29 protein-coding genes and 1 pseudogene are annotated in these 47,726 nt (G+C 66.2%); 23 read left to right on the forward strand and 7 right to left on the reverse strand.

The annotated features are described in order from the left end of the window. Positions 1 to 326: 326 nt before the first annotated feature. The 9 genes and pseudogenes from ACTHJR_RS08550 to ACTHJR_RS08590 all read left to right on the forward strand — a co-directional run bounded on the left by ACTHJR_RS08550 (position 327) and on the right by ACTHJR_RS08590 (position 13,659). Positions 327 to 908 carry an ANTAR domain-containing response regulator gene (locus ACTHJR_RS08550; RefSeq protein ID WP_440522707.1) on the forward strand — a complete coding sequence of 194 codons (582 nt, stop codon included), beginning with the start codon at positions 327 to 329 and terminating at the stop codon, positions 906 to 908. Beyond that, positions 905 to 2,116, forward strand: coding sequence for an ABC transporter substrate-binding protein (locus ACTHJR_RS08555; RefSeq protein WP_440522708.1), 1,212 nt, complete (start codon positions 905 to 907; stop codon positions 2,114 to 2,116). The genes ACTHJR_RS08550 and ACTHJR_RS08555 overlap by 4 nt, the downstream gene beginning before the upstream one ends. Before the next feature lie 229 nt (positions 2,117 to 2,345). Beyond that, a complete protein-coding gene (locus ACTHJR_RS08560; protein ID WP_440522709.1) occupies positions 2,346 to 3,584 on the forward strand; it encodes a nitrate/nitrite transporter in 1,239 nt (412 codons plus the stop codon). An 8-nt stretch (positions 3,585 to 3,592) separates the two neighbouring features. Further along, positions 3,593 to 4,804, forward strand: a complete 1,212-nt coding sequence (locus ACTHJR_RS08565) for an alginate export family protein (protein ID WP_440522710.1) — start codon at positions 3,593 to 3,595, stop codon at positions 4,802 to 4,804. Then, positions 4,804 to 7,320 carry a nitrite reductase large subunit NirB gene (gene nirB, locus ACTHJR_RS08570; protein ID WP_440522711.1) on the forward strand — a complete coding sequence of 839 codons (2,517 nt, stop codon included), beginning with the start codon at positions 4,804 to 4,806 and terminating at the stop codon, positions 7,318 to 7,320. The genes ACTHJR_RS08565 and nirB overlap by 1 nt, the downstream gene beginning before the upstream one ends. Further along, positions 7,317 to 7,652, forward strand: a pseudogene (gene nirD / locus ACTHJR_RS08575) (nitrite reductase small subunit NirD); the annotation flags it as partial. The gene nirB and the pseudogene nirD, both read left to right, overlap by 4 nt. 121 nt (positions 7,653 to 7,773) lie before the next feature. Beyond that, positions 7,774 to 10,371, forward strand: a complete 2,598-nt coding sequence (locus ACTHJR_RS08580; protein WP_440522712.1) for a molybdopterin-dependent oxidoreductase — start codon at positions 7,774 to 7,776, stop codon at positions 10,369 to 10,371. Further along, a complete protein-coding gene (gene cobA, locus ACTHJR_RS08585) occupies positions 10,364 to 11,149 on the forward strand; it encodes a uroporphyrinogen-III C-methyltransferase (RefSeq protein ID WP_440522713.1) in 786 nt (261 codons plus the stop codon). The genes ACTHJR_RS08580 and cobA overlap by 8 nt, the downstream gene beginning before the upstream one ends. Before the next feature lie 281 nt (positions 11,150 to 11,430). Further along, positions 11,431 to 13,659, forward strand: a complete 2,229-nt coding sequence (locus tag ACTHJR_RS08590) for a putative bifunctional diguanylate cyclase/phosphodiesterase (RefSeq protein ID WP_440522714.1) — start codon at positions 11,431 to 11,433, stop codon at positions 13,657 to 13,659. A 319-nt stretch (positions 13,660 to 13,978) separates the two neighbouring features. Here the strand turns inward: ACTHJR_RS08590 and ACTHJR_RS08595 are convergent, their stop codons facing one another. Continuing rightward, positions 13,979 to 16,108 (reverse strand): AsmA family protein, encoded by a 2,130-nt coding sequence (locus tag ACTHJR_RS08595; protein WP_440522736.1) that lies wholly within the window; start codon positions 16,106 to 16,108, stop codon positions 13,979 to 13,981. Positions 16,109 to 16,251: 143 nt separating this feature from the next. Here ACTHJR_RS08595 and ACTHJR_RS08600 point away from each other — a divergent pair, with 143 nt between their 5' ends. Both ACTHJR_RS08600 and ACTHJR_RS08605 read left to right on the forward strand, forming a co-directional pair. After that, positions 16,252 to 18,585 carry an FdhF/YdeP family oxidoreductase gene (locus ACTHJR_RS08600; protein ID WP_440522715.1) on the forward strand — a complete coding sequence of 778 codons (2,334 nt, stop codon included), beginning with the start codon at positions 16,252 to 16,254 and terminating at the stop codon, positions 18,583 to 18,585. 269 nt (positions 18,586 to 18,854) lie between these two features. Beyond that, the gene (locus ACTHJR_RS08605; protein WP_440522716.1) at positions 18,855 to 19,640 is read left to right on the forward strand and encodes an IclR family transcriptional regulator; all 786 of its coding nucleotides are present in this window, start codon (positions 18,855 to 18,857) and stop codon (positions 19,638 to 19,640) included. A gap of 73 nt (positions 19,641 to 19,713) precedes the next feature. Here the strand turns inward: ACTHJR_RS08605 and ACTHJR_RS08610 are convergent, their stop codons facing one another. Together ACTHJR_RS08610 and ACTHJR_RS08615 are read right to left on the reverse strand one after the other, a co-directional pair. Continuing rightward, the gene (locus tag ACTHJR_RS08610; protein WP_440522717.1) at positions 19,714 to 21,552 is read right to left on the reverse strand and encodes a hypothetical protein; all 1,839 of its coding nucleotides are present in this window, start codon (positions 21,550 to 21,552) and stop codon (positions 19,714 to 19,716) included. A gap of 126 nt (positions 21,553 to 21,678) precedes the next feature. Further along, the gene (locus tag ACTHJR_RS08615) at positions 21,679 to 24,393 is read right to left on the reverse strand and encodes an exo-rhamnogalacturonan lyase family protein (RefSeq protein WP_440522718.1); all 2,715 of its coding nucleotides are present in this window, start codon (positions 24,391 to 24,393) and stop codon (positions 21,679 to 21,681) included. A gap of 92 nt (positions 24,394 to 24,485) precedes the next feature. Here ACTHJR_RS08615 and ACTHJR_RS08620 point away from each other — a divergent pair, with 92 nt between their 5' ends. From ACTHJR_RS08620 to ACTHJR_RS08635, 4 genes are all read left to right on the forward strand, one after another. After that, positions 24,486 to 24,614: a hypothetical protein gene (locus tag ACTHJR_RS08620; RefSeq protein ID WP_440522719.1), complete on the forward strand. Its 129-nt coding sequence runs from the start codon at positions 24,486 to 24,488 to the stop codon at positions 24,612 to 24,614. 123 nt (positions 24,615 to 24,737) lie between these two features. Then, complete coding sequence (locus ACTHJR_RS08625; protein ID WP_440522720.1) at positions 24,738 to 25,538, forward strand: rhamnogalacturonan acetylesterase; 801 nt, start codon at positions 24,738 to 24,740, stop codon at positions 25,536 to 25,538. Next, positions 25,529 to 26,761, forward strand: coding sequence for a rhamnogalacturonan acetylesterase (locus ACTHJR_RS08630; RefSeq protein ID WP_440522721.1), 1,233 nt, complete (start codon positions 25,529 to 25,531; stop codon positions 26,759 to 26,761). The genes ACTHJR_RS08625 and ACTHJR_RS08630 overlap by 10 nt, the downstream gene beginning before the upstream one ends. After that, entirely contained in the window at positions 26,761 to 27,738 is a 978-nt protein-coding gene (locus ACTHJR_RS08635; protein WP_440522722.1) for an alpha/beta hydrolase, read from the forward strand. Before ACTHJR_RS08630 ends, ACTHJR_RS08635 begins: the two co-directional genes overlap by 1 nt. Positions 27,739 to 27,796: 58 nt before the next feature. On the opposite strand, the gene ACTHJR_RS08640 is transcribed toward ACTHJR_RS08635, so the two are convergent. Continuing rightward, positions 27,797 to 29,728 (reverse strand): rhamnogalacturonan lyase, encoded by a 1,932-nt coding sequence (locus ACTHJR_RS08640; protein ID WP_440522723.1) that lies wholly within the window; start codon positions 29,726 to 29,728, stop codon positions 27,797 to 27,799. 398 nt (positions 29,729 to 30,126) lie between these two features. Here ACTHJR_RS08640 and ACTHJR_RS08645 point away from each other — a divergent pair, with 398 nt between their 5' ends. The 8 genes from ACTHJR_RS08645 (at position 30,127) to ACTHJR_RS08680 (ending at position 43,702) form a co-directional block, all read left to right on the forward strand. Beyond that, complete coding sequence (locus ACTHJR_RS08645) at positions 30,127 to 33,198, forward strand: TonB-dependent receptor (RefSeq protein WP_440522724.1); 3,072 nt, start codon at positions 30,127 to 30,129, stop codon at positions 33,196 to 33,198. 118 nt (positions 33,199 to 33,316) lie between these two features. Further along, positions 33,317 to 34,870 (forward strand): rhamnogalacturonidase, encoded by a 1,554-nt coding sequence (locus ACTHJR_RS08650; RefSeq protein WP_440522725.1) that lies wholly within the window; start codon positions 33,317 to 33,319, stop codon positions 34,868 to 34,870. A 68-nt stretch (positions 34,871 to 34,938) separates the two neighbouring features. Beyond that, complete coding sequence (locus tag ACTHJR_RS08655; RefSeq protein ID WP_440522726.1) at positions 34,939 to 35,253, forward strand: L-rhamnose mutarotase; 315 nt, start codon at positions 34,939 to 34,941, stop codon at positions 35,251 to 35,253. Continuing rightward, the gene (locus tag ACTHJR_RS08660; protein ID WP_440522728.1) at positions 35,246 to 38,299 is read left to right on the forward strand and encodes a beta-galactosidase; all 3,054 of its coding nucleotides are present in this window, start codon (positions 35,246 to 35,248) and stop codon (positions 38,297 to 38,299) included. Before ACTHJR_RS08655 ends, ACTHJR_RS08660 begins: the two co-directional genes overlap by 8 nt. 101 nt (positions 38,300 to 38,400) lie before the next feature. Further along, entirely contained in the window at positions 38,401 to 39,516 is a 1,116-nt protein-coding gene (gene bglB, locus ACTHJR_RS08665) for a beta-galactosidase BglB (RefSeq protein WP_440522737.1), read from the forward strand. Between the two features lie 79 nt (positions 39,517 to 39,595). After that, positions 39,596 to 41,143, forward strand: a complete 1,548-nt coding sequence (locus ACTHJR_RS08670) for an MFS transporter (RefSeq protein WP_440522729.1) — start codon at positions 39,596 to 39,598, stop codon at positions 41,141 to 41,143. Positions 41,144 to 41,247: 104 nt separating this feature from the next. Continuing rightward, entirely contained in the window at positions 41,248 to 42,015 is a 768-nt protein-coding gene (locus ACTHJR_RS08675) for a FadR/GntR family transcriptional regulator (RefSeq protein ID WP_440522730.1), read from the forward strand. A gap of 136 nt (positions 42,016 to 42,151) precedes the next feature. After that, complete coding sequence (locus ACTHJR_RS08680; RefSeq protein ID WP_440522731.1) at positions 42,152 to 43,702, forward strand: alpha-N-arabinofuranosidase; 1,551 nt, start codon at positions 42,152 to 42,154, stop codon at positions 43,700 to 43,702. A gap of 104 nt (positions 43,703 to 43,806) precedes the next feature. Here the strand turns inward: ACTHJR_RS08680 and ACTHJR_RS08685 are convergent, their stop codons facing one another. From ACTHJR_RS08685 to ACTHJR_RS08695, 3 genes are all read right to left on the reverse strand, one after another. After that, entirely contained in the window at positions 43,807 to 44,649 is an 843-nt protein-coding gene (locus ACTHJR_RS08685; protein WP_440522732.1) for a LysR family transcriptional regulator, read from the reverse strand. 32 nt (positions 44,650 to 44,681) lie between these two features. After that, positions 44,682 to 47,084: a sodium:solute symporter family transporter gene (locus ACTHJR_RS08690; protein ID WP_440522733.1), complete on the reverse strand. Its 2,403-nt coding sequence runs from the start codon at positions 47,082 to 47,084 to the stop codon at positions 44,682 to 44,684. Between the two features lie 196 nt (positions 47,085 to 47,280). Beyond that, a partial coding sequence (locus tag ACTHJR_RS08695) for an aldolase/citrate lyase family protein (protein WP_440522734.1) occupies positions 47,281 to 47,726 on the reverse strand: 446 nt, incomplete at its 5' end.

Raw genomic sequence — 47,726 nt, forward strand, 5'->3', positions numbered from 1 at the left:
CCGACGCCGCTCGCTCCCGGAGATCATTCGAATAGGGTCTCGCCATGATCGCTGGCCTCCATCCCCAGCCACCAGGTTGAATCAGATCTCAACCCGCTTGGGAATCCCCATTCGATTCAATCAATCAGAAAACGAGTCTAGGCGCCCGCCCTCAAAGAGCGGACTCCATCGTGGAGAGACGAGTTCGCGTTAGTCTGACAGCACCGCCACACCCCTTTACGTTCTGGCCGACACCGGCAAGCTTCGGTGCCGGACCGGCGCCTCTGCCTCGTCACCAATAGCGAGTTTCTCTGGCGCCTTGCTGCGGCGCAGCATATGGTCGGGCGATGCGGATCGCGATCATCGACACCAGCACGACGCGCGCCGCGATCATCTCGGACGGATTGCGCGAAGCCGGGCTCGACGATCTCGTCCTGATCGACAATGCGCATGCACTGGTTGCACAGATCGAGGCGGCCAACCCCGAAGTCGTGCTGATCAACCTCGAAAATCCCAGCCGCGACGTGCTGGAGGAATATTTCGCGGTGTCGCGCGCACTCGCCCGCCCGATCGCGATGTTCGTCGATCAGAGCGATCCGGAGGCCACGGCCGCGGCGATCGATGCCGGTGTGTCGGCCTATATCATCGACGGCCTGTCGAAGCAGCGGATCATGCCGATCGTCGACTTAGCGGTCCGGCGATTCAACGCCTTCTCGCGGCTCCAGGCCGAATTGCACGAAGCGCGCAATGCGCTCGCCGACCGCAAGGCCGTCGATCAGGCCAAGGCGATCCTGATGCGCCGGCGCGGGATCGACGAGCCGGCCGCCTACGCCTTGCTGCGCAGCCACGCGATGCAGTCGAACCGCCGTATCGCCGAGGTGGCGGAAGCAATCATCACCAGCGCAGCCTTGATGGGGGACGACCAGTGACGCTCGACCGTATCCGGATCGGCTTCCTGCCGCTGGTCGACGCCGCGCTGCCGATCCTGGCACGCGAGCGCGGTTTTGCGGCAGCCCACGGAATCGAAATCGAGCTGGTGCGCGATCTCAGCTGGGCGACGGTGCGCGACCGCCTGCTATACGGCCATACAGATGCCGCGCACATGATCGCGCCGCTGGCGATCGCCACCGCGCTCGGCCGCGGGCGCCCGGCCGCCGAGATCGCCGTGCCGTTCGTGCTCGGGCTCAACGGCAACGCGATCACTTTCTCGATCCCGCTCGCGCAAGAGACGCTCGAAGGGGAACGACTCGGCGACCCACGCGCAGTCGGCGAACGGCTCCGCCAAGTCGCGATCGCGCGCGCGGCTGCGGGCAAGCCGCTGCGCTTTGGCGTGGTCCATCGCTATTCGAGCCACAATTACATGCTGCGCTACTGGCTGGCGGCGGTCGGAGTCCGGCCCGATCACGACGTCGAGATCGTCACGATCAGCCCGCCCTTCGCGGCCGACGCGCTCGCCGCCGGCGAGATCGACGGCATCTGCGTCGGCGAGCCGTGGAACAGCGTCGCGGTCGATCGCGGCGTCGGCCGGATCGCCTTGGTCACCGCGCAGATCTGGCGGCGTGGCGTCGAGAAGGTGCTGGCGATGCGCGGCGACACCGCGCGACAGTCGCCGGAACTGGTGCGGCGTCTGATCCGCGCCCTGCACGAGGCCGCCGCGCATTTCGTCGAGCCGGAGGCGGCGGAAGAGAATGCCCGCATCCTGGCACAGCCCGCTTATCTCGGCGCGCCCGAGGACGCGATCCTGCGTGCGATCACCGACCGCGTGCGGCTGATGGAAGATACCCCGCCGCTCCACGTCTCCGACTTCATGTTCCAGTTCCGCGAGGCGGCCAATTTCCCGTGGCGCAGCCAGGCGGCGTGGCTCTATTCGCAGATGACTCGCTGGGACGGCACGGCCTTTTCCGCCGACGAAGCCGCTCGCGCGGAAGCGGTGTTCCGGCCCGATCTCTATCGCGCGGCACTGGCCGGATCGGCCGCCGTGCTGCCCGGCGCGAGCTCGAAGCTCGAAGGCGCGATCGCCGATTCGATCGGCGCCGGATCGGTCCAGGGACGATTGATGCTCGGCGCAGACCGCTTCTTCGACGGGCGTGCGTTCGACCCCGACCGTATCGAGGACTATCTCGCCTCCTTGCCCTGAAATTTGCTGCACATGCGAAATAGACTTGCGCACCTGCAGCGAATCACGCATCTTCGCTGGCGCAGGGCAATGGCGCCCAGCACGAAATAACCGCGATCCTCTCCAGCGAGGGGGATGAGCGCGGGGCGGATTTCACGATCCGCCAAGGCAACGAAGCCGCCCCGACGCGCCTGAAACGGCCGCCGTCCGGGCGGCTTTTTTCTTGTCCATCGCACGCGAAGGGGACCGCATGGCGACCGCATTCTGGAACGGAGAAAACGGCAAGGGCGAAGACGGATTCTGGGCCAGCGGGCACGTCCCGACCCTGATCGCGGCGTTCCTGTATTTCGATCTCGCCTTCATGGTCTGGGTGCTGCTGGGGCCGCTCGCTCCCGAGATCGCCAAGACGCTGGCGCTGACCCCGGCAGAAAAGGGCCTGATGGTCGCGACCCCGACGCTCGCCGGGGCGGTGCTGCGCGTGGTCAACGGCCTGCTGGTCGACCGGATCGGGCCCAAGCGCTCGGGCACGATCAGCCAGATCGTCGTGATCGCTGGCTTGCTCACCGCCTGGCTGGCGGGCGTCACCACGTTCATCGGCACGCTCGCGCTCGGCGTCATCCTCGGATTCGCGGGGGCGAGCTTCGCGATCGCCCTCCCCCTCGCCAGCCGCTGGTACCCGCCGCAGCATCAGGGCAAGGCGATGGGGATCGCCGGCATGGGCAATTCGGGCACCGTGCTCGCGGCCTTTTTCGCGCCGCTGCTGGCGAAGATGTTCGGCTGGAACGCGGTGCTCGGGCTCGCCTGCATCCCGCTCACGCTCGTGCTGATCACCTATGAGTTGCTGGCGCGCGACGCGCCCAACCGCCCGGCGCCCAAGTCGTTCACCGAGTATCTCCAGCCACTGAAATCGGCCGACGCCTGGTGGCTGATGGGCTTCTACGCGGTGACGTTCGGCGGGTTCGTCGGCCTCGCTGCGTCGCTGCCGATCTATTTCACCGACCGCTTCGGCCTGACCCCGGTGACCGCCGGCTCTTGCACCGCCGCCTGCGTCTTCGCCGGCTCGCTGGTCCGCCCGCTCGGCGGCGCGCTTGCCGACCGGATCGGCGGGGTGAAGGCGCTGACGGCGGTATTCGCCGCGGCCGCACTGGCGTTGCTCGGGGTCAGCATGGCGGCGAGCATCGGCGCGGCGATGGGACTGTTCGTGCTCGCGATGCTGGCGCTCGGCGTCGGCAATGGTTCGGTGTTCCAGCTGGTGCCACAGCGTTTCGCCGCCGAGATCGGGGTGATGACCGGGCTGGTCGGCATGGCCGGCGGCGTCGGCGGCTTCTACCTCGCTTCCTCGCTCGGCATCGCCAAACAGCTGACCGGCAGCTTCGCGCCTGGCTTCCTGATCTTCGCCGGGCTCGCCTTGCTGGCCTGTCTCGGCCTGACGATCGTCAAATATTCGTGGCGCCGGCATTGGGCCGCTGCTGGCGGTGTGCGGATCTGAGGCGGGCCATGCGCAGGAACCTCATTTGGCCGATCCTGGGGTGCGCGCTGACGGCGACGCCGGCCCTGGCCCAGGACATCGCTCTCAAACCGATCGCCGAAGCGCGGCTGCGCTACGAGACGGTCGATCAGGCCGGGCTGCCCGACGATGCCGAGGCGCTGACGATCCGCGTCAGGAGCGGCGTCCAGGCATCGAGCGGGCCGCTGACCGCGATCGTCGAGGCGCAGGGCACGCTGGCCCTGGTCGGCGACTATTATGATGGCCTGCATGGCGCGGCGACGCGGCCGCTGATCGCCGACCCGCAGGACATCGCGCTCTACCGCGCCGAGCTGCAATACCGTGCCAAGGGAATCGCGCTGACGGTCGGGCGCCAGTCGATCGCGTTCGACGACGAGCGCTTCGTCGGCGCGGTGCCCTTCCGCGACAACAGCCAGACCTTCGATGCCGCGCGCATGGAATGGACGGGTGTAAAGGGGCTGAAGGCCGATCTCACTTACGCCTGGCGAGTCAACACCGTCTGGGGGATCGACGGCACCGGCGGGCGTCCCCGGTCGATCGGCGGCAACAACGTGCTCGGCAATCTGTCCTATGCCAGCCCGGTCGGGACGGTCACCGGCTTCGCCTATCTGGTCGATCAGGACGAAGCGCTGGTGCAGGGCTTCCGCCTGTCGAGCCAGACCTATGGCGCAAGCCTCGCCGGCGCGCGGCCGCTCGGCAAGGGCGTCAAGCTGTCCTACCAGCTGAGCTACGCGACCCAGTCGGCGTACGACCGCAACCCCAATCGCTATCGCGCGGATTATTATCTCATCGACGGCGCTCTCGAGGTTCACGCGTTGAAGCTCGGCGCCGGGTACGAAGTGCTCGGCGCCGACAAGGGCGTGGCGCTCACCTCGTTCCAGACGCCGATCGCGACCGGTTTCAAGTTTCAGGGCTGGGCCGACAAGTTCCTGACCACGCCGCCCGACGGCGTGCGCGATCTCTATGGCAGCGTCGGTTATGGCTGGAAGCAGGCGGGGCCGTTCAGGGGCCTGGCGCTGCAGGCGGTCTATCACCGCTTCGCCAGCGACCGGCTGGTCCGCCTCTATGGCGACGAGATCGACCTGCTCGCCACCGCCAAACTCGGCAAGACCAGCCTGTCCGCGCGCTACGCCGATTACCAGGCGCAGGGCTTCGCCACCGACACAAGCAAGTTCTGGCTGCAGCTCGATTGGAGTCTGTGATGGATTTCCCCGTTTCCGTGTCCGACCCCGATCCCGTGCCGGACACGCCGTCCGACGGCGAGCGCGCGCTTCCCCATCTCGTCGTCATCGGCAACGGCATGGCCGGATGCCGCGCGGTCGAGGAGCTGATCGCGCGCGATGCCGGGCGCTACCGCGTCACCATTTTCGGTGCCGAACCGCGGGTGAATTACAATCGCATCATGCTGTCGCCGGTGCTCGCGGGCGAGAAGAGCTTCGACGACATCGTGATCAACGATGCCGCCTGGTATGCCGACAATGCGATCGAGCTGATAGCGGGCGACCCGGTGACGCGGATCGACCGCGCCGCGAAGACCGTGTCCGCACGATCGGGGCGGTCGGTGCGCTACGATAAATTGCTGATCGCGACCGGGTCGGATCCGTTCATCATCCCGGTGCCGGGCAAGGACCTGCCGGGCGTGATCAGCTTCCGCGACATGGACGATGTCGACCACATGCTGGCAGCGGCCGATCGCGGCGGCAGCGCGGTAGTGATCGGCGGCGGGCTGCTGGGGCTCGAGGCGGCGCATGGCCTCTCCCTGCGGGGGATGAAGGTAACCGTGCTCCACCTGATGCCGACCTTGATGGAGCGCCAGCTCGACGAGGCGGCGGCGTGGCTGCTCAAATCGGCGCTGGAGGAGCGCGGCCAGACCGTGCTGACCGGCGCCGATACCGCCGAGTTTCTCGGCGACGGCAAGGTCGGCGCCGTACGGCTCAAGGACGGGCGCGAGATCCCTGCCGATCTGGTGGTGATGGCGGTCGGCATCCGTCCATCGACGGCGCTGGCGCGTGAGGCAGGCCTCGCGGTCGGGCGCGGCATCCAGGTCGACGACCATATGGTGACCAGCGACCCCGACGTGCTCGCGGTCGGCGAATGCGTCGAGCATGACGGCCAGGTCTATGGACTGGTCGCGCCGCTCTGGGACATGTGCCGCGCGCTCGCCGACGGCCTGGTCGAGCGACACAGCGGCTACCGGCCAAGCGTCACCTCGACCAAGCTCAAGGTCGCCGGGCTCGACGTCTTCTCGGCGGGCGATTTCGCCGGCGGCGACGGCTGCGAGGACATCGTGCTGCGTGACGCCAGCCGCGGTGTCTACAAACGCGTCGTGCTCAAGGGGGACTGCGTGGTCGGCGCGGTGCTCTACGGCGATACCGCCGACGGCGGCTGGTATTTCGACCTGATGAAACGGGCCGAGGATATTTCGGCGACCCGCGACCTGCTGATCTTCGGCCAGGCCTTCGCCTCGGGAGGGGGGCAGGCGGACCCTAAGGCGGCCGTTGCGGCGCTCTCCGACGGCGCGGAGATCTGCGGCTGCAACGGCGTCTCCAAGGGCCAGGTCGTCTCCTGCATCGCCAAGGGCGCGCACAGCCTCGACGCGGTGCGCGCCGGTTGCAAGGCGAGCGCGAGTTGCGGATCGTGCACCGGGCTGGTCGAGACGCTTCTCGCGCTGACGCTTGGCGACGATGTCGAGACCGGCCCGAAGACGATGTGCAAATGCACCAGCTTCGGCCATGACGACGTGCGGCGCGAGATCGTCGCGCAAGGCATGCGCTCGATCCCCGAGGTGATGCACAAGCTGCACTGGTCGACCCCGGATGGCTGTTCGAGTTGCCGGCCCGCACTCAATTACTATCTGCTCTGCGCGCTGCCTGGCGAATATCAGGACGACCAGCAGAGCCGCTTCGTCAACGAACGGCTCCACGCCAACATCCAGAAGGACGGCACCTATTCGGTCGTGCCGCGCATGTGGGGCGGGATCACCAGCCCGCAGGAGCTCCGTGCGATCGCCGATGTCGTCGAGAAATACGACGCGCCGATGGTCAAGGTGACCGGCGGCCAGCGGCTCGACATCTTCGGGATCAGGAAGGAAGATTTGCCCGCGGTCTGGGCCGACCTCAACGCCGCCGGGATGGTCTCGGGCCATGCCTATGGCAAGGCGCTGCGCACGGTGAAGACCTGCGTCGGCTCGGAATGGTGCCGCTTCGGCACGCAGGATTCGACCGGCCTCGGCGTCAAGCTCGAGCGCGGCTTCTGGGGCAGCTGGATGCCGCACAAGTTCAAGATGGCGGTGTCGGGCTGTCCCAGGAATTGCGCCGAGGCGACGATCAAGGATTTCGGCGTGGTGTGCGTCGACTCGGGCTACGAGCTCCATGTCGGCGGCAATGGCGGCATCCACGTCCGCGCCACCGACCTGCTGGTCAAGGTCGCGACCGAGCAGGAGGCGCTGCACTATGCCGCCGCCTTCGTGCAGCTCTATCGCGAGGAGGCGCGCTATCTCGAGCGCACCGCGCCATGGATCGAGCGCGTCGGGCTCGATCGCATTCAGGACCGGATCGTCGCCGACGAGGCCGGGCGCGACGCACTCGCCGAGCGCTTCTGGTACTCGCAGAAGTTCAGCCAGGAGGATCCCTGGGCCGAGCGCGCGTCTGGCGCCGGCGGCGAGCAGCATGCGCACATGGCGCACTTCAAACCCCTGGCGATGGAGATCACGGAATGATCGGCGATTGGCTCGATATCGGCTGGCTCGACCAGATCCCGGTGCGCGGCAGCCGCACCGTGACGGTCGCGGGCGGCGAGGAAGTCGCGGTGTTCCGCACCGCCGACAACCGCGTCTTCGCGATCGCCAATCGCTGCCCGCACAAGGGCGGGCCGCTCAGCCAAGGGATCGTCCATGGCCATAGCGTGGCCTGCCCGTTGCACAATTGGCGCATTTCGCTGGCGAGCGGCGAGGCGCAGGGCGAGGACAAGGGGTGTACCCCGACCATCCCCGTCAAGGTCGATGCCGGGCGCGTGTTGCTCTGCGGGGCCTCCAAATTGAAGGCCGCGGCGTGCGGGATGCTCGACAGACGCCCCGCCCCTTCGGGGGTGGGTTTGGGGTGGGGCCTCTCCACGAGCGATTGGCTTGCGGCACTGCCCCACCCCCAACCCCTCCCCTGAAGGGGAGGGGCTAGTGGAAAGTATCCGCACCACCTGCGCCTATTGCGGGGTCGGGTGTGGCATCCTGGCGCGCCCAACCGCTGAGCGCAGCGTCGAGATTGCGGGCGATCCCGATCATCCCGCGAACAATGGCCGGCTGTGCTCGAAAGGTACGCATCTCGGCGAGACGGTAGGGCTCACCGGCCGCCTGCTCCATGCGATGATCGGCACCAAGCGCGTCGGCTGGGACCGCGCGCTCGACCTCGTCGCGCGGCGGTTTCGCGAGACGATCGCACGGCACGGACCGAACAGCGTCGCTTTCTATGTCTCCGGGCAATTGCTGACCGAGGATTATTACGTCGCCAACAAGCTGATGAAGGGATTCATCGGCTCGGCCAATATCGACACCAATTCGCGCCTCTGCATGTCGAGCGCGGTCGCCGGTCATGTCCGCGCATTCGGCGAGGATGTCGTGCCGGCGAGCTATGCCGATCTCGATGCCGCCGACTTGGTAATATTGGTCGGATCGAACACCGCTTGGTGCCACCCGATCGTCTATCAGCGGATCATGGCCGCGCGGGCCGCTCGCGGCGCCAAACTGGTGGTAATCGATCCGCGCCGGACCGAGACCGCGGCGGAAGCCGACCTGCATCTGTCGATCCGGCCGGGCAGCGACGTCGCGCTGATGAACGGACTGCTCGCCTGGTGCCGCGACGCCGGGCTGATCGATCACGACTATCTCGCCCGGCACGTCACTGTGCCCGGCGATTTCTGGGACAGGCTCGGAGAGGGGAACGACCTGTGGTCGGTGGCGCAGGCGTGCGACGCCCAGGCCGCCGACCTCAGGCGTTTCTATGAGCTGTTCGCCGCCAACGAACGGACCGTGACCCTGTTCAGCCAGGGCGTGAACCAGTCGGTCAGCGGCACCGACCAGGTCAATGCGATTACCAACCTCCATCTCGCGACGGGGCGGATCGGCAAGCCGGGTGCGGCCCCCTTCTCGATCACCGGCCAGCCCAATGCGATGGGCGGACGCGAGGTCGGCGGGCTCGCCTCGACCCTGGCGGCGCACATGGATTTCGCGCCCGAGAATGTCGCCCGCGTCGGCCGGTTCTGGGCGGCGCCCAACATGGCGACCAAGCCTGGGCTGAAGGCGGTCGATCTGTTCCGCAGCATGAGCGAGGGGCGGATCAAGGCGGTCTGGATCATGGCGACCAACCCGGCAGTCTCGATGCCCGATGCCAATCGCGTCCGCAAGGCGCTGGCCGGCTGCCCGTTCGTCGTCGTGTCGGACATCATTGCCGATACCGATACCGGCCGCTTCGCGCATGTCCGTCTGCCCGCCGCCGCCTGGGGCGAGAAGGACGGCACGGTGACCAATTCGGAGCGCTGCGTCAGCCGTCAGCGGCCGATTTTCGATTTGCCCGGCGAGGCGAAACCGGATTGGTGGATCGTCAAGGAAGTCGCCCGCCGCATGGGCTGGCGCTCGGCCTTCGCTTATGACCGCCCCGCCGACATCTGGCGCGAGCATGTGCGGCTGAGCGCCTATCAGAATGACGGCGCGCGCCGCTTCCGGCTCGATCGCGTGACGGCGGGCAATGGCGAATACGAGACGATGGCGCCGTTCCGCTGGGGCGACGATGCCTTCGCCAACGGCGCCTTTCCGACCCCCGACGGGCGCGCGCGATTGATCACCGTGACGCAACGGCCGCAGGAACAGCCGCTCCGCCGCTGGCCGATGACGCTCAACACCGGCCGCTATCGCGACCAGTGGCATACGATGACACGAACCGGCCTAGCGCCGAAGCTGGCGCGGCATCGCGAGGAGCCGCTGGTAGAGATCCGCCCCGAGGACGCGGCGCGGCTGGACGTAGCCGATGGCGGGCTGGCGCGCGTATCGACCCCGCAGGGCGAGAGCCTCTATCGCGTCGCGGTCACCGAAGCGCAGCGGCCCGGCGAGCTGTTCGCGCCGATCCACTGGACCGATCGCACATCGAGCGCCGGGCGCACCGGTCTGTTGCCGCGACCGTTGGTCGATCCGCATTCGGGCCAGCCCGGTTTCAAGGCGACGCCCGCCGCGATCGCGCCGGTCGCGACCGACTGGCGCGGCTTCCTCCTCGCACGCGGCGAGTTGACCGCGATGCCCGACTGCCTGTGGGCGACGCGCGTGGCGGTGCCCGAGGGCGTGCTGTGGGAGTTGGCCGGAAACGGCGCCTTCACCCCGATCGAGCGCCTGTTGCCCGCCGGCGAGCGGATCGAAGCGGCGGATCCGGCGCGGGGATCGCGGCGCATCGCCATCCTGAAGGACGGCCGGCTGGCGGCAGTATTGTTCGTTACGACGACCGGCACCCTGCCCCCGCGCGACTGGCTGATCGCGCAATTGTCGGCGCCGGCAGTCGCACCGACCCTGCTGGCCGGCCGCGCGCCTGGTGCGAGCATGGATCGCGGACCGATCGTCTGCGTCTGCTTCGATATCGGCACGCGCACGATCGTCGACGCGATCCGCCGGGATGGCCTCGCCGACGTCGCCGCGGTCGGCGCGGCGCTGCGCGCCGGTACCAATTGCGGATCGTGCCGCCCCGCGATCGCGCGGCTGATCGCCGAACAACCCCAGGAGGCGGCGCATGGTTGACGATTTCCCCGCGGGCAGCGTGTGGCTGGTCGGAGCCGGCCCCGGCGACCCCGATTTGCTGACGCGCAAGGCCGAGCACTTGCTAGGCAGGGCCTCGGTGGTCTTCCACGATGCCCTGGTCGGGCACGGCGTGCTCGGCCTCATTCCCGGTCACGTCCGGCTGGTGTCGGTCGGCAAGCGCGCCGGTCGCCATTCGCGCGACCAGGAGTCGATCGGCCGCACGCTGGTCGACGCGGCGTCGGACGGCGAACGCGTCGTCCGGCTGAAGGGCGGCGACCCGGCCTTGTTCGCCCGCTCCGCCGAGGAAATCGCGGCTTTGTCCGCTCACGGCATCCAGGTGCGTCTCTGCCCAGGGATCACCGCGGCAAGCGCCGCCGCGGCATCGGCCGGTATCTCGTTGTCGTTGCGCGGTCAGGCGCGGCGGGTCGAGCTCGTCACCGCGCATGCAGCGGCGGGCCGCGTGCTCGACCTCGACTGGCAGCGCCTCGCCGACGGCCAAGCGACGACCGCCTTCTATATGGGCCGAGGGGCGGCGGAGGAAATCAGCCGCCGGTTGATCGCCGCGGGGCTCGACCCCGCGACGCCCGTACTCGTTGCCTGCGAGATCAGCCTGCCAAGCGAGACGCTGCTGCGGACCAGGCTCGACCTGCTCCCGCTCGCGGTCCGCACGATCGCCGACGACCGGCCGACCCTGATCGTCGTCGGCGAGGCAGTGGTGCCGGTCGACGGCACCGCTTCCGCCACGGTCGCCCCGCGAACGACCGGCGCGCAATGCTGAAATGTCACGCGGACCTTCGAGACGGCAAGGCTTATCGTAACGGACTCGCAACCGAAACGAATTCCCTTGCGACGCCGCAACCCAGGAAGAGGAGTCTACCGCCCGTGCCCGGCAGCCTATTGGGACAGCCTATTGGGAAAGCCGATTTATTTCCCGCCGTTTAGACTTTGGCGACCATAATCCCGGATAACGCTCGAGAGGAGTATTCTCTCTTGCAACTCGGACACCCAAAGATCGCGAATCGTTTCGGCAAGCGTTTTATTCTGGCTGTTGTCGCGCCGGTGCTGTTGCTCGCGCTTGGCCTGACCGCCTTCGCGTTCAGCGCCTTGCGGTCGGCGGCACATCAAGCCGACGGCGTATCGATCGCCAAGCAAGAGCAGGAGGCCGGCGTAGCGATCAATGCCGCCCTGGACGAACTGGCGCAGAGTCAAAGCGGCGTCGCCATCTGGGACCCCGCCGTAACCCAGCTTCGCAAGCCGAAGCCCGACTGGGGCTGGGTCGACGACAATATCGGGACGTGGCTCAACTTCGTCTATGCCCATGATGTCGACTTCATCCTGGGAGCCGACGACCGCCCCCTCTATGCCATGCTGAACGGCGAGCGCGGGGCGCCAGATCAATTCCATCGCTTCAGCGCCGCCGCGGCGCCCCTGATCGACGCCGCGCGTGGAAGAACGAAGGGGCCCGCGAATCCGCACGAGCGGCTTCCCGGCCGCCCCGCCGGTCCTGGCTCGACCGCTCGGACCTCGCCTCGCGCGATCCACGCGACGGATCTGGTCTCGATCGGCGGGCGGGCAGCCGCGATGAGCGTCATGCGGATGATCCCCGACACGTCTCGGGTAAAGGCTGCGCCTGGCGCCGAACCCTTGCTCGTCAGCATTCGCTATCTCGATACGGGCTTTGCCCGCAATCTGGCGAAGGAACAGTTCCTGGCCGGCGCCCGCGTCGCATCGACCGCGCGGCTCCGGCCGGCCGAACTCTCGTTGCCTCTCGCCTCCAGCCGCGGCCAACGTGTCGGCTATCTCATCTGGCAAGCCGATCGGCCGGGAAGAGCGGTCTGGAGCGCGATGGCGCCCAGCGCGGGGTTGGCCCTGGCCGGCCTGCTCGGCGCCCTGGGGGCGTTGATCCTTGTCCTCGGCAACCTGATGCGGCGCGACGCCCGGTCCATCGAGGAACTCGCCGCGGCGCATCTCGAGTTGAAGGCCAAGGAGGCTCAAGCCCACCATCTCGCGTATCACGATCCCCTTACCGGCCTGCCCAATCGCGCTTTTTTCAATTCGGTCGGAGACCAGATCGCGGCGGCCTCCCAAGGCAAGGATATGTGGGCGATCCTCTTGATCGACCTCGACCGCTTCAAGCAGGTCAACGACACGCTTGGCCACCTGGGCGGCGACGTCCTGATCCAGCAGGTCGCCCAGCGCCTGAAGGGCCTGACGACTTCGTCCGACGTCGTCGCGCGCCTGGGAGGCGACGAATTCGCCATCCTTCTCAGCGAGCGAGACTCGAAGACCGCGATCGGAGCGGTCGCCAAGGCCATGATCACGGCGCTGCGCCAGCCGTTCGAGGTGCTCGGCACCGACGTCTATATCGGAGCGAGCATCGGCATCGCCTATCATCCGTCGTGCAGCGGCGACCGCTCGGAACTCATGCGCAAGGCCGATATCGCGATGTACCGCGCCAAGGCGGACGGTCGGGACGCCTATCGCTTCTTCACCGAGGATATGGACGCGAGCGTGAAGTTTCGCCGCGAGATCGAGCGGGATCTGCGCGAGGCGATCGCGGACAAACGCGACCTCTACGTCCATTATCAGCCGCAGATGGACCCGACCGGCGCGCAGGTCATCGGCTTCGAGGCGCTGTTGCGATGGGACCATCCCGAGCGCGGATCGCTGTCGCCGCAAGTATTCGTGCCCATCGCCGAAGAGACGGGGCTCATCCGCGAACTGGGCCTGTGGGTGATGCGGGAGGCGTGCGACGTCGCGCGCGCCTGGCCCAAAGTCTCGATGGCGGTCAATCTTTCGCCCGTCCAGTTCCGCATGCGCAACTTCGCCAGTGAAATCGCCGCCATCGTCCGCGAGGCGGGCGTTCGGCCGAGTCAGATCGAACTCGAAGTTACCGAAGGCGTCCTTCTCGACGATGACCAGAATGTCAAAGACGCCCTGCGCAAGCTCCGCAAAGCCGGCTTTCGCATCGCCCTGGACGATTTCGGCACCGGCTATTCCAGCTTGAGCTATCTGAGCAAATTCGAGGTCGACAAGATCAAGATCGACCGGAGCTTCACCAGCCGGCTCGGCGAAGCCGACGACGCCGCGGCGATCATCCACGCCGTCGTCCGTTTGGGGCATGCGATGGGCCTGACGGTATCGGCCGAAGGTGTCGAAACTCCCGAGCAGCAGGCCTTCCTCGAAAGCGCCGGCTGCAACGAATTGCAGGGCTTCCTCTTCTCCCCGGCGGTGTCGCACAGCGCCGTCGGCGCCTTCATGCGACGTCATCGCCGCGCGGCAGCCTAGCATCGCGGATGTCGATCTCGTGTTCGCGATCCGCGTCGCACCCACTACCCGAGAGATGGAGAGCGTTGTCCGAAGCGGCCGAGCGACTCGGGATCGAAGTGAATGACCGAGCCCCGGCCGAACGGACCATCACGTCGCGCAAGTGAATTGGAAGATTGAAGAGGCGGGAGCGGGGGGGTGTGCCCCCGCCTCTGGGACACGCTGGGGAAGCGCCCGCGTGCTCTATCACGCCGCCGCTCCAGCCGCTACCCGTTTTGGAAAGTCACGATCTCCATTCGCCGTCGGCCGGCGGGTATCGTCGAACGCATTGCTTCCGGCATCAAAATATTCCGAGAAACTTCTTCCGTTGTTTTTTGCGATCGGCGGTCGACTCTTTGCCGCTCTCGGATTTGGCGGTGGTGCCGTTGCCGACATCGTCGCGCGGCTTGCCTTTCGTCGTGCGCATCGCCTGCGCGTGAGCGCCGGCCAGGATCGGCCCGCACGCCGCACTTTTCGCATCGCCGATATCGACGAACGCGAGAATCGCGGCGAGCGGGCTGGCTATCGCGCCGAGCCCCAGGCCACCCCCCGCGCGGCCGAGCAGTTCCGGGCTGATCACGTCGATCCTCGGCTTCGCGAAATAGCCCTCGAGCCCGACAGGCGATTGCGCCGAAAACAAGGAGAACTGCTTGCCGTCGGCCCGGAAGGCGAGATCGAGATTCTCGTTCTTGAAGCTGAGCCCGCCGCGGCCAAGGATGACATTCTTCTTCGTGTCGATGATGATCGGATCGGCGGCGGCGATGCCGTCGCGCACGGTGAAGGCGATCAGCCCGCAATTGATCTGCACCGGCTCCTTCAATTTGTGCTCGAACATCTTTTGGACGAACGTCCCGATGTCGAGCTCGGACAGTTGGGCGTTGCGCGTCCAGAAACTGCCGTGCGGCATGATGAACGCGACGCGTCCGATCGCGCTGGCGAGCGAATCGTGGATCGTATCGCCGCGCCCCGTCAACTGAAGGCGACCCTTGATGGTACCGGTCGTGCCCGATTCATCGACCCCATAGCCGGCCAGCAACCGACCCATCGGTGTCGGCGAAAGGCGAATGTCGTAGCTGTCCAGCGCCGGCCGCGATCGCGTATCGAAAATCAGGTCGGAAGCGACATTGCCTCGTGCCATGGAAAAGGTCAGCGGCGATAGGGCCAACCGTCCCCGATCGAGCGCCAGGGTCAGATCGACATAGGAAATCGGCACGTTGCGCGATTTGATATCCCGGATGGTCCAGTGCAGCCCGGCATCGAAACGCTGCAACGCAGCCACCGGCAGCGCGGCGTCGGGCAGCAGGCGCTGCGGCGCGGCGCCGGTCGCGGCGGCGGCGGCAACCGCCCCTTTCGCCGCGACGATGTCGGGATTGTAGCCGATGAACGGCGCGGCATCGATGATGTCGAGTTGCCGGGTCGTCAATTCGGACTGGAGGCGCAGGCGCTCGCCATTGATGATCGTCAGCCGCCCGGCGAGGTCGCTATCGCCGAACCGGCCGGCCAGACGGGTGAAGCGATAGTCGGCACCATGCTTCACCAGTTGCGCGCGCAGCGAATAGTCGCGGGTGTTGGGCAGGGCCACGCCGATGATGCCGAGCAGCTCGGCCAGGTTGCGGCCCCGCGCACGGGTTTGCAGCGGCACGTCCTCGATGTCCGTCGCTGTGGGCAGCGTGCCCGCAACGTCGATCACGTTGTTCGCTGCCCAGGCACGCGCGACCAGTTTGTTCTCGCCCCGGTCGAGCGTCGCATCGGGCGACATCAATTGCGCGACGAGGCGGAACGGCGTGTCGCGAATGCGGCCGGTTCCGTGCAGCCCGACCGCCTTGCCGATCTTTTTGTCGATCGCGGTGACCGTATCGATCGCCAAATCGGCGAGCAGCCGAGTTCGCGGGTCGGCGTAGCGCACGTGCGTGCCGGCCACGGTGGCGCGGTCGATCCTGGGTAGTTCGAACGGCTTGCCCCCGGTGTCCGCGAAGGTCCAGCTATTGGCGCTATGCCCGGCATTCCATTCGAGATCCGCCGCACCACCGGCCAGGTCGAGCCAATAGACGCGGGTCTTGCCGAACAGCAGGCTCAACGGCGCAATGCGCGTGTCGATGGTCCGCGCCTGAAACAGATACGGCCTTGTCGCCCATGCCGGGTTCGCGACGCTCAAACCCTCGGCGTAAAACTTGATCTTCAGCGGCGCGAAATAGAGCTGGAAGGCGCCTCCGACTCTCACGTCGCGACCCGCCATCCTGCTCGCGATGCTCTCGAAGGGATGCTTGAGGAACCTCCCCTTCGTGACGAAGAGAACCAGCCAGAGGACGAAGACCGTCCCGACGACGGCGAGCAGGCCGTTGCGAAGAATTCTCCAGGCGCGAGTGCCGAAGATGCTTGCGGCCGGCGTTACGTCGGTCGCGTCCTTAGAAACAGACGCGTTCATGTCCATGCCGTTGAATCGCGCGACGACGGTCAAGGTTCATTTCGTGGGCAAGCCGGCCGCCACCGGAGCGGTTTTGACGCAGAGGCGGCCGAACCAATCGACGCGTCCATGCGTTCGCCAACGGCAGGAACCCTCGATCGGGGAAAGACATGGCGAAACAACGGTCGGACAAACCCGAGATCGAACCTTTCGCCGGGCCGGCCGGCGGCTGGGGATCGGTCCGCTCGCTCGCCGAAATCCTGCCGCGCGAACGGGTCTCGCCCGAAGCGCTGCGCGAACTGGCGCGCCAGAACAAACCCGACGGATTCGCCTGCGTCAGTTGCGCCTGGGCCAAGCCCGCCGACTATCACCCCGCCGAATTCTGTGAGGAAGGGGCCAAGGCCACCGCCTGGGAACTCACCACTCGCCGCACCACGCCGGCGTTTTTCGAAGACCATACGTTGACCGAATTGCGCGGCTGGCGCGATTACGACCTCGAGCAACATGGCCGGCTGACCCATCCGCTGCGCTACGATCCCGCGACCGACAAATATACCGCCTGCTCGTGGAACGAGGCGTTCGCCGGGATCGGCGCGGCGCTGCGCCCGCTCGATCCCAAGTCCGTCGTCTTTTATTCGTCCGGCCGGACCAGTCTCGAAGCCTCGTACATGTATGCGTTGATGGCGCGGATGTACGGCAACCAGAACCTGCCCGACAGCTCGAACATGTGTCACGAATCGACCTCTGTCGGATTGAAGGCGGCGATCGGCGTCCCGGTCGGCACGACGCGGATCGAGGATTTCGACGCCTGCGACGCGATCTTCTTCTTCGGCCAGAACGTCGGGTCCAACGCCCCGCGCATGCTCCACAATCTGCGCACCTGCCGCAAGCGCGGCGTCGAGATCGTGACCTTCAATCCGCTGAAGGAGCGCGGGCTGGAGCGCTTCACCGATCCGCAGAACCCGATCGAGATGACGACGCTGTCGGAGACGGCGATCTCGACCCAATATCATCAGGTGAAAGCCGGCGGCGACATAGCGGCGATGCTCGGTATCTCGAAATATCTGATCGACTGGCACGACGCCGCGATCGCCCGCGGCGAGCCACCGGTGCTCGACCTCGACTTCATCAACAATCACACCAGCGGCTATGGCGCGTTCGCCAAGGTGGTGCGTGAAACCACGTGGGAGGCGATCGAAAATGAATCCGGCCTCCTGCGGTCGGCGCTCGAGGACGCCGCACGCGTCTATGCCGGGGCCAAGGCGGTGATGGCGATCTACGGCATGGGCCTGACCCAGCATGTGAAGGGCGTCGAGAACGTCCGGATGCTGATCAACCTGCTCCTGCTGCGCGGCAATATCGGCAAGCCCGGCGCGGGGCCGACCCCGGTTCGCGGCCATTCGAACGTGCAAGGACAGCGCACCGTCGGAATCACCGAAAAGACCGAACTCGTCCCGGTCGAAAAGCTGGAGGAGCAGTACGGCTTCACCGCGCCGCGCGAAAAGGGGCTCGATACGGTGGAGAGCTGTCGCGGCGTGCTCGACGGTTCGGTCAAGGCATTCGTCGCGCTCGGCGGCAACTTCCTGCGCGCCGTTCCAGAGACGGAGCGGATGGAGGAGGCCTGGCCGAGGCTCGACCTCTCGGTCCAGATCGCGACCAAGCTCAACCGCAACCACCTCTTTCCGGGCAAGGTCACCTACCTCCTGCCCTGTCTCGGGCGGATCGAGGAGGATGTGCAGGCGACCGGCCCTCAGGCCGTCTCGGTCGAGGATTCGACCAGTTGCATCCACGGCTCACGCGGCAAGGCCAGGCCGGCGAGCGAACACCTGCTCTCCGAACCCGCCATCGTCGCGGGCATCGCGAAGCGGATCCTGCCGCCCAACCCCAAGGTCGACTGGGATGCCTGGGTCGCCGATTATGCGACGATCCGCGACGCCATCGAGGAAACCTATCCGGTCATCTTCAAGGACTTCAACAAGCGCCTCTTCACCCCCGGCGGGTTCTGGAAAGGCAACAAGGCGGCCGAGCGCATCTGGCTGACGCCGAGCAGGAAAGCCGAATTCCTTGCGCCGAGCGATCTCTCGGCGACAGGATTCGACGACGCGCCGGGCAAATTCCGGCTGATGACGCTGCGGTCGAACGACCAGTTCAACACGACCATTTATGGCTATCACGACCGCTTCCGCGGCGTCACCGGTACCCGAGACGTGCTATTCATGAACGAACGGGACATGGCGGAGGCGGGCCTGGGGGACGGTCAGATCGTGGCGCTCGAAAGCGATGCCGGCGACGGCGTCGCGCGACGGCGCGACGGGTTGATCGTGACCCGCTACGAGATCCCGCGCGGTTGCCTTGCGGCCTATTATCCCGAGTGCAACGTCCTGATGCCGGTCGAACACCATGCCGAGACAAGTCATGTCCCTGCCGCCAAATCCGTCCCGGTGAGAATCGCGCCGGACCGATTTCGAGAAACGGCGTTCGGGATCGGGCCAACGCGGACGTGAGCCGGCCGGGTCCGGGTCGTCGTCGCAAGCCGGCGGGCTCACTCGCGCCGATCGGTTTGCCTATCGATTGGCGGCCTGCCCTGAAGGCGAGATACGGCGCCTTGGTGAGGAAGACGCGAAGCAACCGAGGCGTCGCGCGACCCTTCCGTTTCCTTCTCCGCGCGGCTAGTGAAGAAGAGAGGGGAAAGCACTATCTCGGTCGCGGGCCCCACGGAAAAATCAATCAGCTTTCATCGGTGCGCCGGCGCCAGCGCGGAGATAGAAATTCGATGCCGAACGATACCGACGTCAAGGATCCCTATGCGTCGTTCAAGGGCGCACAGTCGCTGATGCGCGCGCTCGACATTCTCGATCAGGTGATCAACGGGCCGGTCAAATCGGCCGATCTGGCGAGAAATCTCGATCTCACGCGATCGACCACTCACCGGCTAGCGCAAGCCCTCAAGGCGCGCGACTATCTGGCGATCACGCCGGACGGCTATTCGCTCGGGCCGAAGCTGCTCCAGCTCGGGTCGATGGCCCAGGAACAGACCGACTATGTCCGGATCGCGCGGCCGCATCTCGAAGCATTGTCGGCGGATACGGGCTATTGCGTCTTCCTCGGCAAGCGCGAGGGCGACTGGTCCCGGCATCTCGATCGCGTGACCGGGCGGCAGCGCCTGCGCGTGGCGACCGCGCCCGGCGACCGCCGATTGATCGTCGAGACCGGGATCGGCAAGGCCCTGTTGCTCGACCAGCCCGAAGACGCGCTGACCAAATTGTACCAGTCGGAAAAACCGCAGGCGAGCGCGAAGAAACTGAACGAATGGCTCGCGGCGATGCGCGAGAACAGGGCCCGCGGCGTGGTGCTGCACGAAAGCGAAGCGGGCGATTTCGTACGGTCGGTTGCCGCGCCGGTGAGGAATGAAAAGGGCAACATCGTCGTCGCGATCAGCATCGCTGGCGCGGCCGCCTATCTGACCGACAAGGTGCTCGACGACCTCGCCGGTCCGGTCAAGGCAGCAGCGGCGAGCATCGGCGCGTCGCTCGGTTACCGGGCGTCGTCCTCCGATTGATCGCCGACAGCGGCTCGAACGCATTCGGGCCGCTACCGGCGTCTGTTTCCGCCAAGCTGAAGACGTCAGGCGATCACGGGTTCGGCATGGTGAAGAGCCGGTCATAATCGCGCCAATGCGCGTTCATCGTCCGCACCTTCTGCCGGAGCACCGCCTGGAAATCGGGGCCGAGCTTCATGATCGTCTCGTCGGCCGGGTCGTCGGCCAGATCGAGCAGCGGTGCGCTGCTGCTCGACATCAGCTTGTCCAGCGCCACCGCGGTATCGATCTCGCGCCGCGCGGTATTGATCATGTCGGCGCGCGCCCAATCGTTCTGCGCGCCGAGCACCGGATTGCCCTCCGGCTTCGCGGCCATCGCCGTGACGCGGTCGAGCTGCGCCTGGTATCCGACCATGTCGTCCGCCGATTGCAGCAGATAGGAGAGCGCCTGCACGCGCTTGGCGGTCAGCTGCCAATAATTCGCCGCTTCGGGATTGGTCGCCGCCGCCGCGAGGCTCTCATAATCCTGCTGGGCACGCCGGACGCGCGGCAGGGAAATCTCGACGGCGCGCTGGAACAGTAGGTGGGCGCCCCACCCCTCGTACATCCGCATCGCCTGGATATCGGCGAGATCGGACGCCGCCTCTTCGGTCCGCGCCTGGAAAAGGAAGCGCCGATAGCCGGCCTTTTCGGCGTCGGTCAGTTCGGCCGGATAGGGAACCATCGGCCGTTCGATCCAGCGGTTGAGAACATGGCCCATGCGCAGCATCGGGCCGAAATCGAGGACGTCGAGATATTTGCGGACGTCGTTGAGCGCGCTCCAGGCATCGACCAGCGTGTCGGCCCGGGCCTCTCCCACTTCGGAGACCGCGAACCGGCGCAAGGCGGCAAGCCGCCCGAGTGCCGTCGCCATCGGCTGGTCGCGCGTCGACAGGAGCAGCCGGAACGCGAAATCTTCGCTCTCGCGATCGCCGAGCAGAAACGCCCTGTGCGCGTCGCTCGCCTTGGCCACCGGATCGAAACTCGGCACGACCAGCCCGACGACCGGCGAGAACGCGCCATCATCCACGCGGGTCACGCCCGTCTCGAACGGACGCCCGTCAGGGCCTTCCCTGCCATTGACCGCGAGACCGGCAGGCAATTGGCGCTGGATATTTTCGAGCACGTCCGGGCCGAAGGTCGGAATCATCCAGGGGCGCGGCGGTATCTGGTTGATGTTGATGCGGATCCGATGGCCCGCTTCCGCCGCCGCCTGCTGGATGTTGGTCATGAAGCGCACCACCCGGTCGGCCAGCGGCCGGTCGCGATTTTCCGACGCGCCGTTGGCGCCTGGATACAATCCCGGCGCCCAGTCGAAGCCCGATCCGGCGTCGGTGGTGACCCAGAGAAACGTCTCGACCTGCGGGCATGCCGACAACAAGGCGGTGGTCGCCTCGCGATACATCGCCAGGACGTCGGGATTCGAAACGTTCGGCGCGAAATAGGCCTTTCGCGACCTCGTCACCTGGTCGATCCGGGGTCCGCGATAGTCGGGATGGGCGACGAAGAAGGCCTCGGGCAGGACGCCGGGCTCGTTCGCGCTCCAGATCGCCTTCAGATCATATTTCGCGAGGATCCGACAGCGTCCGGCGACGACGCGCTGAACGCGCGCTGCGTAGGCCGCGTCCATGAACGGACGCACTGCCTCGGGCGGGAACATCTTGAACAGCGTCGCATGGTGCGCGAACCAGGCCGGATAGGGGTCGTCCGGGTCCTCTTCCCAGCGGGCGATCGGCAATCCATCGGTGACCACCATTTCGGTCGCCCCGAGGTCGCGGGACATTCTCGCCCGGCGATCGAAATCGGCGAGATCGTCGGCATCCCGCTTCGCCGTCGCGGCGGACCCGTTGGTGGCGACACTCTTGTTCGCCGCAGCAACGGGCATGACGATCATGGCCGACGGGAGGGCTACAGCAATCGCCGTTGTGACGGTGCGCCACACCGAAGGGCATTTCATGACCTTGCTCCCATCGAATGATCGATATTGCCGGCGCCGGCAGATGCCTGCATGCGCCGGCTCCTAATCGTGGCCGGAATCGCGCAACCGCCTGCGTCCGGGCGCGTCGGGCGCGACGATCGTCTCGCGATCCAGCGCTTCGGGCACCAGGGCGAGGCATTGGATCGCCGCAAGCCCCCATTGCGCCGAGGCGTTGGTCGACACGCCCGGCCATTCGAGCACGCCGTCGACCATATGCCGCGGGTCGCGCGGCCAGGTGCCGAGCCCGGCATCGCCCGACAGGAATTCACGAGCCGCACGGGTCGCCAGCGCCGCATCCTTCTCTTCGAACGCGGCATAAGCGGTCAGCCGCGAATGTCCCTCGCGCAGGTTGCGCGCGCCGAACGGCGGCCCGAATTTGGCGAGATATTCGGCCGGAGGCGCGTTGTACCAACGGCAATAGTCGAGCCATGCCGTGCGATATGACGGAACGTCGAGCAGGCGTAACAGCTCCGAACTGACCTCGACCGCGCTGAACACGGCATTGAGATGCGAAATGTCGATGCCGCGTTTCTGGTCGATGAAGCGGCCGGTCGCCAATTCGAACGGCGCGCTTCCGGTCAGCCAACCGTGCGGCATGCGCCCGATCGTCTCCAGCCCCGCGACGATGCGGTCGCGCCATTTCGTATCGCCGGTCCGTTCCCACTCGGTCAGCCACGCTGCGGCGAGCGGGCACCAGGTGGTGCCGAAGGTCATCTCGACCGTGCCGGGCGGCAGATGCGGCTTCTGAACGCCGGGCACCTTGCGCCCGATCTCGACCCTGGTCAGCGTCTGGTCGGACGTGAGCAGCGCGCGCATCAGGTCGCCGACGCGCTCGTCGGCGGTGAGATAGTAATAGATCCGGCGATAGCTGGCGTTACTGACGCGCGGCTGCTTGGAGCTGTCGCTCCAATGCTGGACGCCATGCCGGGTGCCGAGCCCGACGAACCGGCCGGTGTGATAGACGTCGACCTCGCTGGTGTGGCGCGTCATCGCTTCGGCGAAGCGCCAGGTCTCGGCATCTCCCGTGCGAAGTGCCTGATACCACAGCCACAGATCGGTCGAGAGCTCGCTATTGTCCCAGGCGAAGCCGCCGATGTCGTAGCGCCAGCGATGCCGGTCGCTGTCATAGGTGTGCATGACGTCGCCATGGTTCCAGAAACCGTACCATGAGCGTCGATCGACTTCTCCGGCGTAGAAATCGACCAGGTTGGACAGTTGGTTCTCGATAGCGGTGCGGTTGGGCGTCGAGCGGTCCGGCAGGCCGTAATCGGCGAAGATGCCCGCGGCATGAAGGTGCGCCGGGGCAGTCATCAATTGCGGTGGCTGCGCCTGCATCGCGGCCATTGTCGCCAGCATGTCGTTATCCGGCGTGGCCGGAAGCGCCCACAGCATCAGCTCGCTGGTGCGCGCGATGCCCGAGGCGTCGTCCCAGCCGGGTTCGTAATCCTCATAGGTGACCGACAACCCTTCGTTCTGGGCGTCATAGCCCTCCATCCCCATCGTGCCGTGATAGGGACGCAGGTCCATCGCCGGCGCCTCGGGCGACCAGAGCCAGGCGGTCAATTGCGCGGTGTCGCCGGTAGCACCGTCGACATGCAGCGCGGTCGGATGCCGCTGCCAGAAATAGCGCACGCCGATCGCGGCGCCGCCGGACGGTCCGCCGACATAGGCGAGACCGGGCGCGCGCCGCCCCTCGGCCGCGTCGATCCAGCCATGATCGGGGCCGGTGCGCTTGGTCAGTGCCCACCCATTGGCATTGGGCTGCTCGAGACGGAAATCGCCCCAGGCGGGTATGCGCTCCAGCGTCGTACGCACCGCGGGCGCCATCTTGTCGATCGGCGGCGCCGCGCGCCCGGCGATCTGCGCATCGCGAAACGCCTTGCCCGGATCGCGGCGCAACCCGGTCAGCGGGCGCACGCTTTCCACGAACATCTGCCCGTCCGTCGCGACGCGAACGTGGCGATCGTAAAGCTCGCCGCGCATCGGCACCGCCGCGCGCACGCCGAGCGACGACAGGAAGTCACGGCTCGCGCTGCCGTCGAACACCACCGAATGCACGATGCGCAAGCCCGACGATCCGGCATAAGCGTAGAGGCGAACGGTGAACGGCATCCACGCCCGATCACCCGATACGTGATGGCCGTCGATGCGCACCACCGCTCGAACCGGCCCGCGCTGTTCGACGGTCGCTGCGTCGATCCGGCCGGTGAACGGCATATCCGCGCCATGGAGCGGTTCGTTGCGCGACGATCCGACCAGCGAGATCGCGCCGAGCACCGGCCTGCCCCCGTGCGCCGCCGACCGGATCAGCGCGTCGCCGCTCTTGCCGACCTCCCAGGCCAGGTCGCCGACATGGATCGTGATCGCGGCATCGCTTTCCGTGACCGTGGCCGGCTGAGCGGGGACCACGGGCCGGCCACGCGTGACGGTCAGCGTGCCCGGCGACAGATCGGCGGGAATGGCGTGCGCGGTCCACTTGACCGATCCGTCGGGCCATGTCGCCGTGGTCCAGGCCTGCGACGGCAATTGCCTGCCCTCCCCATCCAGGACCGTCAGCGGCGTGCCGCGTTTCATGGCGCCGCGAGGCCAGGCGACACCGAACGTCTGGCCACCGTGCGTGGCGGGAGCCTGGCCGTCGATCCAGCGTATGGGCGCAGGCGCGAAAGCGGCGGGAGCGGCGTTCAGCCTGACGGGAAGCGCGGCGGCGACACCCGCCATCAGCCCGGCCTTCAGCGCATCGCGACGGCTCAGATACATTTCTTTCTCCATGATCAGCGGATGACCCGCGCGCAGCGGACATGCGGGCGGCCCGGGGCGGACCGCAGATCGAAACGGGCGACGGAGCGCGGATGGCAGGGTTCATCGCGTGGCGCATCGGCCAGCCGGATCATGCCCATCGGTTCATCGCCTCTTCCCTTTTTGCCCCGCGCTGTTGCCGCGCGTTTCGCCGTATCGGAACGGTCACGATCATCACCTAGCATGTCCCGAAATGTAGAATCAATGTCTACATATTGGGAAAATTGTAGCAAATCGTCGCAGCCCGTTGCGACTCATAAGACGTTGTCGCATAATGCGGGACAACATGGAGATGGGAGAAGAGGATGCGGGCACCTGTCGTGCTGATCGGGGCTTTGGCCGTGCTTGCGGCAGGAAGCGTACAGGCGTCCGCGCCCGCGCCGATGCGGATCTTCATCGCCAGCGACTCGACGGCGCAGGACTATAAGCCCGACAAATATCCGCAATCGGGGTGGGGCACGATGTTGCGATGCGCGGTCGGCCCCGCCGTGACAGTCGAGAACCGCGCGATCGGCGGCCGCAGCACCAACAGCTTCATCCGCGAAGGCCGGCTCGACAAGATCGCTGCCGACCTGCGGAAAGGCGACACGTTGCTGATTCAGTTCGGCCATAACGACGCCAGCATCGACAAGCCGGAACGGTACACTACGGTTGAACAATATGTCGCCAATCTCCACCGCTTCATCGAGGTGGCGCGAAAAGCCGGGGCCAAGGCGGTGATCCTGACCCCGGTCGCGCGGCGCGATTTCAAGGACGGCATCGAGCAGCCGAGCTTCCCCGCTTATGCCGATGCCGCGCGTCGCGTGGCGAAGGAAACGCACACGCCGCTGATCGACCTGGGCAAGAGTTCGCAGGCGATGGTCCAGGCGCTGGGGTCCGACGCGGCCAAGGCCTATTATCTCCATTATGACGGTGCGTCCGGAGCGCCGGGCTATCCCAACGGCGTGTCGGACGATACGCATTTCAGCGAGATCGGCGCGCGCCACATCGCCGATCTTGTCGCCGTCGGGCTGAAGTCGTTGCGCTTGCCGATCTCGAGGCGCGTGACGCCGCACGTCCCGGCGCTGACCCGCACGACACCGGCCGGGGGGCCGTCATGCGCCTGATCCTTGCCGGCGCGATGGCCGTGGCCGCGATGGTCCACCCTGCCTCCGCCCAGGTCCGCCGCTTCGCATTGGGCAGCGGACCGGTGACCACGGGTGCTACTCCGGTCGCGCCGGATCATGCTTATGCCGACGGCTATGGTTACGAACCGGGTGGCCATTCATTGTTCTCGGTGGCCGCCGCACCGGGCAATTATCGGGTGACGGTGACGATCGGACTGCCGAAGGATGCGACCGACACGACGATCAAGGCGGAATCGCGCCGCCTGATGGTCGACGCGCTGAAAGTCGGGGCGGGAAAGCACGAGACGGTCAGTTTCATCGTCAACGTGCGCGACGCCAGCCTCGTGCAGCCGCCGGCCAACGCGCCGGGCGGGTCGCGGGTCTTGCTCAAGCCTCGCGAGCAGGAGTCGTTTACCTGGGACGACAAGTTGACGCTGGAGATACTCGGCGCGCATCCGGGCGTCACCGCGATCGCGATCGAGCCGGTGACGCTGCCCACCATATTCCTGCTCGGCGATTCGACGGTCACCGATCAGCCGGCGGAGCCGGCCGCCAGTTGGGGACAGATGCTCCCCGTCTTCTTCTCCCCCGACATCGCCGTCGCCAACCATGCCGAGAGCGGCGAGACGATGAAGTCGTTCATGACCGAATTGCGCTTGGCTAAAGTGCTCGAACTGGCCAAGCCGGGCGACTGGGCGCTGATCCAGTTCGGCCACAACGACCAGAAGGCGAACTGGCCGCAGACCTATGCGGCGGCCGACACCACTTATCGCGACTATCTGCGCACCTGGATCGCCGAATTCCGCCGTCGCGGGGTTACGCCGGTATTGGTCACCTCGCCCGAGCGGCGCTTCTGGACCGGGACAAGGATCCGACCGACGCTGGGCGACTATGCCGCCGCCGTGAAAGCGGTCGGCGCCGAACTCGGCGTGCCGGTGATCGACCTCAACGCCATGAGCACGGCCTTCTACCAGGGGCTGGGCCCCGATCGCGCGCCCCTCGCCTTCAACGACGGCGGCAAGGATGCGACGCACCATGACAATTACGGCGCCTGGGCGCTGGCCCGTTGCGTGGCGAAGGGCCTGGCGGACGCGAAGGTCGCACTGGCCGCGCATCTGAAGCCTGGACTGCCGCCGTTCGACCCGGGCCGCCCGCCCGACCCGGCGAGCTTCCGGCTGACACCGAGCATCGCGCACGACACGCGCCGTCCGGAGGGAAATTGATGCCGACGCGCCGCACATTGATCGCCGGCACGATCGCCGCCTCACTGCTGCCCGGCATGAGGTCCGCCGCTACCGGCCTGGCCGACCTGGGAGCGACGGTCGACCGCTTTCCGATCTGGCCGGGGACCCCGCCCGGCCCGCCCGCGTCCGCCGTGGCCGAACAATGGGTCAAAAGGTCCCCGAACGGCGGCGCCGACGACATTGCCTGGCCGCATGTCGCGTCGCCGATGCTGACCGTTGTCAAGCCGGCCAGGCCGACCGGGGCGGCCGTGCTGATCTGCCCGGGCGGCGGCTATGCCCGCGTCGCGGTCGGCCGAACCGGCGGCAGCATCGCGCGTCAGTTCGCGGCGCGTGGAATCACCGCGTTCGAATTGCTCTATCGCCTGCCGCATGACGGCTGGGCGGCGGGCCCCGACGCGCCGCTTCAGGACGCGCAGCGCGCGATGCGCGTGATCCGCGCCGGCGCCGGTACACGCTGGACGGTCGATCCCGTCCGCATCGCGGTCGCCGGTTTTTCGGCCGGTGGACATCTGGCGGCGCGGCTGGCGAGCCGGTCGGCACAATCGACCTATCAGCCGCAGGACGCTACCGATCGCCTGCCGGCGACGCCTGCGGTGGCGGGACTATTCTTCCCCGTCATCACGATGCTGGACGACGGCGTGCATGCGCAATCGCGCCGCGAATTGCTCGGTGTGCATGCCGCCGATCCGCAATGGCAGCGGCGCTATTCGGCGCAACTCGACCTGCCGCCGTCGATGCCGCCCAGCTTCGTCGCGTGCAACGGCGACGATCCGGTGGTGCCGTTCCGCAACTCGATCCTGATGTTCGAAGCATTGAAGGCAGCCAAGGTCGCGGCCGAATTGATGGTGTTCGAAAAGGGCGGGCACGGGCCGCCGGTCAACCACAGGGACGGCACGCCGGTGCCGTGGCTCGATCTGTTCCTGGCCTGGAGCCGCGATCACGGCTGGCCCGGCTGACCCGATCTCGGAAAGGGGGGACGGCGCGCCGCCCCCTTTCCTCACGCCCAGGGCGGCGTCACTGCGCCGCCGTCTCGCTCGGCTTCAGGGCACCGGGAAAATAGCTGAGGTGCGGCGGCTGGTTGTAGGCCGTGTTCTGCCACGCCACGCCGGCCCGATAGACCGGGTCCTGCATCAACGTCACCAACCGGTGCGTCGTCGGATAGGGTGTGGTGTAGATGCGCAGTTCGCGGTTGTCGGCGGAGCGCCACACCACCTCTTCGCGCCAGTCGCCCAGGATATCGGCTTGCAGCGCGGGCGTCGCCTTGGTCCCGTTGTTCGAGGCGACGTCATTCGGATGGAGCAAGGTGACGGCGGTAGCCGTCCTCCAATCCCATTTGCTGATGGTCGTGCCGTCGAGCAGTTCCTGCAAGAGATCGCCGTCCCAGTAGAGGGCGAAATTGGTCTGGCGCGGCGCCGGACCGATCGCCTTGCCATGGACGTCGAACAACTCTCGGCTGTTCGCCCCCCAGAATTCGTCGCCGACATAACGCGGATCGATATCGGCGGCGACGCCGCGCCCGGTGTCGATCTCGGCGGGCTTGGTCCACAGGATCTCGCCGGTACGCGCATCGAGCAGTCCCGAGCCGAGCCCGCCATTCGCCTTCACTTCCTCGAACACGCCCCATTTCTCGAGTCCCGGACGGAGCGGGTCGAGGTCCCCGACATGCATCGTGTCGCCGTGGAAGAGCGGGTCGGTCCACAATCCCTTGCCGTCGTCATCGACCGCCATCGACCCGTAGATCACCTCGTCGCGGCCGTCGCCATCGACATCGGCGATGCTCAACTGGTGATTGCCGCGATTGCCGTAATCGCCATTTCCGGGCGCGGCCGAATCGAACAGCCAGCGTTCGCGCAGCTTGCCGTCGCGGAAATCCCAGGCCGCGATCGCGGTCCGCGCATAATAGCCGCGGCCGAAGATCATGCTGGGATGCCGGCCGTCGAGATAAGCGGTGCCGGCCAGGAAACGATCCGCGCGATTGGCATAGCCGTCGCCCCAGGTTTCGCGCAGTTGATCGAACGTCGGATTGCCGCCCGGATAGCGCGGCGGATCGTACGGTACGGTGTCGAGCGCCCGGCCGGTCCGCCCGTCGAACACGGTGAGATATTCGGGTCCCTTCAGGATACGTCCCTTGAGGGGAGCTACTTTCGTGCCGTCGGCGAGTATCTTGGCGCCGGTGCGGTCGGGTTGCGGCACTTCTCCGTCATGGCTGCGCCAGTCGGCCTTGGCATCGCCGATGACCTTGCCGGCGCCGTCGATCGTTCCGTCGGCCGTTTTCATCGCCACTTCGGCACGGCCGTCGCCGTCGAAATCGAACACCTGGAACTGCGTGTAATGCGCGCCGGCGCGAATGTTCCTGCCCAGGTCGATCCGCCACAGCCTCTTGCCGTCCAGCGTGTACGCATCCACGAACACGTCGCCGGTATAGCCGGCCTGGCTGTTGTCGTGGCTATTGGTCGGATCCCATTTGAGGACCAGCTCGTATCGGCCGTCGCCGTCGAGATCGCCGACCGACACGTCGTTCGCGGTATAGTTATAGGTCTCGCCATCCGGCTCGGTCCCGCCCGGCGGTGGGGTCAACGGGATCGACAGATAGCCCTTGGGCATCATGATCGCCGTCGCGCTCGTCTTCGCCGCGGGAGCGCCGATGACACGGATCGTATAACGCGAAGCGCCGGACCCGGCAGGATCGACGAACGACGTCGCTTGCGTGATCGGCCGGCGGTTGATGCGGTTGCCGTCGCGATAGACGTCGAAGCCGACAGTGCGATCGTCGGTATCCAGCAGCCGCCAACTGACCAGCCAGCCGCCGCCCTTGGCCGGCGACGCGATCAAGCCACGGTCGAGTCGCTCCGCCTCGCGCGGCGGCGCGGCATTTACCGCTCCCGCCGCCATCAGCACCCCGCCCAGCGCGACCGTTACCATCTGCACCGTTGTGAAACCCCGCATCGCATCCCTCTCCGATCAACCGCAGTGATATTATCCTACTTAATAGGATTGCATTCCACGTTTTGGCAACATAGAGTGGCACACATGTTCACATTGTGAGCATCAGCCACAGCAGCTGTTCGACGACGGTAAAGGCCGCGTCACCGGAGAGGGATGATGGAAACACGATTCTTGCCGGCAATATTTCTCGCGACGCGTGGCCATCGGGCCGCCGGCGCCTGCACCGCCTTGCGCGCCGGATAATCAGGAACGGGAAGCGTCGGCTGGTCAGGAGGGATCGCCGGAACGACGCAATACCCGAGTTATAGGGAGAGAGATCGATGACTGCAGATCGCCGGCGTATGGGGCGCCGACTGACAACTACGTCCGTTCTGGCAATCGCGCTCGGTTGCGCCGCCGTGCCCGCATTGGCTCAGACCACGCCCGCTGCCCCGCCGCCAGCCGATGCCAGTTCCTCTCCCCCGACCGATACCAAGGCGCCGCAGACGCAAGCGCCGGCCGGCACATCGCCGGACAGCGCCAAGGAAGGCGACATCCTCGTCGTCGGCACCCGCGCCTCCCTGCGCTCGGCGATCGCTCGCAAGCGCAACGCCGGCACGGTGGTCGACTCGATCGTCGCCGACGATATCGCGAGTTTCCCGGACAAGAACGTCGGCGATTCGCTCGCCCGCGTGACCGGCGTGCAGCTCAGCCGCGATTTCGGCGAGGGCGTCCAGGTGTCGATCCGTGGAGTCGAACCCGACCTCAACCGCGTCGAAGTCAACGGCATGAGCCAGGTCTCGGCGCTGGGCACGCGCGGCGGCGACTTTCGCGAACTGGCGACCGAACTGGTCAAATCGATCGACGTCTACAAGGGTTATACGGTCGATCTGACCGAAGGCGGGATCGGCGGGACCGTGTCGATCGAGACCCGCAAGCCGCTGGAACTGACCAAGCCGCTCGCCTCGATCGTGCTCTCGGGCCAGCATCTCGACACCACCCGCGATTGGCGGCCGCGCGGAACGATCGTCGTCGGCACGCCACATCTCTTCACCGACAAGCTCGGCGTCCTACTCAACGTGACTTATGACGACGTCACCACGCGCCAAGATTACGCCAGCAACACCAATTACAAGCGGCTGGCCGATTTCGACCATTCCGACCAGAAGACCGTCGCCGACCCCAATTATGCGGCGTACAATACCTACGCCAGCTGCGCGAACGTCGGCAGCACGCCGACCGCCAGCTTCGCCACCCGCCGTGCGGCTTGCGAGTCGCAATTCTTCGACTGGGTGGCGACGGTGCCGCGCTATCGCAACCTGGTGCGTCGCGACAAACGCCTGTCGGGCGACTTCACCGTCCAATACGAGGTCGCGCACAATTTCCGCTGGTTCGGCGAGGCACAGATCAACAACCGCGACCAGCGGCTGATGGATACCAATTATTCGCTCGACATCGGCCGGTATCAGCGCTTCCAGCTCGACCCATCGCTGGGCACGAGTTCGACGCCGCAGGTCAAGCTAGGCACTTCCACGGTCGATGCGGACCATGTGGTGACGAGCTATACGACCGCGTTGAACTCGGTGAACATCGGCACCGCGGCGGCCCCGGTCTATAGCGGGTCGAGCAACATCCTCGGCGTGCAGCGCCGTGACTTCCAGTACAATCAAAAGTCGAAATACCTGACCACCGGCTTCGACTGGGATCTCGGGCGGATCAAGATCAAGGGCATGGGATCCTATGCCAAAGCCGACACCAAGGGTGAGACCAACCTCATCTCGTTGAGCACCGGCATTGCCGGCGCGTCGGTCGATACGCGCAACGACCTGGGCATTCCGGTGCTGGCGTATCCGAGCAGCGTCGATCCCGCCGACCCCAGCATCTACACCGACTACAATCGCACCGGTAACGTCGGCCAGGCCGGGCCCGTGCTGCAATATCGCCCGACCCTCACGAGCAATACCGAAAAGCAGCTGAAGCTCGACGTCGACTGGCAGGTCGATTTCGGTCCGCTGAAGATGATCGAATATGGCGGCCAGTTCCGCTGGCAGGACTATATCTCCTACGCGGGCGGCGGCTCGCGCCTGATCTCGGCGCCGGGGGTGACCCCGCTCGTCTATCAGACCAGTGCCAACGTCTCCTACACGACCAATGTCGTCGATGCGGCGACGGTGCCGCAACGGGTCAAGGGGACCACCTATTACCTCACCCGTGCGGAATATGCCGGTCTGATCGACGCGCTGGGCACGGTGAGCGGCGGCGCTCCCCTGTTCACCGGCCTCAAGGGCGCGTCGAGCGATATTCCCGGCCGGATCGCCTTCGCCAATTTCGACTCCGGCGTTCTCGGCAAATATTACGACCTGTCCGGCTTCGATCAGGACCTGGTCCTGAACGCCGACGGCTTGCCGCAGATTCCGGCGTACCAGATCAGCGAGATGGTCGCCGCCGGTTATCTGAAGGCGGACTTCGCGACCCATGTCTTCGGCATGCGGCTGACCGGCAACGCCGGCGTGCGTTATACCTTCACCAGGGACAGCGGCATCGGCACCAACATCAGCCGCATCACCCGCTTCAACTCGACCGGGGGCACCGAGACCGTCGTCCTGGCCGCGCAACAGGCGACGTTGAAGAACCAATATGCCGACATCCTGCCGGCGTTCAACGCGGCGCTGGAATTCACCCCCAATCTCGTGCTGCGCGCCAATTGGGCCAAGAATCTGGCGCGTCCGAAACCGACCGACCTCGTGCCCAACATCAATTGCCTCGACGATGCCACGATCGTCGCGGCCGACGACGTGTGCACCGCCGGCAACCCGGATCTCAAACCGTATCGCGCCGACCAGTGGGAGCTCAATCTCGCCTGGTATCCAAACAGGGATACCCTGGTCAGCCTGGGCTATTACAAAAAGTATGAATCCAGTTTCGTCGTTCCCAACGTGACGCGTAGCGGCGTCGATCTGTTTCACGACGGCATCACCTACACCGTGCGCCAGCCGATCAACGGTTTTGGCGCGCTGCTCGACGGCGTCGAGGCGAGCGCGCAGACGGTGTTCAGCTTCCTGCCCAAGCCATTCGACGGGTTCGGCGTGTCGGGGAACCTGACCTACGCCAGGGCGATCCGCACCAACCTGACCAATTCGGCGACGGGCGCGCCGCTGAAGGAATATCCCGGCCTGTCGACCTGGACCTGGAATGCCAGCGTCTTCTACGACAAGGGCTTCCTGAACGTCCGGATGAATTACAATTACCGGTCCGACTGGTTGGTGACGATCGCCGACTCGAACAACGGCAACCTGCCGATCTATCGCAAGGCCGAAGGATATCTGGACGGAAAGATCACTCTCCGGTTCCCCAAGTGGCACTTCAACGTCTTTGCCGAGATGCAGAACATCAACAAGGAATATTCGAAGTCCTATGTGAAGGGCATCGGAACATCGGAGGTCTACTATCCCGGCCAGCGCGTCTTCGTCGGCGTACAGGCCAAGTTCTGAAAAGGAGCGATCACCGCTTCCTCCTCCTCGACCGGCTGTCCAGCGGGCGGCCGGTCGCCTTTTGCGGCCCCGGACAAACCCCGCCGCTCACGAACTCGCCGACCGGAACAAGCGCGACATGCGAAACAACCGCGATCAGGGCGGAACGACGTTGACGCGGCGAGATCTCGGCCTCGGTCTGGCCGTGGGCGCGCTACTCCCGCTGCCCGCGCGGGCAGCGCGACTATTCGACGTAAGAGCATTCGGCGCGAAGGGCGACGGCCGTGCGATCGACAGCGGCGCCTTCAATGCAGCGATCGCCGCCGCCTCGCGAGCCTCTGGTGGGATCGTGCTGGTACCGGCGGGACGTTACCTTTGCTTTTCGATCGAATTGAAGAGCCGGGTCACCCTTCAGCTGGCGAAGGGCGCGGTGATCGAAGCGGCCGATCCGGCGCGCCACCCCGGGCGGTACGACGCGCCCGAAGATGCCGACCAACTCTATCAGGATTTCGGGCATAGCCACTGGCGCAACAGCCTGATCTGGGGGATGGACGTCGAGGACGCCGCGATCACTGGCCCCGGCCTGATCCACGGCCTGGGCCTGACGCGCAACGGACCGGGCGCGCGATGGAAGGCCCGGACCGGTGAGCGCCCGCTGTCGATGAGGGGCATGACGCGCGCGCAGATCGCCGCGCTCGAGCCCGACGTGTCCGCGATGCGCGGAATGGGCAACAAGGCGATCGCCTTGCGCAACGGCCGCAACATCCGCCTCGCCGGTTTCTCGATGCTGAAATGCGGGCATTTCGCGATTCTGGCGACAGGCACGCACAAGCTGACCATCCAGGACCTGACGATCGACACCGAGCGCGATGGCATCGACCTCGACTGCGTGCGGGACGCGCTGGTCGAGAATTGCCGCGTCAACACCCCCAATGACGATGCGATCGTGGTCAAGGCGAGCTACGCGCTCGGCCGTGCGATTGCCGCCGAGCGCGTGACGATCCGGCGGTGCGCGGTGTCGGGATACGATCTGGGCACGATGCTCGACGGAACGCGCCGCAAGACCCAGATCGTGGCGCCCGACCGCGATCGCGTGACTGGCCGCATCAAGCTTGGAACCGAGAGCAACGGCGGCTTTCGCGACGTGCTGATCGAGGACTGCAGTTTCACCCATTGTCGCGGCCTCGCGCTCGAGACGGTCGACGGCGGCGTGATGGAGCATATCGTCGCGCGCCGATTGACGATGCGCGACGTGACGACCGCCCCGATCTTCCTGCGGCTCGGAGACCGCCGCCGCGGGCCGCCGGGTACCGGCGTCGGCGCGATCCGCGACATCGCGATCAGCGAGGTCGAAGCGAACGGCATCGACCATCGCTATCCAGCGGCGATCGCGGGCTTGATCGGGCATCCGGTCGAGGCGGTGACGCTCCGAAACATTCACCTGACCTATGATGGCGGAGGCAATGCCGCCGACGCCGCGAGGCGCCCGGAGGAACTGGCGGATGCCTATCCCGAGCCCAGCATGTTCGGCACGCTGCCGGCCTGGGGCTTGTGGGTGCGGCACGCGCGCGGACTGACGATCGACGGCCTCGTCCTCGCCACCGCAACGCCCGATGCGCGGCCCCCGATTTCGGTCGAAGACGCGGCCGCTACGGCCGTTTCCGGCACGCCGCTGTGGCGCGGTCGCGATTGACCGGTCAGCCAATCCAATGTACCAAATATTGAGAGCTTATGCCACATAATGGGTTTCCTGGAGGGGTAGTGCCGGTTCGCGCGTTCAAGATGCAGCTGAAGCCGGGCGCGATCGACGACTATCGGCGTCGGCACGACGAGATATGGCCCGAACTGTCGGCACTCCTGACCGCGGTGGGCATCTACGATTATTCGATCTTCCTCGACGAAAGCACGCTGGCGTTGTTCGCCGTGCTGAAATTGCGCGACGACAATCGTCTCGACACCTTGCCCGACCATCCCGTCATGAAGAAATGGTGGGACTATATGGCTCCGCTGATGGAGGTCGAACCCGACAATCGGCCGAAGGAATGGCCGCTGCCGCTGATTTTCCGTCATGACTAGGATCGCGCGGATGCTGGCCGGCACCTGCGCGCTGGCCGGCCTGATGTCGGCTGCCATCGCCCCGGCGCAGACCGCGCGGCCGACCGAGAATCTGTCGGCGCCGGCGAAGGTTTTCGGCCGCGTCTCGTTTGATGCGCGGTCGCTGATGATCGACGGTCAGCGCAAGGTCATCTGGTCGAGCGAGTTCCATCCATTCCGCCTGCCCAGCCCGGATCTGTGGCGCGACATCCTTCAGAAGATGAAGGCGATCGGGTTCAACACGGTCACGCTCTATTTCGACTGGGGCTATCACAGCCCGAAGCAGGGGGTGTACGACTTCACCGGCATCCGCGACGTCGAGCGCGTGCTGACGATGGCGGAAGAGGAGGGTCTCTACGTCATCGCCCGCCCCGGGCCTTATGTGAATGCCGAGCTGGCGCGCGGAGGCTTTCCCGGCTGGCTGGTCAATCAGAAGAGCCTCGCGCGCACCGACGACCCCGCCTATCTGGCGGCAGTCGACGAGTGGATGACGCGGATCGACGCGATCGTCGCGCGTCACCAGATCAATGGCGACGGCAAGGGCCATCGCGGCACCGTCATCCTCTATCAGATCGAGAACGAATTGCCGCTGACCGCGCCGGCACAGCGTCGCTACATGGACCATCTCTACGCCAAGGTGCGCGCCGACGGCATCACCATCCCGTTGTTCCACAACGACCAGGGACGCAACGGCTATTGGGTTCCCGAGAGTTCGTCCGTCGACAAGGTGGTGAAGGGGCCGACCGACCTCTACGCGTTCGACGGCTATCCCGGCGGGACCTGCACCGTCACCGGCAAGCCGACGCGCGGGTCGGCCGCGCCGGACTGGGGTTTCTATGGCCCCGGCGGTGCCAAAGGCGGCGCTTCGGCCTCACCCGACACGCCCGGTTTCCTGGCCGAGTTCGGCGGCGGCTGGTTCGATTATTGGGGGTCGAACGGCGGGTACGAATGCAACGCGATCCAGCGCGGCAAACGGTTCCAGCGCGTCTTCTACGGCACCAATCTCGCCAACGGCATCGACATCCAGAGCTTCTACATGGGCTATGGCGGGACGAGCTGGGGCTGGTTGCCGGCGCCGGTGGTCTTCACCAGCTACGACTACGGCGCGGCCATCTCCGAGGCGCGCGAGCTGCGCGAGAAAGCGGAGGAGCTCAAGCAGCTCGGTGGACTGATCGCCGTCGTCCCCGATCTCGCCGGCATGATCCCGGCCGGCCCCGCGACTGCATCCTCTCCCGACATTCAGGTCTATCACAACAAGAGCCCGGAAAGCGGTGCGCGCTTCCTGCTGGTCACGCACCGGCCGTCGAACGGCCAGACCGACGACCGGTTCACGATCACCGCGGACCTGCCCGACGGCCGCTATACTTTCCCCCAGGCAGCACCGATGCGGTTGAACGGCTTCGATGCCAAATGGCTGGTCGCCGGGGTCGATCTCGGGAAGCACCATTTGGTCTATTCGACCTCCGAGCTGCAATCGTGGACGCCGCTCGACGCCGGGGATCTGATCCTGCTCTATGGCCGCCATGGCGAGGACGGGGAAACCGTCCTGCGCTACACCTCCGCCCCCGCCGTCGAGATATTGGAAGGCCAGGCGACGAGCCTGTTCGACGCGGCGAAGGGCGACCTGCGGCTGAATTACCGGCATGACGGCCGTGCCGTCGTTCGCGTGACGGGGGGCGGACGGCCGCCCCTGACCCTGATCCTGGCCGACGAAGCCGAGGGCGTGCGATACTGGCGGCGCGACACCGCGGCCGGCGCAGTGCTCGTGCGTGGCCCCGCGCTCGTCCGCCGCGCCGATGCGAGCGGCGACCGACTGGCATTGACCGGCGACACCAAGGCGGAGACACCGCTCGAATTGTGGGCGCCGGCGTCGATCAGGACCGTGCGTTGGAACGGCATCGCCGTCGCGCTGAAGCCCGGCCGCATCGGCGATCGCGTCGCATTGCATCCGCTGGCAGGACCGGCCGAAGTCGCGCTGCCGACGCTCGCCAACTGGCGCGTCGCGGCAGGGTCGCCGGAAATCGATCCGGCATTCGACGACGCGGCGTGGCAGTCGATCGACAACCGCGGCTCGGCGACGATCACCACCAAGCCCGACGGCCAGCCGACCCTGGTCATGGACCCATACGGTTTCCATGAGGGCGACGTCTGGTATCGCGGCCGCTTTAGCGGATCGCCCGATGCGCAGCGGATCGCGCTGTTCTACGGCGCAGGCGGCGCCGGGATGCTGCAGCTGTTCCTCGACGGCAAGCTGGTCGGCCAGGACGAATTGCCGAGCGGGCTGCCGCGACCGATCACGACCGGCCTTGCCCGTTTCGCACTGCCGGCGGCAGCCCGCGCGCCCGGCGAGCACGTGCTCGCCGTCATGGTCCGCAACGACGGCCACAACTGGGATCTCGGCGCGGACGACTTCCACAAGGAGGCGCGCGGCCTCGTCTCGGTGTCGATCGAGTCGCCGACCGGGCACAGCTTCACGGTGCCTATCACCTGGAAGATTCAAGGCAAAGCCGGCGGCGAGGATCTGCCCGATCCGGCGCGCGGGCCCGCCAATAACGGCGGCCAATATGGCGAGCGGATGGGCTGGTATCTTCCCGGCTTTGACGACGCCAAATGGGCGCCCGCCACCCTGCCTGCGGCAACGTCTGCTGCGGGTACCACCTGGTACCGAACCCATTTCGACCTGGCCGTACCCAAGGGCCAGGACGCGACGATCGCGCTGGCGTTCGGCGACACCGGCGTTCCGCGGTCATCGGCACGCTATCGGCTACTGATCTTCGTCAACGGCTGGAACATGGGACAGTTCATCGCCCATGTCGGGCCGCAGCGCGTATTCCCGATCCCCGAGGGTATCCTGAATCATCGCGGCCCCAACGTCGTCGCGCTGGCGGTGACCTCCGACGGCGCACCGGGCGATGCACTGGAGGCCGTCAAGCTGGTGACGCTGCGCAACGTCCTGGGCGGCGTGCCGGTGCGACCGGTCGCCGCTCCCTCCCGTCCCGCCGAGCTCGGAAAGGTCGCCGCACGATGACCGACACGATCGCCACGCGCCCTCCATCCCCCGAATTCCACCCCACGCCGGCGCGCGACCAAGGTTCGCCGCCGATGCATCTTACCGACAGGAGAAATCGATTGGCCGCCGTTACCCATGACGTTCCGCATGGCGACGTCACTACCGCGATTGATAAGCTGATCGACAATTTGCTCAACATCAAGGACGAGACGGGCGAGTTCCTGCTTCGCCTCGAGGACGGGCGCGTCATCGACACCAAGGGCTGGGCTGGCTGGGAATGGACGCACGGCGTCGGCTTGTTCGGCTTGTGGCGCCTGTTCGAGCAGACCGGCGACAGGAAGGCGTTGGCCATCATCAAACAATGGTTCGACGACCGCTTCGCCGAAGGCACGCCCACCAAGAACATCAATACGATGGCCCCCTTCATCACCTTGGCCTATCTGTACGAATACGAGCGCGACCCGCGCTATATCCCCTATCTGGACAATTGGGCGGAATGGCTGATGGCGCCCGACGGCTTGCCCAAGACCGAGGAGGGGGCGTTCCAACACCTCGTCTACAATGACGAAAATCCGGGCGAGTTGTGGGACGACACGTTGATGATGTCGGTCCTGCCGCTGGCCAAAATCGGTCTGCTGCTGGGTCGTCCGCATTATGTCGAGGAAGCGAAACGCCAGTTCCTCGTCCATATCAAATATCTGTTCGACAAGAAGACCGGCCTCTGGTTCCACGGCTGGAATTTTAATGGCCGGCACAATTTCGCCGAGGCGCTATGGGCGCGCGGCAATTGCTGGGTGACGATCGCGATCCCCGAGATCATCGAGATTCTCGACCTGCCGCCCGGCGACGCCCTGCGCACCTTCCTGACCGATACGTTGGTGGCGCAAGTCGAGAGGCTCGCGGAGACACAAGATGCGAACACCGGGCTATGGCATACGCTGATCGTCGATCCGACCAGCTATCTCGAGGCGTCCGCCACCGCAGGCTTCGCCTACGGCATCCTCAAGGGCGTGCGAAAAGGCTATCTGCCGTCGCGATACGAGGCGGTCGGGATCAGGGCGGTGAAAGGCGTGCTGGCCAATATCGACGAGGCGGGCGAGTTGAAACAGGTCTCGTTCGGCACCGCGATGGGCGACACCCTGCAATTCTACAAGGATATCCCTCTCACCTCGATGCCCTATGGGCAAAGCCTGGCGGTGATCGCGCTGGGCGAGTTCTTGCGGACCTACATCTGATGGCGCGGGCAGTCGCTTCCCGATGCGGCGCCGAAGCGGCGCATTGCCCGGCCATCGCTGCAGCGATTTGCGCGGGACGATGGAGATGACCAGGGAGCCGACGGCGGAGACCCCAGCCACGCCGATCGCACCGGCGCGCCCGGTGCGTTGGTACAATTTGCTCGTCTACGGGTCGAACGACATCCTGGGCGCCGGCTCGATGGCGGTCATCAGCACCTGGATCCTGATTTTCTACACCAGCTTCTGCGGTTTGTCGGCGGCGCAGGCGACGATCATCTTCGGGGTGGCGCGCGTCCTCGACGCCTTTACCAGCCCGACGATCGGCCACCTGTCGGACAATCTCGGCGGCACCTGGCTGGGCAGAAAATTCGGGCGTCGGCGCTTCTTCATCCTGGCCGCCATCCCGCTGCTTCCCTCGTTCGCGATCATGTGGGTCGCCGGGCAGGGATTCTGGTATTATCTCGTCACGTACGTGCTGTTCGAGATGGTCTACGCGATGGAGATCATCCCGTTCGAAACGCTCGCCAGCGAAATGGCGACCGATTACCGCATCAAGGCGAAATTCGCCGGCGCGCGCATCCTGCTCGGCCAATGTTCGGCGATCCTCGCCGCCTTCCTGCCGGGCCAATTGATCGAGTATCTGGGGCCCAATTCGTCCCAGACCTTTCTCTACATGGGCATCATTTTCTCGGTCCTGTTCATGGCGGCAGCCGGCTTGCTCTATGCGTTCAGCTGGGAACGGGTGCGGCCCCAGGGGCTCGAGATCGAGGCGACGACGCGGCCGTCGCTGGGCGCCGCGCTCGCCGCCCTCTACCGCAACCTGTTCTCGACCTTGCGCATCCGCGCTTTCCGGCTGCACCTCGGCATGTATCTCGGCGGATATATCAGCCAGGACATCTACAACGCCGCCTTCACCTATTTCGTCATCTTCGCCCTGGCCGGCTCGACAACGATCGTCGCCAATCTGGTCGGCGTGACGTATGTCGTCCAGCTGATCGCGGTCGTCCTGGCGATCAACTTCGCATTGCGGCTGTCGCCGTCGGCCGCTTACCGCCTCGCGGCCGCCAGCTTCGCGATCGGCGTCGTCATCTTCCTGGGCATGTTCTGGACGGGATACACCGCCACGTCGGCCTTGTTCTGGCTGCCGGTGGTGTTCGTCGGACTCGGACGCGGCGCGCTCAACTACATTCCCTGGGCGACCTACAATTACATGGCCGATGTCGACGAGATCGTGACCGGCCGCCGCCGCGAAGGCGCGTTCGCCGGGGTCATGACCTTCGTCCGCAAGTTGAGCCAAGCGCTGGCGGTGATCCTGGTCGGCCAGGTGATGCAGGCTTCCGGTTTCGTATCGAAGGCGGCGACGCAGAGCCCGCAGGCGATCACCGCGATCGTGGCGGTACTGGGCGCCGGTACGCTGGCGGTCCTGGCGTTCGGCGTGTTCGTCGCCGCGCGCTTCAGGCTCGATCCGCACACCCACGCGGTCCTGCTCGACGAGATCGAGCATTTCCGCGCGGGCGGGCGCGATCCGACCGATCCCGATCATGCCCGTGTGGTCGAGGACCTGTCGGGTTGGCGCTATGATCGCTTATGGGGCAACAACCCTGTCGCGGGCGCGCGGACCAAATGAGCGACCGGGTCCATCGCATATCCGCTCCACTGCCGCCGGCCGTTCGACCGGACGCTTCCTCGCGGCCCTGGGGCTCCGGTATTTCCCGGTTTCGGCAACCTGGCGTGACCATTTCCGACGAGGCGATCAACGCCGCGCGGGGGATGACGCCGCTCCACATGCCGTCGACGACGCGGATCGCCCGGGCGATCGCGATGGACATATTCGGCGGCGTCCTGAAGCCCGGCGACAGGATTCCCGGCGAAGAGGAATCGCTCGAGCGGTTCGGGGTATCGCGCACGGTCTGGCGCGAAGCGATCAAGATACTGGACGCCAAGGGATTGGTGACGCCGAAGCCCAAGGTCGGCACGAGAGTCCGCGATCGGCAAAGCTGGAATTTTCTCGATCCGGAAGTGCTGGCTTGGCGCATTTCGGTCGGACTCGACGCCGATCTGCTCCAGACGCTTCGCGAAGCCCGGCTCGCGGTGGAGCCGTTCGCCGCTCGCCTCAGCGCTACCCGGGCGTCGTTGAGTGATCTGACCGAAATGGAAACGAGCGTGCGACTGATGGATGCGGCGGTCGGCGACCGGACGCTGTTCGCCGAAGCCGACCTCAGATTTCACCGCGCCGTGGCCGCCAGCACCGGCAACTTCGTCCTGGGGTCCTTCTCGGCCGTCATCGAAATCGCCCTGGTCTGCGCGACGCTGCTCCTTCCGCTCGAAGACGAAAGCCTTCGCAGCGAAGCGGTACGCCGACACGCCGATCTGTTCGATGCGATCGTCAATCACGACGGCGACCGCGCGTCGCGGCTGATGACCGACATGATCGCCTTCGGTGGAGAGGTCGGCGAATTGTCGTCGGAGCCGGACCGCGCGCGGCCGGGCCCGATCTAGGTCGAACCGCCGGCAGCCCTTTTTTTTTCGTAAAGCCGCGATCGAAAGCGCGGAGACGGGCCGGCCGAGCGGACATGAATCAACAAGCGGGCCGGAATGCCGCAGGCGGCTCCCGCCCGGTTCGAAGGAGATCGAAATGCGTTGGATGATCACTGCTCTGGCTCTCTGCGTCGCCCTGCCCTCGAGCTCCTATGCCGTCGAGGAGGATGGTCCCGATCTGGTGGTGGTCCATGCCGACCAGCCCGCTCCCAAATTCGACCGTCATTTGTTCGGGCAATTCGCGGAACACCTCGGTCATGGCATCTATGGCGGCATCTGGGTCGGGCCGCAGAGCAAGATCCCGAACGTCAAAGGCTATCGCAAGGACGTGCTCGACGCGCTGAGAGCGATACGGGTGCCGGAGATCCGCTGGCCCGGCGGATGCTTCGCCGACGAATATCACTGGCGCGACGGCATCGGCCCGCGAGCGAAACGCAAGGTCTCGATCAACACTCATTGGGGCGGGGTCACCGAAAACAATGCGTTCGGCACGCACGAATTCATGGACTTCACGGAACTCGTCGGCGCCGAAGCCTATGTCTCGGGCAACGTCGGCTCGGCGCCTCCGCTCGAACTCGCCGAGTGGGTCCAATACATGACGTCTCCCGTCGGATCGACATTGGCCGACGAACGCGCGGCGAACGGCCGTAAACAGCCTTGGCGATTGCCGATGATCGGGCTCGGCAACGAGCTCTGGGGCTGCGGCGGCAACATGCGCGCGGAATATGCGGCCGACCTGACGCGCCGCTACGGCACGTTCGTGAAAATGCCCGAGGGTCAGCACGTCATGAAGATCGCCAGCGGTGCCAATAGCGGCGACACCAATTGGACCGACGCCATGATGCGCATCGCCGGGGGCAAGATCGACGGCATCGGCGTGCATTACTATACGATACCGTACAAATGGGATCACAAGGGCGCCGCCACCGGCTTCGACGAAGATCAATGGGCTCGCACGCTCGCCGCCACCGTTCGGATGGACGCGATCATCACCGCCCATGCCGCGGTCATGGACAAATACGATCCGCGTAAACGCGTGGCGCTGCTCGTCGACGAATGGGGGACCTGGTACGACGTCGAACCGGGCACCAATCCCGGCTTCCTGTATCAGCAGAACAGCCTTCGCGACGCGCTTGTCGCCAGCCTGAACTTCGACATCTTCGCCCGGCACACCGACCGCCTGCGCGGCGCCAATATCGCCCAGATGGTGAATGTCCTCCAGGCGCTCCTTCTCACCGACGGCGCGCGAATGGTGAAAACGCCCACTTACTGGGTGTTCGACATGTACAAGGACTATCAGGACGCGACGGTGCTTCCGGTCGACGTCGACGCGCCGTCCTACGCCAAGAATGGCTTCTCGCTGAAGGCCGTCAGCGCCAGCGCCGTTCGCGATGCCGCCGGGGTGGTGCACATCGGACTGACCAACGTCGATCCGAACCGCGCCCAGACCGTCCGCGTCAAGCTGGACGGCCTGACCGTTGCACGCCTATCCGGTCGTATCCTGACCGCGAGCGCCATGGATGCGCACAACACCTTTGCCGCTCCCAACGCGGTCAAGCCCGCATCCTTTACGGGTGCCAGCATCGGCAACGGGACACTGACCGTCAAATTGCCCGCCAAATCGATCGTAATGCTCGACTTGCGCTGAACAGCGACGCCCCGCGCCGTTCCGGGCTGTCCCGCGCGACGCACGATGGCCGAACCGTGCGTCCGTCGGCAGCGCGACCGGCATTGGGCCGTCGCGGCTTCGGCCTATCGCCCGGCGCGCATCGAGCCCGCTTCGGACAGTCGCGCGCTTTCGTTCAGGAAGACGGTCACCAACCGCATGCGGACGCTGGATCGCGACCAGACGATGCCGATCCGCCGGCCGACGCGCCGCTCGGGCAATTGCAGGCGGACGATATCGATGCCCTCCGGCCAGGGCGGGGTCCAGTCGGGAACGATCGACACGCCCAGGCCGCGATCGACCATCATCGCGATCGCGTTGAGTGCGTTGAGTTCGAACCGCTCGCGCGGCACGATACCGAGCTCGGTCAGGTAGTTTTCCGCCGATCGGCCGCCCCATTGATTGCGGTCGTAGCGGATAAGCGGCTCTTCGCGCAGCAAGTCGAGCGGATCGCGGTCCGCGAGCGCGCGCGGCGCCAGCACGATCAGCGGCTCCTCGCGCAAGAGCAGCCAGTCGCAGGTCTTGGGCAACGGATAAGGAGCTTCGAGCACCAGCGCGGCGTCGAGCTTGCCGGCCTCGACATCGATGAAGAGTTGCGCGGAATTGCCGGACTGGATGTGGATCGTCACTTGCGGGAAGGTCTTGCTGACCCCGGCCAGGATGTCGGGCAGGAGCCCGGTCAGCGGCGTGGTGCAGGCGCCGAGCCACAATTCGCCGGTGACTTCGCCGTCCTGCGCGATGCCGCGCAAGTCGGTGGCGTCGCGCAGCAGCTTGCGTGCCGGCGCCAGCACGCGCGCGCCTTGCTCGGTGACGCGCATGGTGCGGCCCACGCGGGCGAGGAGCGGCCCGCCGAGATCGCGCTCGAGCGCGTGCAGTTGCTGCGCGACCGCCGACGCGCTGATGTTGAGTACGCGCGCGGCCGCGGCCATCGACCCCTGATCGACGACGGTGACGAACGTCTTCAGGAAGCTTGTGTCGATAGCGCGGACTCCTCGGACGCGACATGCCCCCGCCCCCTGGAAAAAACCGTCAGGCCTTCCAGCGACTGGGCGGGCGGCGGGAACAACAGACTGGCTCCATAGCCGATGACGATCGACGAGGCGATTGCGAGCGCAAGGTAGAGATACGGGTGGATGAGCCCGAAAATCCACACCACCAGCGTCACGATCGAGGCGAGCACGATACCGATCGCCACCCCCTGCCAATTGGCGCGGCGGGTGAACAAGCCGAGCGTATAGGCGCCGGCGCAGCTGCCGCCGAACAGACCGAACAGCTCGATCGTGAGGTCGAGCAACGAGTGGATGTCGAGCGAGGAGAGAATGATGGCGATGGCGATGCCGATCAGGCCAACGCCGACGCTGGCGATCTCGGCGAACCGCACGATCTGACGCTGGCTGCGCCCGGGCACCATGCGGTCGTAGAAATCGACCGACAGCAGCGTCGCGACGCTATTGATGATTCCCGACAAGGTTCCCATCGCCGCGGCGATCAGCCCCGCGATGATCACGCCGACCACGCCATGAGGTAATTCTGTGCCGATGAAGGACGGAAAGACGGTATCGATCGGCAGCATCGGATTGAGCTGTGCCGGGTGCACCCGGTAATAAGCGAACAGCACGGTCCCGATCATGTAGAACATGAACGCGCTGGGCAGCAGCACTGCGGCGAACAGCCACACCGAGCGGCTCGCCGCTTTCTCCGACGGGGTCGCCAGCACGCGCTGCATCAGCACCTGATCCTTGGGAAACGTCAGCACCACGTCGAACAGGACGAGCACCAGGAATCCCCAGACGGTCGGCTGGGTGATGTCGAAGCTGAAGTTCAGCATCTTCGTCTTGTCGAATTGCGCGGCGGTGTTCCACACCGTGCCGAACCCGATCTGCCAGATGATGAAACCGATCGCGAACAACGCGCCGCAGGTCAGCACCAGCACCTGGAACACGTCGGTCCACACCACCGCGCGCATCCCGCCGAGCGCGGTGTAGACGATCGTGAACAATCCGACGACGACGATGCAGGCAACGATATTGGTGTCGGTGATCGTGCCGATCGCCATTGCCGGCAGATAGAGCACGATGCCCATCCGCCCCGCCACCTGCATCAGGATCCACAAGGAGCTCGACAGCATCCTGATCGAGGGATGGAAACGTTCCTCGAGATAATTGAACACCGAGACGAGGTTGAGCCGGCGGAAGATCGGCACGACGACGACGGCGACGAAGATCAGGCCGACGACGGTCGTCATCTTCGACATGATATATTCCCAGTCGGTCTCGAACGCCTTGGCCGGTACCGCCAGGTAGCTGATCGAGCTGATGCTGCCGGCGAACATGCTGATTCCCGCCGCCCAAAACGGAATGGCGCGCGAGCCGAGGAAGAATTCGCTCGAGGGTCCCTGCTTGGCTCGGCGATAGAAAGTGAGGCCGATGCCCAGCATCGCGAACAGGTAGACGCCGATGATCGCGGCATCGATCGTCGAGATCGACTGCCGTTTGGCCTCGAGGGTTATGGCGGAGAAACCCAGGCCGCCCGCCTCCCGCCATGCCGACAGGATCCCGTCGCCGTTGCTCACCGCGGCAAGCGGCCGATGCGGCAGCGCCGATCCCAGCGGCGCCCAGGCGTCGGTGATCGCGCTGTAGCTGTAGAGGCGCGTGCCGCCGCTGGTACCGACCAGATACAGCAGATACGCTTGCCCGATCGCGCGCGCCGAGCCGGGAACGATCGTGCCGGGCGCCGGCGTACCCAAGCTCCAGCCCTTGAGCTTGAGCCAGCGCCATTGCTGGCCGTTCGCCAGTGTCAGGAAGATGCCGCCATTCTGCGCCGCGAGCGCCGCCGGTGCGCCGCCGCCGGGCCAGGCGTCGAGCTTTTGCCACGCGTCCGCCGCCTTCAAGTCGACGCGGAAGAGATGCGCCGCGCCGCGGGCGTCCGTTCCGGCCACCAACACGGCGTCGGGCTCGAAAGCGGCCACCACGGACTTCAGCGCGACAGGCAGCGGCGGCAGGATGTAGGGAGAGAGGTCACCGCCCGAAAAATGGAGCCCGGCGACCAACTGCGCACGTCCGTCGTCGCCACGGCCGATGAGCAACATACGGCGGCCGTCGCTCATGACGGTCAGCAGACGCCCGAAGTCTACCCTTCCCCCATATACCGCCTCCCAGCCGCGCTGCCCCAGCACGAATGCGCGCTCGCTGCCCGTATCGATCGCCACCGGCCGGCCATCGATCGCGCCGAGCAGGATCGGTCCGGAACTCGCCAGCGCCGGCAACCGCGTCGCGACCGTCGACATCGGCGATTCGGCGGCGGCCGGCGCGGCGAACCACGCCAGCAGGCAGCCAGCCAGCAGGACCCTGAATAAGGAGAGCATCAACCGCAAGGAGCCCAGTTCAAGAAGGCCGCCGCCTATTTTCCCTCTCCCTTTGGGAGAGGGCGGGAGCGCCGAAGGCGCGGAAGGGTGAGGGCAGAAAGGAGAAGCCATTACCTGTCCTCACCCTTCCCACTCGCCTGCGCCGAGTGGGCCCCTTCCCTCTCCCACCGGAAGAGGGAGTTTGTCGCCAGCGGCCTCACGCCGACCACCCCGGCTCGCCCGCGTGCCGCAGGGTTTCGCGCGCCGCGGCAAGCGCGGCGGCGTCGGCCATGGCGCCTTCGAACACGAACGCGCCATGGCCTCGCGCTTCGGCTTCCGCCGCCGCCGCCAACAGGCGCTTGGCGCGCACCACGTCATTGCCCCGGTCGAACACCGTGTTGGCTATCGCCACCTGACGCGGGTGAATGCAACTCTTGCCGAGATATCCCAGGCTGCGCGCGAGTTCGGCTTCGGCGCGGAACCCCTCCTCGTCAGCGAGATCGGGCCACGCCCCGTCATAGGCCAGCCGCGCGCTCTCGCCCGCCGCCAGCCGGATCGCCCACAGCGCGGCATGGACGTGCCGGGCGTCGCGGCGATCGGCGCCGATCGCCGCAAACAGGTCGTTGAGCCCGACGTGCAGTCCGCTCACTCGCGGGTGCGCAC

The organism is Sphingomonas sp., from assembly GCF_051962185.1.
Classification (GTDB): Bacteria; Pseudomonadota; Alphaproteobacteria; order Sphingomonadales; family Sphingomonadaceae; genus Sphingomonas.

Coding starts and splice junctions, on each gene's coding strand:
- ACTHJR_RS08610 (WP_440522717.1), bottom strand. CDS start 21,552: ATGATCGTCATGCCCGTTGCTGCGGCGAACAAGAGTGTCGCCACCAAC.
- nirB (WP_440522711.1), top strand. CDS start 4,804: ATGGATTTCCCCGTTTCCGTGTCCGACCCCGATCCCGTGCCGGACACG.
- ACTHJR_RS08685 (WP_440522732.1), bottom strand. CDS start 44,649: ATGGCCGCGGCCGCGCGCGTACTCAACATCAGCGCGTCGGCGGTCGCG.
- ACTHJR_RS08565 (WP_440522710.1), top strand. CDS start 3,593: ATGCGCAGGAACCTCATTTGGCCGATCCTGGGGTGCGCGCTGACGGCG.
- ACTHJR_RS08605 (WP_440522716.1), top strand. CDS start 18,855: ATGCCGAACGATACCGACGTCAAGGATCCCTATGCGTCGTTCAAGGGC.
- ACTHJR_RS08640 (WP_440522723.1), bottom strand. CDS start 29,728: ATGCGGGGTTTCACAACGGTGCAGATGGTAACGGTCGCGCTGGGCGGG.
- ACTHJR_RS08595 (WP_440522736.1), bottom strand. CDS start 16,108: ATGGACATGAACGCGTCTGTTTCTAAGGACGCGACCGACGTAACGCCG.
- ACTHJR_RS08680 (WP_440522731.1), top strand. CDS start 42,152: ATGCGTTGGATGATCACTGCTCTGGCTCTCTGCGTCGCCCTGCCCTCG.
- ACTHJR_RS08600 (WP_440522715.1), top strand. CDS start 16,252: ATGGCGAAACAACGGTCGGACAAACCCGAGATCGAACCTTTCGCCGGG.
- ACTHJR_RS08630 (WP_440522721.1), top strand. CDS start 25,529: ATGCGCCTGATCCTTGCCGGCGCGATGGCCGTGGCCGCGATGGTCCAC.
- cobA (WP_440522713.1), top strand. CDS start 10,364: ATGGTTGACGATTTCCCCGCGGGCAGCGTGTGGCTGGTCGGAGCCGGC.
- ACTHJR_RS08620 (WP_440522719.1), top strand. CDS start 24,486: ATGGCAGGGTTCATCGCGTGGCGCATCGGCCAGCCGGATCATGCCCAT.
- ACTHJR_RS08625 (WP_440522720.1), top strand. CDS start 24,738: ATGCGGGCACCTGTCGTGCTGATCGGGGCTTTGGCCGTGCTTGCGGCA.
- ACTHJR_RS08660 (WP_440522728.1), top strand. CDS start 35,246: ATGACTAGGATCGCGCGGATGCTGGCCGGCACCTGCGCGCTGGCCGGC.
- ACTHJR_RS08690 (WP_440522733.1), bottom strand. CDS start 47,084: ATGCTCTCCTTATTCAGGGTCCTGCTGGCTGGCTGCCTGCTGGCGTGG.
- ACTHJR_RS08650 (WP_440522725.1), top strand. CDS start 33,317: ATGCGAAACAACCGCGATCAGGGCGGAACGACGTTGACGCGGCGAGAT.
- ACTHJR_RS08560 (WP_440522709.1), top strand. CDS start 2,346: ATGGCGACCGCATTCTGGAACGGAGAAAACGGCAAGGGCGAAGACGGA.
- ACTHJR_RS08635 (WP_440522722.1), top strand. CDS start 26,761: ATGCCGACGCGCCGCACATTGATCGCCGGCACGATCGCCGCCTCACTG.
- ACTHJR_RS08670 (WP_440522729.1), top strand. CDS start 39,596: ATGGAGATGACCAGGGAGCCGACGGCGGAGACCCCAGCCACGCCGATC.
- ACTHJR_RS08615 (WP_440522718.1), bottom strand. CDS start 24,393: ATGTATCTGAGCCGTCGCGATGCGCTGAAGGCCGGGCTGATGGCGGGT.
- ACTHJR_RS08550 (WP_440522707.1), top strand. CDS start 327: ATGCGGATCGCGATCATCGACACCAGCACGACGCGCGCCGCGATCATC.